The 42844-nt window shown below is 68.4% G+C and carries 6 protein-coding genes, 3 rRNA genes and 33 pseudogenes; 25 read left to right on the top strand and 17 right to left on the bottom strand.

Translation table 11 applies throughout. The annotated features are described in order from the left end of the window. Positions 1 to 714 precede the first annotated feature (714 nt). The 4 genes and pseudogenes from RBJ77_RS35850 (at position 715) to RBJ77_RS35865 (ending at position 4449) form a co-directional block, all read left to right on the top strand. Positions 715 to 1255 (top strand): annotated as a pseudogene (locus RBJ77_RS35850) (MarR family winged helix-turn-helix transcriptional regulator). Between the two features lie 9 nt (positions 1256 to 1264). After that, a pseudogene (locus tag RBJ77_RS35855) lies at positions 1265 to 1574 on the top strand (DUF3817 domain-containing protein); the annotation flags it as partial. Positions 1575 to 2839: 1265 nt separating this feature from the next. Further along, positions 2840 to 3814: pseudogene (locus RBJ77_RS35860) on the top strand (methylmalonyl-CoA mutase family protein); the annotation flags it as partial. 110 nt (positions 3815 to 3924) lie between these two features. After that, entirely contained in the window at positions 3925 to 4449 is a 525-nt protein-coding gene (locus RBJ77_RS35865) for a methylmalonyl-CoA mutase family protein (protein ID WP_372348807.1), read from the top strand. A 354-nt stretch (positions 4450 to 4803) separates the two neighbouring features. Here RBJ77_RS35865 and RBJ77_RS35870 read toward each other — a convergent pair. After that, positions 4804 to 5490: pseudogene (locus RBJ77_RS35870) on the bottom strand (TetR/AcrR family transcriptional regulator). Positions 5491 to 5735: 245 nt separating this feature from the next. Here RBJ77_RS35870 and RBJ77_RS35875 point away from each other — a divergent pair. The 5 genes and pseudogenes from RBJ77_RS35875 (at position 5736) to RBJ77_RS35895 (ending at position 9643) form a co-directional block, all read left to right on the top strand. Continuing rightward, positions 5736 to 6700 (top strand): annotated as a pseudogene (locus RBJ77_RS35875) (co-chaperone YbbN). A gap of 627 nt (positions 6701 to 7327) precedes the next feature. Further along, positions 7328 to 7949 (top strand): annotated as a pseudogene (locus tag RBJ77_RS35880) (DUF6230 family protein). A gap of 160 nt (positions 7950 to 8109) precedes the next feature. Beyond that, positions 8110 to 8671, top strand: a pseudogene (locus RBJ77_RS35885) (DUF6114 domain-containing protein). Beyond that, positions 8661 to 9191 carry a hypothetical protein gene (locus tag RBJ77_RS35890; RefSeq protein WP_372348803.1) on the top strand — a complete coding sequence of 177 codons (531 nt, stop codon included), beginning with the start codon at positions 8661 to 8663 and terminating at the stop codon, positions 9189 to 9191. Before RBJ77_RS35885 ends, RBJ77_RS35890 begins: the two are co-directional and overlap by 11 nt. Then, on the top strand, positions 9188 to 9643 hold the full coding sequence (locus tag RBJ77_RS35895; protein ID WP_372348804.1) for a hypothetical protein: 456 nt from the start codon (positions 9188 to 9190) through the stop codon (positions 9641 to 9643). The genes RBJ77_RS35890 and RBJ77_RS35895 overlap by 4 nt, the downstream gene beginning before the upstream one ends. Before the next feature lie 6 nt (positions 9644 to 9649). Here RBJ77_RS35895 and RBJ77_RS35900 read toward each other — a convergent pair whose 3' ends face one another. The 6 genes and pseudogenes from RBJ77_RS35900 to pta form a co-directional block, all read right to left on the bottom strand. Next, complete coding sequence (locus RBJ77_RS35900; RefSeq protein ID WP_372348805.1) at positions 9650 to 10399, bottom strand: pyruvate kinase alpha/beta domain-containing protein; 750 nt, start codon at positions 10397 to 10399, stop codon at positions 9650 to 9652. A 151-nt stretch (positions 10400 to 10550) separates the two neighbouring features. Next, positions 10551 to 10692 (bottom strand): annotated as a pseudogene (locus tag RBJ77_RS35905) (pyruvate kinase); the annotation flags it as partial. Then, positions 10641 to 10841: a hypothetical protein gene (locus tag RBJ77_RS35910; RefSeq protein ID WP_372348806.1), complete on the bottom strand. Its 201-nt coding sequence runs from the start codon at positions 10839 to 10841 to the stop codon at positions 10641 to 10643. The pseudogene RBJ77_RS35905 and the gene RBJ77_RS35910, both read right to left, overlap by 52 nt. Before the next feature lie 100 nt (positions 10842 to 10941). Then, a pseudogene (locus RBJ77_RS35915) lies at positions 10942 to 11453 on the bottom strand (pyruvate kinase); the annotation flags it as partial. Between the two features lie 52 nt (positions 11454 to 11505). Further along, positions 11506 to 12709, bottom strand: a pseudogene (locus RBJ77_RS35920) (acetate kinase). Positions 12710 to 12763: 54 nt separating this feature from the next. Next, a pseudogene (gene pta / locus RBJ77_RS35925) lies at positions 12764 to 14853 on the bottom strand (phosphate acetyltransferase); the annotation flags it as partial. A 278-nt stretch (positions 14854 to 15131) separates the two neighbouring features. Between pta and RBJ77_RS35930 the strand changes: the two are divergent. After that, positions 15132 to 15275, top strand: a pseudogene (locus RBJ77_RS35930) (hypothetical protein); the annotation flags it as partial. 130 nt (positions 15276 to 15405) lie between these two features. After that, positions 15406 to 16161: pseudogene (locus RBJ77_RS35935) on the top strand (ATP-dependent 6-phosphofructokinase); the annotation flags it as partial. A gap of 53 nt (positions 16162 to 16214) precedes the next feature. On the opposite strand, the pseudogene RBJ77_RS35940 reads toward RBJ77_RS35935, so the two are convergent. The 6 pseudogenes from RBJ77_RS35940 to RBJ77_RS35965 all read right to left on the bottom strand — a co-directional run bounded on the left by RBJ77_RS35940 (position 16215) and on the right by RBJ77_RS35965 (position 22770). Beyond that, positions 16215 to 16834 (bottom strand): annotated as a pseudogene (locus tag RBJ77_RS35940) (XRE family transcriptional regulator). A gap of 171 nt (positions 16835 to 17005) precedes the next feature. After that, positions 17006 to 17789, bottom strand: a pseudogene (locus RBJ77_RS35945) (carbohydrate ABC transporter permease). Between the two features lie 45 nt (positions 17790 to 17834). Then, positions 17835 to 18635, bottom strand: a pseudogene (locus tag RBJ77_RS35950) (carbohydrate ABC transporter permease). Between the two features lie 196 nt (positions 18636 to 18831). Beyond that, positions 18832 to 20206 (bottom strand): annotated as a pseudogene (locus tag RBJ77_RS35955) (extracellular solute-binding protein). 168 nt (positions 20207 to 20374) lie between these two features. Then, a pseudogene (locus RBJ77_RS35960) lies at positions 20375 to 21032 on the bottom strand (response regulator). 21 nt (positions 21033 to 21053) lie between these two features. Beyond that, a pseudogene (locus RBJ77_RS35965) lies at positions 21054 to 22770 on the bottom strand (ATP-binding protein). Between the two features lie 151 nt (positions 22771 to 22921). Between RBJ77_RS35965 and RBJ77_RS35970 the strand changes: the two are divergent. The 11 genes and pseudogenes from RBJ77_RS35970 (at position 22922) to RBJ77_RS36020 (ending at position 37265) form a co-directional block, all read left to right on the top strand. Then, positions 22922 to 24312 (top strand): annotated as a pseudogene (locus RBJ77_RS35970) (cation:dicarboxylate symporter family transporter). Positions 24313 to 25022: 710 nt separating this feature from the next. Beyond that, positions 25023 to 26547: ribosomal RNA gene (locus RBJ77_RS35975) — 16S ribosomal RNA — on the top strand. Between the two features lie 312 nt (positions 26548 to 26859). Further along, positions 26860 to 29979, top strand: a 23S ribosomal RNA gene (locus tag RBJ77_RS35980). A gap of 89 nt (positions 29980 to 30068) precedes the next feature. Then, positions 30069 to 30185 (top strand): 5S ribosomal RNA (gene rrf, locus RBJ77_RS35985). The 16S, 23S and 5S rRNA genes sit together here, the layout of an rRNA operon. 78 nt (positions 30186 to 30263) lie before the next feature. Then, a pseudogene (locus RBJ77_RS35990) lies at positions 30264 to 30901 on the top strand (HAD family hydrolase); the annotation flags it as partial. A gap of 96 nt (positions 30902 to 30997) precedes the next feature. Next, positions 30998 to 32240: pseudogene (locus tag RBJ77_RS35995) on the top strand (MFS transporter); the annotation flags it as partial. Next, positions 32200 to 33385 (top strand): annotated as a pseudogene (locus RBJ77_RS36000) (acetoin utilization protein AcuC). The pseudogenes RBJ77_RS35995 and RBJ77_RS36000, both read left to right, overlap by 41 nt. Positions 33386 to 33489: 104 nt before the next feature. Continuing rightward, positions 33490 to 34303 (top strand): annotated as a pseudogene (locus tag RBJ77_RS36005) (phosphatase). Between the two features lie 168 nt (positions 34304 to 34471). Then, positions 34472 to 34618, top strand: a pseudogene (locus RBJ77_RS36010) (excisionase family DNA-binding protein). 512 nt (positions 34619 to 35130) lie between these two features. Further along, positions 35131 to 36196: pseudogene (locus RBJ77_RS36015) on the top strand (NAD-dependent epimerase/dehydratase family protein); the annotation flags it as partial. A 21-nt stretch (positions 36197 to 36217) separates the two neighbouring features. Further along, positions 36218 to 37265, top strand: a pseudogene (locus RBJ77_RS36020) (lysophospholipid acyltransferase family protein). 76 nt (positions 37266 to 37341) lie between these two features. Here the strand turns inward: RBJ77_RS36020 and RBJ77_RS36025 are convergent. From RBJ77_RS36025 to RBJ77_RS36040, 4 pseudogenes are all read right to left on the bottom strand, one after another. Further along, positions 37342 to 38546: pseudogene (locus tag RBJ77_RS36025) on the bottom strand (DUF5667 domain-containing protein). 247 nt (positions 38547 to 38793) lie between these two features. Beyond that, positions 38794 to 38898 (bottom strand): annotated as a pseudogene (locus tag RBJ77_RS36030) (RNA polymerase subunit sigma-24); the annotation flags it as partial. Positions 38899 to 39104: 206 nt separating this feature from the next. Further along, positions 39105 to 39555, bottom strand: a pseudogene (locus RBJ77_RS36035) (sigma factor); the annotation flags it as partial. A gap of 338 nt (positions 39556 to 39893) precedes the next feature. Continuing rightward, positions 39894 to 40833 (bottom strand): annotated as a pseudogene (locus RBJ77_RS36040) (HAD family hydrolase). Between the two features lie 247 nt (positions 40834 to 41080). Between RBJ77_RS36040 and RBJ77_RS36045 the strand changes: the two are divergent. The 3 genes and pseudogenes from RBJ77_RS36045 to RBJ77_RS36055 all read left to right on the top strand — a co-directional run. Beyond that, positions 41081 to 41278, top strand: coding sequence for a glutaredoxin family protein (locus tag RBJ77_RS36045; protein WP_372348808.1), 198 nt, complete (start codon positions 41081 to 41083; stop codon positions 41276 to 41278). A 304-nt stretch (positions 41279 to 41582) separates the two neighbouring features. Beyond that, a pseudogene (locus RBJ77_RS36050) lies at positions 41583 to 42396 on the top strand (redox-sensing transcriptional repressor Rex). A 48-nt stretch (positions 42397 to 42444) separates the two neighbouring features. After that, positions 42445 to 42753: pseudogene (locus tag RBJ77_RS36055) on the top strand (glutamyl-tRNA reductase); the annotation flags it as partial. Between the last annotated feature and the right edge of the window lie 91 nt (positions 42754 to 42844).

Here is a 42844-nt window from a genome sequence, read left to right on the forward strand (position 1 = left end):
TACTTCGTTCAGTTTGGGGTGGGTGTTTAACCGTTTCGCATTTATCGTGACGCTGGTTTCGTGCCTGCCTGTATTAGAAGTCCGGTGTGCGCCCCGCCGCGGAGTGCCCGCAGTCCCAGTGCGGAATGTTGGCACGCGACCAGGACCCAGCGTCTTGTCCGTCTTTTTTCGCCTGCGCGCCGGCCGCGGCGATCGCGGGCCAGAAGTCGCCGGGCGCCCACATCGCCTGCGGGTGCTGGGCGGCTGCGTGCGGATCACGGCGCGGCGTCGGGCGCAGCCTGCCGTGCCACCAGGTCGGCCTGGACGGCGGCGTCCGACGCGGGGTCGACCCAGAAGGGGAGGAGTCGGCGGAGCCGGCGCAGTCCTGGCCGGCGGGTTCGGCGAGCGGAGTGCGCGGCCGCCGCCGGTGTCGTCGGGGCAGCCGGTGGCACGAGGGCGGACCGGGAGGAGGTGCGGCGGCCGCGAGCGCGGGCGCGGGTGGTGCGGGCCACGGTGTGCCGGGACGGACGGGACGGGCATCCTGCCCCTGGTTCAGGGCGCGGGCAGCGTCCGAAGCAGTCGTTGCATGGGACCATCGGTCCCGATTGCCGTCGCACCGCACCGGTGGGAGCGGTGCGACGATCGACCAAAAGGGCGAGACAGGGCTGACTTTCCATATATGACGGCCGGTAAGGTCGGGGACGTGCCAAGCCGCTCAGTCTTGCCTTCGATCCGATCGCCCGCGCCGACGAACTCTGGAGGCAGCGCTGGGGGTCCCGTGCCGTCCGCGGCCGCGATCACCTCCGATCATGCGCGCGCACCAGATCCTGCTTTCGGCGGGTCGACGCGGTCGTCAAGCCGTACGGGCTGACCTTCGCGCGCTACGAGGCCCTGGGTCCTGCTCACCTTCTCCAAGGAGGGCGAGCTGCCGATGTCGAAGATCGGCGAGCGCCTCATGGTCCACCGACGTGCCTGTGACGAACACGGTGGACCGGCTGGTCAGGTCCGGCCTCGTCGACAAGCGCAACCCGAACGACGGCCGCGGCACGCTCGCCACCATCACCGACAAGGGCCGCGAGGCGTCGTCGAGGCCGCCACCCGCGACCTCATGGCGATGGACTTCTGGCCTCGTGTACGGCTTGCGGACGAGTGCGGCAGAGATCTCGCGACGCTGCGCCCGCTGCGGGTGGCGGCGAGCGACTACCGACGACGAGTGACGAGGGCCACCGGGCCCGCTTCAAGATCGAGCAAAACGGGCGGTTACGCTCGGCGATGAAAGAAGAGCGTGCTGACCCGCTACCGCGTCGCTGGCCTACGCACCCGATGTGCTCCTGCGTTCCTACCTGTGCCTCGGCATGATCGCCAAGTACGCGTTCAAGGTGGACAGCCGCTGACGTGACGCAGGTCGTCGCGACCGCGCACGGCTGGCTGTACGTCGTCTACCTGGTCTTCGCCTTCGACCTGGGCTCCATAGGCGAAAGTGGCCGGTCGGCCGGCAGCTGTGGGTGCTGATCGCGCACCATCCCGACCGGCCGCCTTCTTCGTGGAGCCGCAAGGTCTCCCGCGTGCTGGAGGCCAAGGTCGCCGACGACGCGCGCGAACCTCGCTCAAGCGCTCCGATCCGAACGCCGCGCGCGACGCCCTCGTCGACGCCGCCCACCGGGCTCGCCGAGTGGGTGCTTGCGCTCTGCCGCCGAGGCGCGCACGACCGCGACGCAGCGTCACCGCAGGCAAGGGCGATCGACGCCGTGAGAAGGCGTCCGGCGTACGCGGCGTGCAACGCGCCCGCCGCGTACGGGAGCTGGGACGCGCCGGCCGCGGTCGGCCGGGAGGTCGCCGAGATCCTCGCGGGTTGCGTGCTGGCTCCACGTTCTTCGTGCGGGCGCAAAGCACCACACTCGCGCGCGCCTTCTCCTCGCCGACGGCGCGCACGCGGTCATGCGCGAGCGCCGGCTGCGCCCACGCTCTCCGAAGGCACGGCCCTGGCCGGTGTCGCCGTCTCGCAGCGGCGTGCGTCGCGGAGCTGCCGGTGCAGCGCGACCGCTGCACGGCGGCGGATCCCGCGCTTCGACGGATAGCGCGCGCCCTGGTACACCGGCTGCCCTGAACGACGTGTTCCTGCTCGGCGGTGCCACGGATCTGGCGGCGAGGTCGCCCTCGCAGTCGCCGAAATCGCGCGCACAGCCAGGACTCACCCCCACGCGATGGCGCGCGGATGGCCGCGCTCACCGGCGCTCCTGCGGCACGAGGTCGGCCTGACCCTCGACGGGCTCACGGTCCCGGCCGACGCCAGGTCGTGATCCGGCAGCCGTACGAGGAGTGGGCGCGGGCCGACCGCCTCAGTTGAACACCAACACCAACCCGCCGTCCTCGGCGTCACCCGAGCCGCTCGACCTGCTCGACGCGTCGGGCGACGACGGGAGCGGAGGAGACCGCGGGCGTTCTGCGCGCACGCCTCGACGCCGTGCGCCGCGCCGCGTACGCCCCCGTCGACGAGGTGCCGGCGGGGGAGTGCCTGACGCGACCGGCCTCGCCGTGAAGACGCGCGCGTACGACCTCATGCGGGCGGCGGCCACGGCCGCGGTCGTGGCCGGCGGCGGCCGCGCGCTCGGCACTCTCCGCGCCCGCGCAGCGGCTCGCCCGCGAGGGCCTGTTCCTCCTGGTGCAGGGGCAGACTGGCGGACGTGCGCGGCGCGCATCTGGCGGCGCTGCGGGCCTGAGGACGGCCCCCAGGGGTGATCCTTCGCCTTGGGCCATCGACTTTTACTAGGACGTCCTAGTAAATTCGAGGGTATGGACGCTGACGCGATCGAGGAAGGCCGCCGACGCTGGCAGGCCCGTTACGACAAGGCCCGCAAGCGTGACGCGGACTTCACCACGCTCTCCGGAGATCCGGTCGACTCCCGCCTACGGGCCGCGGCCCGGGGACACGTACGAAGGCTTCGAGCGGATCGGCTGGCCCGGCGAGTACCCGTTCACCCGCGGTCTGTACCCGACCGGGTACCGGGGCCGGACCTGGACCATCCGCCAGTTCGCCCGCGGGTTCGGCAACGCCGAGCAGACGAACGAGCGCTACAAGATGATCCTGGCGAACGGCGGCGGCGGGCTCTCCGTCGCCTTCGACATGCCGACGCTGATGGGCCGCGACTCGGACGACCCGCGCGCGCTCGGCGAGGTCGGCCACTGCGGTGTCGCGATCGACTCGGCGGCCGACATGGGCGTCCTGTTCAAGGACATCCCGCTCGGCGACGTCACGACGTCGATGACGATCAGCGGTCCGGCGGTCCCCGTCTTCTGCATGTACCTCGTCGCGGCGGAGCGCCAGGGCGTCGACCCCGGCGTCCTGAACGGCACGCTCAGACCGACATCTTCAAGGGTACATCGCGCAGAAGGAGTGGCTCTTCCAGCCCGAGCCGCACCTCGTCGCCTCATCGGCGACCTGATGGAGCACTGCGCCGCCGCCATCCCCGCGTACAAGCCGCTCTCGGTCTCCGGTTACCACATCCGCGAGGCGGGCTCGACGGCCGCGCAGGAGCTGGCGTCACGCTGGCCGACGGATTCGGGTACGTGGGCTGGGAGGTTGAGCCGCGGGCTCGACGTGGACGTCTTCGCGCCCGGCCTCTCGCTACTTCTACGACGCGCACGTCGACTTCTTCGGAGGAGATCGCCAAGTTCCGCGCGGCCAGGCGCATCTGGGGCGCGCTGGATGCAGGACGTGTACGGGGCGACGAGCGAGAGGGCGCAGTGGCTGCGGTTCCACACGCAGACCGCGGGCGTCTCGCTGACCGCGCAGCAGCCGTACAGCAACGTCGTACGGACCGCGGTCGAGGGCCTCGCCGCCGTGCTCGGCGGCACCAGCTCCCTGCACACGAACGCCCTCGACGGGACCACTCGCCCTGCCGAGCGAGCAGGCGGCGAGTCGCGCTGCGCACGCAGCAGGTCCTCATGGAGGAGACCGGCGTCGCCAACGTCGCGGACCCGCTGGGCGGTTCCTGGTACGTGGAGCAGCTCACCGACCGCATCGAGGCGGACGCCGAAGATCTTCGACCAGATCAAAGGGAGCGCGGGCTGCGGGCGCGCGGACGGGCAAAGCACCCCATCGGGCCGATCACGTCCGGCATCCTGCGCGCGGCATCGAGGACGGCTGGTTCACCGGGGAGATCGCGGGAGTCGGCGTTCCAGCACCAGCAGTCCCTGGAGAAGGGCGACCAAAGCGGGTCGTCGGGGTCAACGTCCACCACGGGTCCGTCACCGGCGACCTGGAGATCCTGCGGGTCAGCCACGAGGTCGAGCGGGAGGCAGGTGCGGGTCCTGGAAGTGACCGGAAGGGGGCCGGGACGACGCGAAGGTGCGGGCGCGCTGGACGCGATGGTCGGTGCCGCGCGCGACGGGTCCAACATGATCGGGCCGATGCTGGATGCGGTGCGGGCGGAGGGCGACGCTCGGCGAGATCTGTGGTGTGCTGCGTGATGAATGGGGCGTGTACACGGAGCCGGCCGGCTTCAGCGCCCACCCGGCCCGGGCCACGCCCACGCGCCGCGACCGCACCTGTTTGTCCGCCGGGTGCGGCTGCGTGGGCTTCTCGCGCAGTTCCCCGCGCCCCTGAAAGCCGGCTTCGCGCCGTGGTCACCACTGTTTGTTCGCCGGGTGCGGGTCTCGTCGGTAGTTGCTCGCGCAGTTCCCGCGCGCCCCTGAGATGCGCACCTTCGGGTGGCATCTCCCGGCGAGGAAGGCTGCGCGCAGCGCATGCCTTCAGGGGCGCGGGGAACTGCGCGAGAAGCCGTCGGCCACGCAGTCGAGCAACGAACCCGTCGTGCCGAGTTCTTACTCGGACGCCGCCGACAGGCCGCCCAGGAGGAGGGGCCGTGAAGCGGCGGACCCAGTCCGCGTCCACCGGCTCCGCGCTGACCAGCGTCCGGTGCACCACGGCCCCGGCCGCCACGTCGAAGATGAGGGTCCGCCGTCTCCGCGGCCACACGGATCCGCCGGCACCGGCAGCTCACCGCGCCGCTCCGGCCCGCGCCCGCCCCTCCAGGACGAGACGTTTCTGCCGGTCCACGATCGACGTACGGATCCGCTCCCGCAGCGGCGCGTCCCGGGTCGACTCCGCGACGACCGCCATCAACGCCGTCTTCGTCTCAGGCCGGTCCAGGATCGCCGCGAACTGAAGCACCACGCCCTCGATGTCCGCGGCCAGCGACCCGCGGTCGGGCAGCTCAAGCTCGTCGAAGAGCACCGCCACCGCGTCCACGACCAACTCGTTTCTTGCCCGCCCAGCGGCGGTACAGAGGGTCGTCTTGGCGACCCCGGCGCGCGTCGCCACGTCCCCCAGCGTCAGCTTCGACCAGCCGAGGTCCACCAGGGCCGCACGCGTCGCCTCCAGGATCGCCTCGTCCCGCGGCGGCGGACTGAGGGGCGACCTGTACGGGAGGGCGTGTGGCTCTGCGTGGTCGACGACCATACCGGCCGGTAGGAAGAAAGGCCTCCGCGCGCGCCGCGTGGGGGCGAGATCACCGGGGCCGCGGCCCACGGGCCACCTCGACAGTTACCTACGACCCGTAGCGAAAGCTCGAACTCGTACGACCGCCCCGGTTCTGCACCCCGGGCCGGCCACGACGAGCGGCAACCACAGGTGCCGGGTGGGGACCCGGCGCCGAGCACCCGGCCGAGTCCGCTCCGTAGACCTCGCAATCCGGCGGGAGGTCACGGAGGCGGACCCGGCCCACAACCGTCCGCGGAAGGGGGAGACTGTACGCATGCAGCCACGGAACATGTCCATGAGCGGAGTCGTCGACCTCGCCGCGGTGAAGGCGGCAGGAGGCCAGGGCGAAGGCGGAGCAGGCGCGCGCCGAAGCGGCCCGGCAGGGCGGCGGTCCTTCCGCCGTGCCCCCGTCGAGCCTTGTCATCGACGTAGACGAAGCGGGTTTTGAACGCGACGTCCTGCAGCGCTCCACCGAGGTGCCCGTCGTCATCGACTTCTGGGCCGAGTGGTGCGAGCCCTGCAAGCAGCTGAGTCTGCTGCTGAGCGGGCTCGCCGTCGAGTACAGCGGCCGCTTCGTGCTCGCCAAGATCGATGTCGATGCCAATCAGATGCTGATGCAGCAGTTCGGGGTCCAGGGATCCTGGCCGTCTTCGCCGTCGTGGCCGGACAGGCGCTGCCGCTCTTCCAGGGCGCCGCGCCCGAGGCCCAGATCCGCGGCACGCCTGACCAGTTGATCCAGGTCGCCGAGGAGCGCTTCGGTCTCACCCGGGATCGCGGTCGACACCGATGCGGAGGGTCCGGCACCGGTCGTGGAGGCTCCGGCCGGCCCGTACGACGCGCTGCTCGAAGCCGCTGCAGGCCCTTGACGCGGGTGACCTCGCGGGCGCCGTCCAGGCGTGCAAGAACGTGCTGTCGGACGACCCCGGCAACACCGAGGCCAAGCTCGGCCTCGGCCAGGCCGAACTGCTCCAGCGCGTGCAGGGCCTCGACCCGCAGGCCGTGCGCAAGGACGCCGCCGAGAAGCCCGGTGACGTACAGGCGCAGATCGCGGCCGCCGATCTGGACCTGGTGGGCGGTCACGTCGCGGACGCCTTCGGCCGGCTCTGTCGACGCGGTGGCCCGCTCGGCCGGTGACGACCGGGAGGCGGCGCGCGTCCGTCTGCTCGAACTGTTCGAGGTCGGGGCGACGACCCGCGCGTGACCACGGCGCGTACGGCTCTGGCCCGGGTTCTCTTCTGAGCCGTCAGTGACCTGTTCTTAAACGCCACGGCTTGTGGTGCCGGGGTGAAAGTTCTGCCACTCAGGGTACACAGCGGCCGCGCTTTACCAAAACTTGGTAATCGCGGCCGCTGTTACTTGGGAGTAAGTCGGGGCCTTCTTCTGCCCTGTTCCGTGCCGGATTCAACCGGTTTCGTAATCTCCTTGACAGCACTAGCGTTGCCGCCCGATGCCGGGCGGTCGTGGTTCGGGTTATCCGTCCGTTACCCGTGAGTAACGAACCCCTGTGCGAGCGACGGAATGCACCACGATCGGGCACGCTCGGTCCACTCCCCACCGTCCGACAGCCATTCGGGACGTGGGGTCCTTGGGTCCCCACCGCAGGTCGACGGCGAACCAAGGGGAGCGTCGCCGGCCTAGGACAGGTCTCCAGCCGTCCGGCTAGCCCGTCCGGCAGGCTGCGCGTGATACCAGGTGCGACCAGTGGTTGTCGCTCGGGGGTGATCGCCGGTGATCAAGGTGCGGATGCGCCTCCGATGCGGGCGCCTCCTTCCCGAGGACGTAGCACTCCTCCCCATCCCTGCCCGGCCGAGCCGCCGCAAGGGGCAGTCAGGGCCGGAGATGTACGTCCGAGAAGGAGGAACAGTCATGAATTCCGTGACTCGTGGCGGAACCAGATGGAAGCGGTTCGCCGTAGTCATGGTGCCGAGCGTCGCGGCGACTGCCGCGATAGGCGTGGCCCTGTCCCAGGGTGCGCTCGCGGCATCGTTCAGCGTGTCGGGTCAGTCGTTCACAGGTGACGGCGGACTCGCCCGATGGCAAGGGCTTCGTCCAGTACGGGGCCATCGACTCCGGTAAGACGGGTACTCACCCCGTCGCCGTCGTCGGCATGAAGTCCGCGACGATCAACAACCTCTGCCAGTCCGTGGTTGTGCCTGTCCCGGTCTTCGGCGACGTGTCGATGAAGCTGTCGGCCGGTGCCGACAAGAGCAACCCCGTGGAGGCCAAGACCCTCTACATCGACGCCGATGACTCCGAAGGCCGATGCGACCTTTCGAGAACATCGACATCGGTGTGGCGGCGGGCGACGCGGCCAAGGGCCCTGGCATCGCCAAGGTGACAAGGCCGACCCGAACTCGTTCGCCCAGCAGGCCGACTCGGTGCACTTCTGAGAACGTCCAGCAGCGGGCGTGGGGCCACCACGGCCGGCACCTTCAAGCTCTCGGGCCCCAAGATGAGCGTCAAGAAGGGCAAGCACGAGTGCTACTAGGCCGTCGGGGTCCGCTCGCGGGCCCGGGTCTTGGCATTTGATGCGCTGAACGGCCGGGCGCGGGGGCGCAAGGGAGAAGACCCCGGGCCGTCCCTCGTGCCCGTATCCGGACAGCCACCGTCACCACAGAACAACGCCATTCCTGAGGAGTTGTACGACACTGAGCGCCGAAGCGCACGCAGGACTGGGCACGAAGCTTGGTCGCATGCGCCACTCGTTCCGAGGGTGGCGCGGTCAGCGCTCATTCTGGGGTGGTCTGCTGTCGATCCTCGGCGGCATTCCCATCATGTACTTCCCGTACGCGAACCTGACGCTGGGCAGCATGACGATCCGGATGGCCACCACGGCCGGTGCCGGTTCGCTCATCATCGGCGTCCTGCTCGTCGTGCTCGGCCTGACGATGTGGTTCCAGCCGCACTCCCGGGTGTTCGCGGGTGTGGCGGCGATTCTTCTCGCCCTGGTCTCCTGGTGGTCTCCAACTTCGGTGGCTTCGTCATCGGCTTCCTGCTCTCCCTGCTCGGCGGTGCCCTCGGCATCTCCTGGGCGCCGGGCAGGCCGCAGGCCGCGACAGCCGCTCCCGGCGGTGACGGGACCGGGTCGGACGACGCCGCTCCGGTGCGCCGCCGATCGAGGGCGCCACTTACCAGGTCGCGGGCGCAAACGACGACGTGTCAGGGACGAGCCCGGACAACGGGACGAACGGGAGGCACCGTGCCGGCTGACGAGGTGCACCACGAGGACTCCGTGATGGAGTCCCGATGCGAGAACCGGGCCGCGGCATGCAGCACCGAGGAGCATCTGTTCACCAGGCTGCACATGCCCGCGGGCAAGGCGATAGCCATCGCGGCCATGCCCACGGCCGTACTGATGGGGCTCGGCCTGACGCCCACGCTGGCGTCGGCCAAGGACAATCCGACGAAGTTCTCGGCGGACGACTACAAGGCGTGCGCCGACGCGATCGGAGGCGGAGAAGGACGGCAAGACCGCCCCGGACGAGAAGGAGACGGCCACGCCGACTCCTTCGCCGTCGGCTTCGGCGAGCAAGGACAGCGGCAAGGACACCGGTACGGGCTCCGGCTCGGACTCCGGCGCGGACGACAAGGGAGACGGCCACCCCGACTCCCCGCCCCGTCCGCGCACCGGCGGGACCGGCTCCGGCTCGGACGACGGCAAGGACGCGGCCACGCCGACGCCCTCGCCGTCCAAGACCACCAACCCGCTCGACCCGCTGGGCGTCGGTGACGCCCTCAGACCTGCTCACGCCGGACGAGAAGGAGACGGCCACGCCGACTCCGTCCCCGTCCGCATCCGGGTCCACCGCGTCGAAGGACGTGGGCGACGCGGTGAAGGACACGGTCGACACGGTCGAGGGCACGGTCAGGACACGACCGACAAGCGCTCGGGACGCCAGTCAAGGACACCGCGGACGGCTCTGGACAAGGCGACCGGAGGAGGCCGCGAAGGCCGCCGAGGAAGCCAAGGATCGCGGCCACGCCGTCGCCGCCGAGCCAGCGAGCGGCATACCGACGACCGCCTGCGGCCACGGACGCGGCCGGCGCCGACGAGGACACTCCGGCCCAGCTGCCGGACACCACCTGGCGCTGGAGGCCAGCTCGCTCCTGCTCAAGGGCGCGACTACAAGGGCCCTCGTCGACGTCCGGATGGCCGACGGCAGCAATCCAAGCGCGTCATGAAGTACATCATCTCGACGGGACCGACATCGGGGATCTGCACCCAGATCGCCGCGCCCGAACGGCAAGTACTCCATCCGCGCGGACAAGGGCTCCACGTCCACGATCCGCAACGGGAAGACGACGATGTACACGGAGGAGCTTTCGTGGCAATCTGCTCGGGCTCGTCCCGATGACGTTCAACGCGAAGAACCCGCCGCCGATCAACCTGCCGATCCCGTACTTCACCAACGTGAAGGTCACGCAGGCCGCGCAGTTCGGTGGCACCTCCTGCACGTGCCGGGTCTGCACACCACGGTCGAGGACAGCTGACCGCACCGCACACAGACGGCCGAGGGCGCCCCCTGTCTCGTACAGGGGGCGCCCTCGGCGTTCGTGCGGGGGAGGCGGGTCAGTCGCGCTCGCCGCCGCCCGGGTGGTGCACCCGACCATGTCTGTGGTGCCGGGGACGCCGGGGGCGAACCGGCCGTGATGACCACGGTGTCGCCGTCGTTGAAGCGGTTCAGCTTCACCCAGCTCGGCGTCGACCAGCTCGACCATCTCGTCGGTGGAGTCCACGTGCGGCACGACGTACGTCTCCACGCCCCAGGTCAGCGACAGCTGGTTGCGGGTCGACTCGTCCGTGGTGAACGCCAGGATCGGCTGGCAGGCGCGGTAGCGGGAGAGCCGCCGGGCCGTGTCGCCGGACTGCGTGAAGGCGATCAGCGCCTTGCCGTCCAGGAAGTCCGCGATCTCGCGCGGCGCGGGCCACCGAACCACCCTGCGTACGCGGCTTGCCGGGCACGAGCGGCTGCAGGCCCTTGCTGAGCAGCTCCTCCTCGGCCGCCTTGACGATCTTCGACATCGTCTTGACGGTCTCGATCGGGTAGGCGCCCACGGACGACTCGGCGGACAGCATGACCGCGTCGGCGCCGTCCAGGATCGCGTTGGCCACGTCGGACGCCTCGGCGCGCGTGGGGCGAGTTGGTGATCATCGACTCCATCATCTGGGCCGCGACGATCACCGGCTTGGCGTTGCGGCGGCACATCTCCACGAGGCGCTTCTGCACCATCGGGACCTTCGAGCGGGTACTCGACGGCGAGGTCGCCACGGGCCACCATCACCGCGTCGAACGCCGCGACGACGCCCCTCCATGTTGGCGACGGCCTGCGGCTTCTCCACCTTGGCGATGACGGGGACCCGGCGGCCCTCCTCGTCCATCACCTTGTGGACGTCCTTCACGTCGTTGGCGTCGCGCACGAAGGGACAGGGCGACCATGTCGCAGCCCATCTTCAGGGCGAAGCGCAGGTCCTCGATGTCCTTCTCGGACAGGGCCGGCACGTTGACGGCCGCGCCCGGCAGGTTGATGCCCTTGTGGTCGGAGATGACCCCGCCCTCGATGACGATCGTCCTGACCCGGGGGCCGTCGATGTCGGTCACCTTGAGCTCGACGTTGCCGTCGTTGATCAGGACCGGGTCGCCCTTGGAGACGTCACCGGGAAGCCCCTTTGTACGTCGTGCCACAGATCGACTTGTCACCGGGGACGTCCTCGGTGGTGATGGTGAACTCGTCACCGCGCACCAGCTCGACGGGGCCCTCGGCGAAGGTCTCCAGGCGGATCTTCGGCCCCTGGAGGTCGGCGAGCACGCCCACCGCGCGGCCCGTCTTTCGGCGGCCGCGCGGACGCGGTCGTAGCGGCCCTGGTGCTCGGCGTGGGTGCCGTGGCTGAGCTGAAGCGGGCCACGTTCATACCGGCTTCGATCAGCGAGACGAGCTGCTCTTCGGAGTCGACGGCGGGGCCCAGCGTGCAGACGATTTTGGAACGGCGCATGGGGGCGATCCTATCGGTTTGTTTCGCTACGGAATATTCCGTCTGGTGGAATCTACAAATGGGCGGGCGTGCGCTCAGGCGTTGCGGTCCTCCGGGGAGCCACCAGCGCGTAGGTCTGCTGCGCGATCTCCAGCTCCTCGTCGGTCGGCACCACGGCGACAGCCACCCGGGCGTACTCGGGCGAGATGATCCGGGCCTCGTCGGAACGTACGGAATTGAGCTCGCCGTCGACCGTGAGACCCAGTTCCTCCAGGCCCGCGACCGCAGCTTCCCGCACCGGCGCGGCGTTCTCGCCGACCCCGGCCGTGAACGCGAGCGCGTCCACCCGGCCGAGCACCGCGTAGTAGGCGCCGATGTACTTCTTCAGGCGGTGGACGTAGATGTCGAAGGCGAGCTGCGCCTCCTGGTCGCCCTCGTCGATCCGCCGCCGGATCTCGCGCATGTCGTTGTCACCGCAGAGCCCGATCAGACCCGACTTCTTGTTGAGCAGGACGTCGATCTCGTCCGCCGACATGTTGCCCACCCGCATCAGATGGAAGATGACGGCCGGGTCGACGTCTCCTGAACGCGTACCCCATCACCAGACCCTCAAGCGGGGTCAGGCCCATCGAAGTGTCCACGCACACCCTGCCGCGCACCGCCGACGCGGAGGCGCCGTTGCCCAGGTGCAGCACGATGACGTTGACCTCCTCCGGCGCCCTGCCGAGGAGCTCGGCTGTCTTGCGGCGACACGTACGCGTGCGACGTGCCGTGGAAGCCGTAGCGCTGGACGCGGTGCTCGTCCGCCGTCTTCACGTCGATCGCGTACCGCGACGCCGACTCCGGCATCGTCGTGTGGAACGCGGTGTCGAAGACGGCGACCTGCGGCAGGTCGGGGCGCAGCGTCATCGCCGTGTGGATGCCCGTCAGGTTCGCCGGGCTGTGCAGCGGCGCCACCGGGATCAGCCGCTCGACCTCCTTGAGCACCGCGTCGTCGATGACGGTCGGCTGCGTGAAGAACTTGCCGCCGTGCACCACCCGGTGGCCGATCGCGGCCAGCTCGGGGGAGTCCAGGCCGAGCCCGTCCTGCGCCAGCTCGGCGGCGACCGCCTTGAGTGCCTCCTCGTGGTCGGCGATCGGCCGGTTCTGCTCGCGCGCCTCGCCGCCGCCACCGAGCAGCGGGGTGTGCTTGAGCCGGGAGGTCTCTCACCGATGCGCTCGACGAGGCCCGCGGCGAGCCGGGAGCTGTCGCGCATGTCGAGGAGTTGGTACTTCACCGACGACGAGCCGGAGTTGAGGACGAGGGACGCGGGACGCTGCCACGGGTGTCGCGCCCTTTCGGAGGGGGTCTGGGCCTGGATCGCGGTGATGACCACGGTGTCTCACGATGTCCTGCACGAGGGCGCCGCGCGACAGGTCGTTGACCGGCTTGCGCAGGCCCTGCAGGACCGGGCCGACGGCGATCGCGCCGGCCGAGCGCTGCACGGCCTTGTACGTGTTGTTGCCCGTGTTGAGGTCGGGGAAGATCAGCACGCTGGCCTGGCCCGCGACCTCGGAGCCGGGCAGCTTGGTGGCCGCGACCGACGGCTCGACCGCGGCGTCGTACTGGATCGGGCCCTCGATCTTCAGGTCCGGGCGGCGCTCCCGGACCAGCTCGGTGGCCTCGCGGACCTTGTCGACGTCGGCGCCGGAGCCCGAGGTGCCGGTCGAGTACGACAGCATCGCGATCCGCGGCTCCACGCCGAACTGGTCGGCGGTGGCCGCGGACTGGGTGGCGATGTCGGCGAGCTGCTGGGGCGTTCGGGTCCGGGTTCACCGCGCAGTCGCCGTAGACGAGGACCTTGTCGGCCAGGCACATGAAGAACACCGACGAGACGATCGCGGCGTCCGGCTTTGGTCTTGATGATCTCGAAGGCGGGCCGGATGGTGGCGGCTGTCGAGTGCACCGAGCCCGACACCATGCCGTCGGCCAGGCCCTCCTGGACCATCAGCGTGCCGAAGTAGTTCACGTCGGCGACCACGTCGTACGCGAGCTCCACGGTGACGCCCTTGTGGGCGCGCAGCTCCGCGTACTTGGCGGCGAAGCGGTCCCGCAGTTCCCGAGCTCTGCGGGTCGATGAGCTCCGAGTCGGCGAGGTCGACGCCGAGGTCCGCGGCCTTCTTGCGGATCTGCTCCACCGGCCCGAGCAGCGTCAGGTCGCAGCCCCCGCGGCGCAGCAGCACGTCGGCGGCGCGCAGCACGCGCTCCCTCGGTGCCCTCGGGCAGGACCACGCGGCGCTTGTCCGAGCGGGCCTGCTCCAGCAGCTTGTGCTCGAACATCATCGGGGGTGACGCGGTCGGACGACGGGGCCTGGATCGTCCGCAGGAGGCTCCGCCGTGTCGACGTACCGCTCGAAGAGCTCCCAGGGCGGTCTCCGCCTTGCGGGCGTCGCCGCGTTCAACTTGCCTTCCATGGCGAACAGTTCGGCCGCCGTGGGGAAGGAGCCCCCGGTCACCGCGATCACCGGGGTGCCGGCGCGAGCCGGTCGGCCAGCTTGAGGATCGCCTCGCCGGGCCGCTCGTTCTAGGGTCAGGATGACGCCCGCGATCGGCGGGGTGCCCGCACTGTGCGCGGGCCATCGCGCCCACCACGAGGTCCGCGCGGTCCCCGGGGGTGACGAGGACGCAGCCCGGCGTCAGGGCGTTGAGGAGATTGGGCAGCATGGCGCCGCCGAAGACGAAGTCGAGCGCGTCGCAGGCCAGCCCCGAGTCGTCGCCGAGCAGCACCGTGCCGCCCAGCGCGTGGGCGATCTGGGCGACGGTCGGCGCGGACAGCGCCGCCTCTGTCGGGCAGCACGTAACGGGGCACCGGCAGCCGGTTGGTCAACCGCTCGTGTATCTCGTCCCGGTCCTCCGGCACCACCCGGTTGACGACCATCGCGAGGACGTCGCGGCCCAGACCGTCATAGGCAGGGTAGGCGTTGCGGACCTCGGCGCGCACGGACTCGGCGGTCTGCTTCTTGCCGCCGACCACGGGCACCACGGACGCGCGCGAACTCGTCTGCGAGGCGCGCGTTCAGCGCCAGCTCGTCCGGCAGCTGGGTGTCCGCGAAGTCCGTGCCGAGCACCAGCACCACGTCGTAGTCCCTGGCCACCTCGTGGAACCGGTCGACCAGTTGCGAGACCAGCTCGTCCGTGCCCTGCTCGGCCTGGATCGCGGACGCCTCGTGGTAGTCGAGGCCGTACACCGTCGCCGGGTCCCGCGACAGGCGGTAGCGCGCCCGCAGCAGATCGAAGAGCCGGTCGGGACCGTCGTGGACGAGCGGGCGGAAGACACCCACCCGGTCGACCTGACGGGTCAGGGAGTTCCATGACTCCCAGCTCGACGACCTGGCGACCGTCGCCCCGGTCGATCCCGGTCACGTACACGCTGCGCGTCACGCGTGCTCCTCCTGCGTAGAGTCCCCCCGCGCAGAGCCGCAGTCCCTGCTCAGGGCCGAAAAAATGGCCGTAACGAAAGCTGTGCCCTCTTGACAATACCTCTGGGCATGGCTAGGTCGCCCGCCGGACAAAAGGCCTGTACAGCAGGGCCCCTAGTGCCCGATCCGCAAGGGACGAAGCGCCTCTGATGGCTCTTCGCCCGAACGCGATGCCCCTCGCGTCGTGGAAGAATCGCAGTGGCTCAGACGAATCAGAAGCGAGCAGGGAGACACAGCACGATGCGTATCGGAGTTCTCACCGCAGGCGGCGACCGTCCTGGCCTCAACGCAGTGATCCGGTCGGTCGTGCACCGAGCCGTCACGCACTACGGCGACGAGAGGTGCTCGGCTTCGAGGACGGCTACGCGGGGCTGCTCGACGGACGCTACCGACCGCTCGATCTGGAACGCGGTCAGCGGCATCCTCGCCCGCGGCGGCACCATCTCGGATCAGTCCCTGCCTGGAGCGCGACAAGTTCCGCGCGGCCTGCGAGAACGCGAAGCAGCTCGCCGAGGAGATCGGCTTCGACGTCCTCATCCCGATCGGCGGCGAAGGCACGCTGACCGCGGCCCGCATGCTGTCCGACGCGGGCCTGCCCGTCGTCGGCGTCCCGAAGACGATCGACAACGACATCTCCGCGACCGACCGCACCTTCGGCTTCGACACCGCCGTCGGCGTCGCCACGGGAGGCCATGGACCGCCTCAAGACGACCGCCGAGTCCCACCAGCGGGTGATGGTCGTCGAGGTCATGGGACGGCACGCCGGCTGGATCGCCCTGGAGTCCGGCATGGCCGGCGGTGCCCACGGCATCTGCCTGCCGAGCGCCCCTTCGACCCGGCCGACCTGGTCAAGATGGTCGAGAGCGGTTCCTGCGCGGCAAGAAGTTCGCCGTCATCTGCGTCGCCGAGGGCGCGCACCCGCAGGACGGCACCATGGACTACGGCAAGGGCGCCATCGACCAGTTCGGCCACGAGCGGTTCCAGGGCATCGGCACCGCCCTCGCCTACGAGCTGGAGAGCCGCCTCGGCAAGGAGGCCAGGCCCGTCATCCTCGGCCACGTGCAGCGCGGCGGCACCCCCACCGCGTACGACCGCGTCCTCGCCACCCGCTTCGGCTGGCACGCCGTGGAGGCCGCGCACCGCGGCGAGTACGGCAGGATGACGGCGCTGCGCGGCACGGACATCTCGATGGTGCCGCTCGCCGAGGCGGTCACCGAGCTGAAGACCGTCCCCCAAGGACCGGATGGACGAGGCCGAGTCGGTCTTCTAGCCGGTCTTCCGGCCGGCCTGCCGGGCCGCCGCGGCCCGACTCCCGTACGGCGCCTACGGATTGCGGATCCTGGACCAGAACTCGTCCAGGATCCGCTCCAGGAACGCGCGCCCCGCGTCCCCGAGCCCGGCGACGAACCGCCGCCCCAGCTCAGCGTCGCGGCCATCAGCGCCTGGTACTCAGGTGCATCTCGTGGAGGACGTCGTCCGCCTCCTGCCGCTGCACCGGCACGAGCCGGGTCAGCGGCCGCACGTACCCCTGCCAGCGCGTCGTCGCCGCGCTGCGCAGCAGCTCCGCCAGCGCCCGTCCCGCCCGGTGACCGTCGCGAACGCGCGCGGCGTCAGCCGCAGGATCTCGGCGAGCGCACTCGACTGGCGGTCGTTGCCCCGCCACTCGCCCGTCTCCTCCATGCGCAGGTACGAGTGGATCTCCATGCCCACGGCCCGCGCCACGTCCTCCGGGGCGATCCCGTGCGCCAGCCGGTGCTCGCGCAACGTCCTGGCCGCACCGATGAGTTCACCCGGCGAGCACCACAGCGCCCCGGCGAGCGCGGTGAGTTCGGCCGCCGTCGGGGCGGCCTCACCGCGCTCCCAGGCGACGATGATCTCCGGCGTGATGTGCGCGAAGCCCGTAGGAGGCGCGCATGCCGTAGGCGACGTGCTCCCGGCGCCATCCCGAGCGCCTCACGGAGGCGGCGGGCGGCGGGAGCGTTGAACGGCGGGGTGGGCTGGTTCGCCGCGGCGGTGTGCTGCACGGGCACAAAGTAGGGGCGAACGGGCCGCTTGGCTACGGTGCGTTCGTCTTGCGTCACATGTCGTAGGAACGTACAGGCCGGCGCGCGCCCTCAGCCCTTCACCGCACCCCCCAGCGCGAAGCCGCCGCCGAAGCGCCGGGACACCAGGACGTACAGCAGGGATCACCGGCGTCGAGTAGATGATCGAGAAGGCGGCGAGCTGCCCGTACACGACCGTCCCGCGGTTGCCGAAGAAGTCGTTGATGCTGACCGACGCCGGCATCTGGTCGGGGAGAGCAGCAGCATGAACGGGACGAAGAAGTTGCCCCACATCATGGCGAAGCAGAACACCGTGACGACCGCGACCCCGGGCCCCATCAGCGGCAGCACGATCCGCACCAGCGACTGGAAGGTGTTCGCGCCGTCCGTCCAGGCCGCCTCCTCCAGCTCCTTCGGCACCCGTCCATGAAGTTCTTCATCAGCCAGATGGCGAACGGGAGTTGGGACGCGGCGAAGAAGTAGATCGTGCCCGACATCGTGTCGATCAGGTTCACCTGCACGAACAGCGCGTACACCGGGACCATGATCGCCGTGATCGGCAGACACGTCGCGAACAGGATCGTCGCCAGATACGGGTTGTTCAGGCGCGAGCGGTAGCGGGACAGCGGATACGCGCGGCCAGCGCCGCGCACACCACCGTCAGCGCCGTCGCGCCGCCGCACAGGATCAGCGAGTTGAGCAGCGGAGTGAACGTGATGTCCGGCTTGAGGACCGCGTCGAAGTTGTCGAACGTGGCGTGGGTCGGGAACTTCACCTTGAGGTTCGCGTCGGCGTCCAGCGACGACAGCACGACCCAGGCGAGCGGGAGCGCGAAGGTGATCCCGACGAGGATCAGACGTCGCGTCGGCGGTGAGCCGGTTTCGGTGCGGCGGCGGGTCACTCATGCCTCCGTGCGCAGCAGGCGCATGTAGACCAGCGAGAACAGGGAGCCGACCACCAGTGAGCAGCAGCGCCACCGCCGTGCCGTAGCCGATCATGCTCTTCTGGAAGGCCTGCTCATGCATGAACAGGGAGGGTCTGGCTGTGGTTGCTGGCCGCCCGGTCATCACCCAGATCAGACCGAAGACCGACAGCGTCTGCAGGGTGCTGAGCATCAGGTTCGTGCCGATGGAGCGGCGGATCATCGGCAGCGTCACGTGCCACAGCCGCTGCCAGGCGTTCGTGCCGTCCACCTCGGCGGCCTCCGTGATCTCCCTTCGGGATCTCGGAGAGCGCCGCCGAGTAGACGAGCATCGAGAAGGCGGTGCCGCGCCACACGTTCGCGAACGACACCGCGAGGATCGGCAGCGTGAACAGCCAGTTCTGGCCCGGCAGATGGAGCCAGTCGAGGATCGCGTTCAAGGTGCCTCGCGGCGGAAGAACGCGCCAGCAGGGAGCCGGCGACGACCTCGGCAGCACCCAGCCGTCACCACGACCGCCCCCGTGACCGTCCGCACTGGCTTTCGAGGCGCGCTGCATCAGCGCCGCGAGAGCCAGGCCCAGGGTGTTCTGGGCCGACGATGGACGACAGGAACGTGAAGACCAGCGTCAGCCAGACCGCGTTCAGGAACGCGTCGTCCTTGAACGCGGCCCGGAAGTTGTCGAAACCGACGAACGACGACTCGGCCTGGCCGGTGAGCTGCAGGTCGGTGAAGGCGATGTAGGCGCAGTAGGCGATCGGGCCCGCGAGGAACAGGGCCATGATGATCGTGGCCGGGGCGATCGGGAGGGCGCGGAGCGTGGTTCTGCGGCGGGTCACTGGTGCGGTCGCCTCCGGCGGGGTCGCGTGTGCCGTGTGCTGGTCTCGGCCGGGTGCGGGCCGTGCGTGGTTGCTCGCGCAGTTCCCCCGCGCCCCTGAAGGGCGCGTTCATCCTCGCGAGCTCCCGACGGCCCGTCCCCTAAGACTTGGTGACGACCTTTCCGTCCGCTGCCGTCTTCAGCTGCTCGTCGTACTCGGACGCCGCCTTGTCCACCGACGCGTCACCCGTCGTCACCGACTCCATCGCCTCCTGGATCGCCGTGGAGACCTTCGGGTACGCGGGGTAGGCCGGGCGGTAGTGCGTCGAGGCGACCAGGTCCGTGAAGAACTTGATGCCCGGCTGCGCCTTTCACGTACGCCGGGTCCGCCGCGACGTCCTTGCGGACCGCGATGCCGGAGTTCGCGATGTACCAGCGCTGCGCGTTCGCCTTCGTCTGCATCGTCTTGATGAAGTCGAAGGCCAGATCAGTTGGCCGCCTTGGACGGGACCGCCCAGGTCCAGCCGCCGGACATGGAGACCTTGCCGGGCGCCTGCCCGTTCTGCGTCGGCATGTGCGCGAGCCCCAGCTTGTCCGACCACTCCGGCCACTTCTCGTGGCCCGAGCCCCTTCAGCCAGTCCTGCGGCAGCCAGGAACCGTCGAGGGTTGATGCCCAGCTTGCGCTTGGGCAGGGAACTCGCCGCGCACCCGCGTGGCCCAGTTCGGGTCGAGGGCGCTCGGAGACGTCGGGCCCGAGCTTCTCCTGAACACCGTCTCCACGAACCGGAGGCTGTCCTTGAACGCCTTCGAGCCGGCGATCCACTTGCTCGACGACGTGTCGTAGAGCGGGTCGGAACCGCCGTCGCCCGTGCCGTACAGCAGCATCTCGAAGCCCTGCATCGTGGCGGCCTCGCCGTTCGGCTTGCCGGTGTAGACGTTCAGCGGGACCGCGTCGGGGACCTTCTTCTTGATAGCCCGGGCCGCGTCGAGCACCTCCGCCCAACTCTTCGGCTGCCAGGGCGTCTTGATCCCCCGCCTTCGCCAGGATCGCCTTGTCGTACCAGAGGCCGCGGGTGTCCGTGCCGTCCGGGACGCCGTACGTCTTCCCGTCCTGCGCCTTCGCCGCCGACTTGGCCGTGTCGATGAACTGGCCCCAGTCCTGCCACTTGTCCAGGTACTGGTCCAGCGGCTTCAAGTACCCGGCGGTGATGTCGGAGTTGATGAGGAACGTGTCCTCGTAGACCAGGTCGGGCGCGGTCCGCGGCGAACGCAGCATCTGCTGGAGCTTCGTGTAGTACTCGGAGTCCGGGGCCTTGATCGGGACGAGTTCGACCTTCTTGCCCGGGTTGGCCTTCTCGAACTGCTTCTTCATCGCGGCCAGATAGGTGTCCATCACCTTGATCTGGTTGTCCGTGGACTGCTTGAAGGGAGACCTTGATCGTGTTCGAGTCGCTGCCGGAGTCACCCCCGCAGGCGGTGAGGGTTCCGGCGGCCAGCAGGGCAGTGGCGACGAGCAGAGGAGCGGTGGGGCGCACGGGCACGACCTCCTACGAGCGTCGCGGGCATCGTTGCCTCGCAGGGGCTGCCCGTGAACGTACGTTCAGGCTCGGAGCAGGGTCAATGCGTGCGCGGCCCAACGACGGTGCCGTGACAACGTTGTTATCGAGGGGGCGGCGAACGGCGCCCGCGGCCGCCCGCCGCGGCTAGCACCAGGTGTAGATCAACTGCCGGGGCGGCCCACACCGCGTACTGCGGACTGCGCGCCGCGCGCAGAGTCGACCAGGTGCTCCAGATAGCGCCGCGCCGTGATCCGCGAGATGCCCACCGTCTCCGCGGCCACCGCCGCCGTCAGACCTTCCGGCGACCCCTCCCGCAGCGCCTGCGTGACCCCGCTCCAGACGTCGGCGCGCTCAGTCCCTTCGGCAGCGCGGCCGGCGCGGGCGAGCGCAGATTGGCCAGCGCCCGGTCGACCTCGTCTGCCCGGTCGCCTCCCCGACGTGGTCGGTACTCGGCGTACCGCACCAGCCGGTCGCGCAGCGCTGGCGAACGTGAACGGCTTCAGCACGTACTGCACCACCCCCAGCGACACCCCCTCACGGACCACCGCAAGATCACGGGCCGAGGTCACCGCGATCACGTCCGCGTGGTGCCCGGCAGCTCGCAGCGAGCGGGCGAGCGCCGGACCGTGCCCGTCCGGCGGAGTGCCGGGTCCAGCAGGATCAGATCGACCGCCGTGCGGCTCCAGTACCACGCCGCGCGCGCGGCGTGTGCGCGCCCGGGCGACCGTGCGGAAAGCCGGTCACGCGGTCCACGTACAGGGCGTGCGCGTCGGCCCGCCGCAGGATCGTCCTCGACGACCAGGACCTTGGATGTGGGCGTCCGTCATGGTGTGCGCTTCGGAAATGTCGTAGCGGCGTCCGGCGGCACGGCGTCCGGCGTGACGGCGTCCGCCGTGGTGGCGTCCCCTCGTGGTGGTGACGTCCCGGCGCGGTGCGAGGCGAGTACGGCGCCCAGCGGCAGGGCGACCGTGAACACGGCACCGCCCTCCGCCGCGGCCAGCTCCAGCGTGCCACCACCGCGCGCGCCACGGCCTGCCGGACGAGCGCGAGCCCGGCGCCCCGCCCGTGCGGACCGGCCGGCTTCGTCGACCAGCCCGCTCGAACACGGCGTCGGCGTGCTCCGGCTCCACACCCGGGACCGGAGTCCGCCACTCCGCAGCAGCAGCCCGTCGCCCTCCGCGCGGGCGGTGACGTGACCCGGGCGCGCGGGCGAGACCCTGCGCCGCGTCCACGGCGCGTTGTCGATCAGACTCCCCAGCACCCGTCACCAGATCCCGCGCCGGCAGCGTCTCGCGGCAGCAGCCCGTCGTCGATCCGAGTGTCGGCCGGACACCAGCTCCACCCCGTGCTCGTTGGCCTGCGCGGCCTTCGAGCAGCGCGCCGCCAGCACCGGCTCGCTCACGGCGCCCCACCACCTGGTCGGTCAGCGCCTGCGCCAGCTCCCAGCTCCGCCGTCGCGAAGTCGACCGCCTCGTCGGCCCGCCCCAGCTCGATCAGCGACACCACGGTGTGCAGCCGGTTCGCGGCCTCGTGCGCCTCGCGACCGCAACGCCTGCGCGAACCCCCGCTCCGAGTCCAGCTCGCCCATCACCGACTGCAACTCGGTGTGATCGCGCAACGTGACCACGGTGCCGCGCCGGTTCTCACTGGTCACCGGCGAGGTGTTCACCACCACGACCCGGCCGCCGTCAGATGCACCTCGTCCACCCGCGGCTCCGCCGCGTGAGCGCCCCGGTCGGCGGCGCCGGCAGCCCGAGCTCGGCCACCGACCGCCCCACCCGCGTCGTCCCCCACCCCGAGCGGCTCCCGCGCCCCGTCGTTGATGAGCGCCACCCGCCGCTGCCCGTCGAGCATCACCAGCCCCTCACGGACCGCGTGCAGCGCTCGCCTGGTGATGGGCGTGCATCCGGCTCAGCTCGGTGAGCGTTCATACCGTGCGTATGACGGCGCAGGCCGCGTTGATCACATACGTACCGATGCCGCCGAGCACCAGCGCGGCCAGCGCGACACCGGCCACCGCGAGCACCTGCCCCCGCGCCTGCTCCGTGATCTCGTCGATGGTGATCCCGGCGCTGACCAGGCCCACGACCCGGCCACCACCGTCGTACACCGGAGTGACCACCCGCACCGAGGCCCCGAGCGTCGTGTACGTCTCCGAGAACGTCTCCCCCTTCAGCGCGGGGGCCGATGTGCCTGAGGAACCGCTCGCCGATCTGGTGCCGGTCCGGATGCGTCCAGCGGATCCCCGGGCCCGTGTCCATGATCGTCACGAAGTCGACGCCCGCGTGCCGCTGCACGTCCGTCGCGTACGGCTGCAGGCTCACCGTCGGATCCGCCGACTCCATGATCGCCTCGCGCACCGAACCGGCGTCGGCCACCGCCGTCGCCGCGGCCGTCGCCCGCCGCCGCGCCGCGGTCTCCGCCTGCCCCCGGTCACTGACGTACGTGAACAGGGCGCACCCCGCCACAACGACCGCCACGAGCACGGCCTGCATGGCGAAGAGCTGGCCGGCCAGGCTGCGGGGACAGGGGAGACGCATGGGCCCAGTCTGCCTGTTCGTATAAGCGCGAACTAAATGAACGGAAGGGTGACAGTGCTCACCGCCTGGGAGACAGTCACCGGGATTCGCAGGACGTGAGCCGCACGCACTGCGGTGATCCAGTACGCCGACGACGTCGTCGGGAGGAGCCGTGGCCGAGAACGGGACCGCGACCACCAAAACGCCCGCCGCGAAGCGGGACCGCACCCACTATCTCTACATCGCCGTGATCGTGGCGGTGCTCCTCGGCATCGCCGTGGGCTTCATCTGGCCCGACTTCGCCAAGGAGCTCAGCCCGTCGGCACGGGCTTCATGAACCCTGATCAAGATGATGATCGCCCGATCATCTTCTGCACCCATCGTCCTGGGCGTCGGCTCGGTACGGAAGGCCGCCAAGATCGGCAAGGTCGGCGGCCTCGCCCTCGGCTACTTATCGTGATGTCGGTCGTGGCCTCGCGCCCATCGGCCTGATGCGTCGGCAACATCCTCGACCCCGGCACCGGCATGCACCTCACCGACGCCACCAAGGACGTCGGTCACACGGCGGCCGAGGAAGCGGCCGAGGGACCGGTCGACTTCGTCCTCGAGCATCATCCGGCGACCCCTGTCTCCCGCCTTCACCGAGGGCCAGGTCCTCCAGACCCTCCTGTGGCGCTCCTCGTCGGCTTCGCGCTCCAGGCCATGGGCCGCGGCGGCGAACGCGTCCTGCGCGGCATCGAGCACATCCAGCGACTGGTCTTCCGCGTCCCTGGCATGATCGTGGGCCGCCCCGGTCGAGCGCCTTCGGCGCGATGGCCGCGGTCATCGGCGAGACGGGCGTCGACGCCCTCAAGGCCCTCGCCACCATCATGATCGGCTTCTACGTCACCTGCGCCCTGTTCGTCGGCGTGGTCCTGGCGGCGATCCTCCGCCTCGCGACGGGCTACATCTTCTCGCTGCTCAAGTACCTGGGCCGGGAGTTCCTCCTCATCCTCTCCGACCTCGTCGTCGGAGTCGGCCCTGCCGCGCCTGATCGCGAAGATGGAGCACCTCGGCGTCTCCCGCCCGGTCGTCGGCATCACCGTCCCGACCGGCTACTCCTTCAACCTCGACGGCACCATGATCTACCTGACCATGGCGTCCCTCTTCATCGCCGACGCCATGGACCAGCCCATGAGCATCGGCCAGCAGATCGGCCTGCTCCTCTTCATGATGGTCGCGTCCGAAGGGCGCCGCGGGCGTCTCCGGCTCCGGCATCGCCGTCCTCGCGAGCGGCCTCCAGTCCCACAAGCCCGGCCTCGTGGACGGCGTCGGCCTCATCATCGGCATCGACCGCTTCATGAGCGAGGCCCGCGCCTGACGAACTTCGCGGGCAACGCGGTGGCCACGCTGCTCATCGGTACGTGGACCGGGAAGTGGACCGGGACCGGGTGAAGCAGATTGCTCGCCGGCGACCTCCCGTTCGACGAGCGCACGCTCCTCGACACGGGCGCGGGCGACGCGGAGGTCCCGACGCCGCGGGACGGCGGCCCGTCCACGGAGAAGGAACCCGTGAACGCCTGACTCCGCTCCCAGCTCCACGCCACGATCGCCGGTTTGTACTACCGGCGATCGTGGCGTCGTCCTGCGAGTTGTCCGGGCCACGAGGCCTGGGCAGCACCTCCCGCCGCGCGAGCGGCACCCAACCTCGGCACGATCTCCCCATGGGATTGATTTCGGCATGTCCGAATTCATTTCGAAATTGGGCTGCGGCTGTCCTGATCGGTCCGATTAGGAACTGCCGTGGCGGGATCCGCTAATGTTTGGGACGTCGGAACGGCCCAACAGCCGGGAAGGCACAGCATCAAACTCCGCTAACGCGGGGGGCGGTTGACTGGGAATCAGGCCCGAAAGGATCTGATAGAGTCAACACCGCAGGAAAGCCGAAAGGCCGGAAAGCGAAAAGCAAGACCAGCAAGAGCCCGAGGAAATCGGATCGGAAAGATCTGATAGAGTCGGAAACGCAAGACAGCAAGACCGAAGGGAAGCGCCCGGAGGAAAGCCCGAGAGGGTGAGTACAAGGAAGCGTCCGTTCCTTGAGAACTCAACAGCGTGCCAAAAATCAACGCCAGATATGTTGATACCCCGTCTCCGGTCATCAGGCCGGGACGAGGTTCCTTTGAAAAAGTCCTTCTCCTTCACCGGGGAAGGCGCACAGCGAGGACGCTGTGAACATCGGGATTATTCCTCCCGGTGTTCCGCTCTCGTGGTGTCACCCCGATCACGGGGAAACATTCACGGAGAGTTTGATCCTGGCTCAGGACGAACGCTGGCGGCGTGCTTAACACATGCAAGTCGAACGATGAAGCCCTTCGGGGTGGATTAGTGGCGAACGGGTGAGTAACACGTGGGCAATCTGCCCTTCACTCTGGGACAAGCCCTGGAAACGGGGTCTAATACCGGATAACACTCCTCCTCGCATGGGGAGGGTTCAAAGCTCCGGCGGTGAAGGATGAGCCCGCGGCCTATCAGCTTGTTGGTGAGGTAGTGGCTCACCAAGGCGACGACGGGTAGCCGGCCTGAGAGGGCGACCGGCCACACTGGGACTGAGACACGGCCCAGACTCCTACGGGAGGCAGCAGTGGGGAATATTGCACAATGGGCGAAAGCCTGATGCAGCGACGCCGCGTGAGGGATGACGGCCTTCGGGTTGTAAACCTCTTTCAGCAGGGAAGAAGCGAAAGTGACGGTACCTGCAGAAGAAGCCCGGCTAACTACGTGCCAGCAGCCGCGGTAATACGTAGGGCGCAAGCGTTGTCCGGAATTATTGGGCGTAAAGGGCGCGTAGGCGGCTTGTCGCGTCGGTTGTGAAAGCCCGGGGCTTAACCCCGGGTCTGCAGTCGATACGGGCAGGCTAGAGTGTGGTAGGGGAGATCGGAATTCCTGGTGTAGCGGTGAAATGCGCAGATATCAGGAGGAACACCGGTGGCGAAGGCGGATCTCTGGGCCATTACTGACGCTGAGGCGCGAAAGCGTGGGGAGCGAACAGGATTAGATACCCTGGTAGTCCACGCCGTAAACGGTGGATACTAGGTGTTGGCGACATTCCACGTCGTCGGTGCCGCAGCTAACGCATTAAGTATCCCGCCTGGGGAGTACGGCCGCAAGGCTAAAACTCAAAGGAATTGACGGGGGCCCGCACAAGCAGCGGAGCATGTGGCTTAATTCGACGCAACGCGAAGAACCTTACCAAGGCTTGACATACACCGGAAACGTCTGGAGACAGGCGCCCCCTGTGGTCGGTGTACAGGTGGTGCATGGCTGTCGTCAGCTCGTGTCGTGAGATGTTGGGTTAAGTCCCGCAACGAGCGCAACCCTTGTTCTGTGTTGCCAGCATGCCCTTCGGGGTGATGGGGACTCACAGGAGACCGCCGGGGTCAACTCGGAGGAAGGTGGGGACGACGTCAAGTCATCATGCCCCTTATGTCTTGGGCTGCACACGTGCTACAATGGCCGATACAATGAGCTGCGATACCGCAAGGTGGAGCGAATCTCAAAAAGTCGGTCTCAGTTCGGATTGGGGTCTGCAACTCGACCCCATGAAGTTGGAGTTGCTAGTAATCGCAGATCAGCATTGCTGCGGTGAATACGTTCCCGGGCCTTGTACACACCGCCCGTCACGTCACGAAAGTCGGTAACACCCAGAAGCCGGTGGCCCAACCCCTTGTGGGAGGGAGCTGTCGAAGGTGGGACTGGCGATTGGGACGAAGTCGTAACAAGGTAGCCGTACCGGAAGGTGCGGCTGGATCTACCTCCTTTCTAAGGAGCATCTAGGCTCGCCAAGCTTGCTTGGTGGTCCAGGGCCAGTACGTCGGCAAACGTTCGACGGTGGTTGCTCATGGGTGGAACGTTGATTATTCGGCACGATCGGTCGTCTTCTCACTAGTACTGCTTCAGAGCGTGGAACATGAAGGGAGGGACGGTCGGTGCCGGGCACGCTGTTGGGTATCTGAAGGTACGGCCGGTTACGGCTGCCTTCAGTGCCGGCCCCGGTGTAGCACTCAAGGTTCTTGGTGTGTGACGGGTGGTTGGTCGTTGTTTGAGAACTGCACAGTGGACGCGAGCATCTGTGGCCAAGTTTTTAAGGGCGCACGGTGGATGCCTTGGCACCAGGAACCGATGAAGGACGTGGGAGGCCACGATAGTCCCCGGGAGTCGTCAACCAGGCTTTGATCCGGGGTTTCCGAATGGGGAAACCCGGCAGTCGTCATGGGCTGTCACCCGCTGCTGAACACATAGGCAGTGTGGAGGGAACGCGGGGAAGTGAAACATCTCAGTACCCGCAGGAAGAGAAAACAACCGTGATTCCGGGAGTAGTGGCGAGCGAAACTGGATGAGGCCAAACCTTAAGCGTGTGAGACCCGGCAGGGGTTGCGCTTGGGGGGTTGTGGGATCTCTTTTTCACAGTCTGCCGGCTGTGAGACGAGTCAGAAACCGTTGATGTAGGCGAAGGACATGCGAAAGGTCCGGCGTAGAGGTAAGACCCCCGTAGTCGAAACATCAGCGGCTCGTTTAAGAGACACCCAAGTAGCACAGGGGCCCGAGAAATCCCGTGTGAATCTGGCGGGACCACCCGTTAAGCCTAAATATTCCCTGGTGACCGATAGCGGATAGTACCGTGAGGGAATGGTGAAAAGTACCGCGGGAGCGGAGTGAAATAGTACCTGAAACCGTGTGCCTACAAGCCGTGGGAGCGTCGCTGTATGGGCTTGCACATACAGTCGTGACTGCGTGCCTTTTGAAGAATGAGCCTGCGAGTTTGCGGTGTGTTGCGAGGTTAACCCGTGTGGGGAAGCCGTAGCGAAAGCGAGTCCGAATAGGGCGATTCAGTAGCGCGCTCAAGACCCGAAGCGGAGTGATCTAGCCATGGGCAGGTTGAAGCGGAGGTAAGACTTCGTGGAGGACCGAACCCACCAGGGTTGAAAACCTGGGGATGACCTGTGGTTAGGGGTGAAAGGCCAATCAAACTCCGTGATAGCTGGTTCTCCCCGAAATGCATTTAGGTGCAGCGTCGTGTGTTTCTTGCCGGAGGTAGAGCACTGGATAGGCGATGGGCCCTACCGGGTTACTGACCTTAGCCAAACTCCGAATGCCGGTAAGTGAGAGCACGGCAGTGAGACTGTGGGGGATAAGCTCCATGGTCGAGAGGGAAACAGCCCAGAGCATCGACTAAGGCCCCTAAGCGTACGCTAAGTGGGAAAGGATGTGGAGTCGCAGAGACAACCAGGAGGTTGGCTTAGAAGCAGCCACCCTTGAAAGAGTGCGTAATAGCTCACTGGTCTAGTGATTCCGCGCCGACAATGTAGCGGGGCTCAAGCGTACCGCCGAAGTCGTGTCATTCCAGCATGAGGGCCAACGCCGCTGGGATGGGTAGGGGAGCGTCGTGTGCCGGGTGAAGCAGCGCCGGAAGGCAGTTGTGGACGGTTCACGAGTGAGAATGCAGGCATGAGTAGCGATACACACGTGAGAAACGTGTGCGCCGATTGACTAAGGGTTCCTGGGTCAAGCTGATCTGCCCAGGGTAAGTCGGGACCTAAGGCGAGGCCGACAGGCGTAGTCGATGGATAACCGGTTGATATTCCGGTACCCGCTGTGAAGCGTCAAACATTGAATCCAGTGATGCTAAGGCCGTGAAGCCGTTCCGGACCCTTCGGGGAAAGGAAAGTGGTGGAGCCGCTGAACCAAGCTGGTAGTAGGTGAGTGATGGGGTGACGCAGGAAGGTAGTCCAGCCCGGGCGGTGGTTGTCCCGGGGTAAGGGTGTAGGCCGTGCGGTAGGTAAATCCGTCGCACATAAGGCTGAGACCTGATGCCGAGCCGATTGTGGTGAAGTGGATGATCCTATGCTGTCGAGAAAAGCCTCTAGCGAGTTTCATGGCGGCCCGTACCCTAAACCGACTCAGGTGGTCAGGTAGAGAATACCGAGGCGTTCGGGTGAACTATGGTTAAGGAACTCGGCAAAATGCCCCCGTAACTTCGGGAGAAGGGGGGCCATCACCGGTGATCGGATCTTGCTCCGTGAGCTGGGGGTGGCCGCAGAGACCAGCGAGAAGCGACTGTTTACTAAAAACACAGGTCCGTGCGAAGCCGTAAGGCGATGTATACGGACTGACGCCTGCCCGGTGCTGGAACGTTAAGGGGACCGGTTAGTGCGCTTTCGGGCGTGCGAAGCTGAGAACTTAAGCGCCAGTAAACGGCGGTGGTAACTATAACCATCCTAAGGTAGCGAAATTCCTTGTCGGGTAAGTTCCGACCTGCACGAATGGCGTAACGACTTCTCGACTGTCTCAACCATAGGCCCGGTGAAATTGCACTACGAGTAAAGATGCTCGTTTCGCGCAGAAGGACGGAAAGACCCCGGGACCTTTACTACAGTTTGATATTGGTGTTCGGTTCGGCTTGTGTAGGATAGGTGGGAGACTGTGAACCAGCCACGCCAGTGGTTGGGGAGTCGTCGTTGAAATACCACTCTGGTCGTGCTGGATGTCTAACCTCGGTCCGTGATCCGGATCAGGGACAGTGTCTGATGGGTAGTTTAACTGGGGCGGTTGCCTCCCAAAGAGTAACGGAGGCGCCCAAAGGTTCCCTCAGCCTGGTTGGTAATCAGGTGTTGAGTGTAAGTGCACAAGGGAGCTTGACTGTGAGACCGACGGGTCGAGCAGGGACGAAAGTCGGGACTAGTGATCCGGCGGTGGCTTGTGGAAGCGCCGTCGCTCAACGGATAAAAGGTACCCCGGGGATAACAGGCTGATCTTCCCCAAGAGTCCATATCGACGGGATGGTTTGGCACCTCGATGTCGGCTCGTCGCATCCTGGGGCTGGAGTCGGTCCCAAGGGTTGGGCTGTTCGCCCATTAAAGCGGTACGCGAGCTGGGTTTAGAACGTCGTGAGACAGTTCGGTCCCTATCCTCTGTGCGCGTAGGAATATTGAGAAGGGCTGTCCCTAGTACGAGAGGACCGGGACGGACGAACCTCTGGTGTGCCAGTTGTCCTGCCAAGGGCATGGCTGGTTGGCTACGTTCGGAAAGGATAACCGCTGAAAGCATCTAAGCGGGAAGCCTGCTTCGAGATGAGTATTCCCACCCCCTTTGAGGGGTTAAGGCTCCCAGTAGACGACTGGGTTGATAGGCCAGATCTGGAAGCACCGTAAGGTGTGGAGGTGACTGGTACTAATAGGCCGAGGGCTTGTCCTCAGTTGCTCGCGTCCACTGTGTTGGTTCTGAAACCATGAACAACCGTCGAAGCCGATTGGCTACGGCTCCGGTTGACAGTTTCATAGTGTTTCGGTGGTCATAGCGTGAGGGAAACGCCCGGTTACATTCCGAACCCGGAAGCTAAGCCTCACAGCGCCGATGGTACTGCAGGGGGGACCCTGTGGGAGAGTAGGACGCCGCCGAACAAAGTTTGAGAGAAGCCCCGGACCGGGATACGGTCCGGAGCTTTCTCTGCGTTTAGGTCTGGATAGGCGTACTACGAGGTGGTCATCTTCGACAATGACGGTGTTCTGGTCGACAGCGAGCCGATCTCCAATACGCTCCCTGGCCGGCTATCTCACCGAGCTCCGGGCACCCGACCTCGTACGGAGGAGTCCCCGCGGGATTACGCATGGGCGCCGCCATGCACCGCGTACACGATCTCGTCCTGGAGCGGACCGGGCAGCGGCTTCCCGAGGACTTCGACGAGGTGTTTTCACGGGCGGGTCTTCGCCGCTTTCGAGCGGGAGTTGGAGCCGGTCGCCGGTGTCGTGGAGGTGCTGGGAGAAAGCTGACCGCCGACGAGGTGCCGTGCTGCGTGGGGTCGTCCGGGAGTCATGAGCGGATTCGGGTCGGGCACCGAGAAGACCCGGGCCGACGAGCGTTCGAGGGACGGGCTCGTGCCCAGCCTCGCAGGACGTGCGGGAAGCCGGCGCCCGATCTGTCCTGTACGCCGCGGAGCGGATGGGCGTGGCTCCGGAGAAGTGCGTGGTCGTCGGGGACAGTCCGCTTCCGGGGTGCAGGCAAGCCGTCGCCGCCGGGATGGACGTGTACGGGTTCACGGCCGCTGAATCCCGGCGGAGCGGCTCGTCGGGAGTGAACGGGCTCTTCGGGTGACATGCGCGAGCTGCCGCGGCTGCTGGCCCTGAGGTCACGGTCGGTCCCATGGTTTTGTGGATCCATCTACCCACTGGTAGGGCGGGGCCATACGCCGTGCCGCCATGACCGATGGGACTCGATGGCATATCAGGTGCGCTGCGGTGGGGGGCGGAGGTCGCTGGCGTTCAGCTTCTTCGCGCAGGGCGCGGCGTTCCGCGCTGCTGGTGACTTTGCGGATTCCCTGCGATCCAGGACCAGTACGGGATATCGGACGGGCTGCTGCCCGTCTCTCCTCGCCGCCGTGCCGGTGATCCTCGCCGGCGTCGGCAGCGTGTGCAGTCGGAAACGGCTCGTGAAGCGGGTGCGGCCCGTGCCGGGTGCTGTGCGGTGGTCGCAGCCCGTCGTGCTCCTCGGCGCTGCTCGGGGTCGGCGCCGGGACTCGTTGAGTGGAGGCCGGTCGCGCTCTCGCCGCGTTCGGCTTTGCCGTAGCGCTGGACGCCTCGATGAACATGCTCGGGGTGAGCCTGCAGAGGGCGTACGGGCGCAGCATCATGCCTCAGGTTCCACGCCTCGTACAGCCTGGGCGGGATCGTGGGGGCGTCGCTGGCGTGGGTCGGGGCGCACTGGGGACCCGTCGCTGTTCGTGTCCTATCTGCCGGTGTCCGTGGTGCCAGCTGGTGCTGTGCCTGGTGGGGAGCCGGTGGTACGTCGACGGTGGAGGGGCCCAGGAGGCCGCAGAGGGAGCCAGGAGCGCGGTGCGCAGGAGGCAGGGCGGGTCGTCTTCAGGATGCCGCTGCCGCTGTGCCTGGTGATGTGTCCTTCGCGTACATCGGTGACTCGACGGTCTCCAACTGGAGCGCCGCACCTGCAGGACGCGCTGGGGGAGCTCGGAGCAGCTGTCGACCGTCCCGTACAACGTCTACATGGTCAGCGACGCCTCGTCGGGCGGGCGATGGGCGACGTGGAGTGCGGCAGTTCCGCGGTGCTGCGGTGCGGCTGGGGGCCGCTGCGGCGGCTGCCGGGTTCGGCAGTGGTGGCCGTGGCGCCGGGGCCCTGGGTGGGGATGCTCGGGTTCACTCTGCTGGGGCTCAGCGTGTGTGATCGTGCCGCAGACCTTCGCCGCCGCCGGGCGGATGTCTCCCAGGGCGTCCGGAGACGCCGCCGTGGCGCGCGGCTCAATATCTTCAACTACGTGGGTTTTCTGCGGGTTCGCCGCTCGTGGGCGCTCTGGGATGCGTGGAGTTATCGCGGGGCGATGCTGGTGCCGATGGCGCTTGTCCTGGTGACACCTCGTGTACGCCCCTTCGTCGGCGGCGTGGGCGGGCCGATACGGTGGCGGGCATGAGCGGCCGCGCGCGGTTGATGTGGGACCCGGCGGTAGCGAGGGTATGACTTCGGACCCGGGCACCCGATGGATCCGGTCAGACTGGAGCTGACCCGGGGCCTGGTGGATGCCTTTCGGGCCTCGACCGGGACGTGGACGTCGTCGCGGCCAAGCGCCCGGCGACTCGACGCGCTGCGGCTCGTGCACCGCGGAGGACTACGTGGAGGCGGTCAAGGCCGCGTCCGCGGATCCGGTCGGCGGCCGACCAGGCGTACGGGCTCCGGGACCGCGTCGACGACCCTGGCCTTCGCCGGGATGCACGAGGGTGTCGCGCTGATCGCGCCGGTCGGTGGGGGCCGCCGAGGCCGGTGTGGCGCGGTGAGGCCCTGCGCGCGGTGAACTTCTCGCGGGCGGGCTGCACCACGCGACGCCGGGCGCCGCCTCCGGGTTCTGCGTGTACAACGACGCGGCGCTGGCGATCGCCCGGCTGCTGGAGCTCGGCGCGGGCGCGTCGCGTACGTGGACGTCGACGTGCACCACGGGAGGACGGGCGTGCAGGCCGCGTTCTGAGGACCCGCGGGTCCTGACGATCTCGCTGCACGAGCATCCGTGACCCTGTTCCCGCAGACCCGGATGGCCGGAGGAGACCGGGGCCGCCGGGCCCGCCGAGGGGACGGCCGAACGTCGCCCCGCCGGCCGGGACCGGGGACGCCGGCTGGGTGCGGGCGTTCCACGCCGTGGTGCCGGAGCTGCTCGCGGAGTTCCGGGCCGCAGGTCCTCGTGACCCAGCACGGGGCGGACACCCACTTCGAGGACCCGCTCGCGCACCTGGCGGTCTCCGCTGGACGCGCAGCGCGGTGCAGGTGGCCTGTCACGAGCTCGCGCACGCGTACGCGGACGGCCGGTGGGTCGCGCTGGGCGGCGGCGGATACGCCGTGGTCGATGTGGTGCCGCGGTCGTGGACGCATCTGGTGGGCATCGCCGGCGGGCGGGAGATCGCGCCCGAGACGGTGATTCCCGAGGGGTGGCGGCAGCAAGTCTTCGCTCGTACGCGGCAGTTGGGGCCGGTGCGGGATGACCGATGGGCGTGGCCCGTCGCGTACCGGGAGTGGGAGGCGGGGTACGACCCGGCCGACCGGGCTCGACCAGGCGATCCTCGCGACCCGCAAGGCGGCTTTCCCGTTGCGGGGGTTGCTGCCCTAGGGCGGGCCGCGGCGGGTGCGCTCGACGGCGTGGGCGTTACTCCGACTGTGGGGTGTTTCTGTTTTGGCGGGTGGGCTGCGGCAATGCGCCAGCATTTCAAGCGCGTGTTGAGCACCGGCGCCCTGCGTGCGCATCTGTTGGCGCCCGGCTTGCCGGGACGTGGCGACCTCCGCGAGGGAGAGTCTGCGCAGTTACCGGCCGTTCGAGGCCCGGGACCCGCGCGCGCGCGTGCTGCTTCGGGCTCGACCCCGAGTGGTCCTGGGGGCAGCGGGACTCGCTCGCGCTGATGGCCGACAAGTGCGGGGTGTCGGGCGATCCGCCACACCGACGGGCACGACGTCATCGATCCGGAACGGACGCTCGCGGCCCTCGACGCCTTCGCCGACCGGCTCGCGCGGGCCGCTGACACCAGGTCTCCCGTGCTCTTCGGAACGGGACATCCGCACCGATTGCTCGGTTTCTACGCTTTCCTGGCCGACGCCCTGTCGGCGGTGGATGTCCCGTCTCACCCCGGCGCAGGGTCACAGTGTCGACATAACGACCCGGTTTGGACTACGTACGTACAACCTTGACTACGTACGAGGAGCTGCGCTGGTGCGCGAACCCGACGCGTGGCCGCCCGGAAGCGAGACGGGCGCGCACACCCACTCGCCACTCCCGGTTCGTACCGCTCTGCCGCCTCGCGGAGGCCGGCGAACCGCTTCCGGGCTTGTCGTGGGGGACCACGGGTGGGCCTGCGGTGCAGGTCAGTTGGGGTTCGAGGCCATCGGCCTGGCCGATACGGACGATCCCGCGCTGTTCGTCGGTGAGGCCGAGGGCGGGTGTCGTCGTCGTTCCGCTTGATGACGCTACAGTGCGGTCTGATTACTACCGACCGCTTACTCGCTATGTACCAATCGAGCGTGTCTGTCACAGTAGGCGGCCGATCGCTGCTCCTCTTCCCCACTCGCACCACCCGCCCTACATTGGGAGTGAGCACGCAACGACGTTGAGTCACCGGAAGGGGAAGCCGGTGGCCGTCAGGGCGGAAGGTTCAGGTGTGTCATGGCTGCTGGTGAGAGTAGGCCTCTGAACGAGGTGTAGTTCCTGACCGTGGCGGAAGTCGCCCGGTCATGCAGTGTCCAAGATGACCGCGTACCGGTTGGTGCACAGCGGTCATCTGCCCGCGATCCGGGTGTGGGGCGGAGCTTCGTGTCCCCGAGCAAGCGGGTCCACGAGTACCTGCCCTGCTGAGTCCTATGTGAGGGTGGATGCGGGCTGGATCCCGTAGCCCCCGGAAGCCCTCGATTTCTGGCTCGGCGCTCGGGCGGGGTAGGCTAGCCCCTCGGCCGGTCAGTGTGGGCCAATCCCAGTTCGAAGCGCTGCTGAGTGATTGTCCGCACAGCGGGGGTTGTCCCAGAAGTGAGCGCGGGTAGTCGCGGGCTCTGTTATCCCAGAAAGCGGCGTAAGCGGATGGCTAAGCAGAAGCACCGCAGCTGCTGAAGCTGCACCCGCGTGCAACGCGTCGCAACAAGTAGCGAGCGACCGCTGCGAGAAAGCGCGTTTCTGTGGCCCTTTCACCGCGGTGGGAGGGCCACAGTGCGTTGTGGGCACGCGGTTCGTTCAGGCTTGTACGTATATCTGTGGCTGCCGTCACTTCCTGCACTGTGCTGAGTCATCACAGCGCAGCATCGAGCGATAACGTGACCACGCGGCAGAGCATGCGGGCGCGGGCGGGGCTGGGACGGAAGGTGGTGCGCCGGTCTTTGGGCAAGGTCGTGCTCGTGACCGGGGTGGCCCGGCAACTGGGGGCTGGTTCGTCCGACGGATCCAGCGTGATCGGAGGTGGACCGGAGTGATCGAGTTGGACGCCGATGCCGCCCGCGCACCATCTGGGCGGTGCCGACTTCCTCCAGGCGGATCATCGCCAGCCGACGATCGCGCGGGTGCTCGCGAGCACTCCGTCGACACCGTGGTGCACATGGACGTGACCGGGACGCCGCTGGCCAGTGGCGGCCGCGGCTCGGTCAAGGAGGGACCAACGTCATCGGCACGATGCAGCTGCTCGGAGCGTGCCAGAAGTCGCCGCAGGTGAAGCGGCTGGTCGTGAAGTCGAGTACGAACGTGTACGGGTCGGCGCCGCGGGACCCGGCCGTGTTCACTGAGACGACGCTGCCGAAGTCGCTGCCGAGCGGCGGCTTCGCGAAGGAGTTTACCGTCGAGGTCGAGGGTACGTGCGCGGGTTCGCCCGGCGCCGGCCCGACGTCGCGGTGTGCGTGCTGCGGTTCGCCAACATCCTGGGTCCGACGGCCGATTCGCCGCTCGCCGAGTACTCTCGCTGCCGGTCCTGCCGACCGTCTTCGGCTACGACCCGCGGCTGCAGTGTGCAGTGCACGAGGGACTGATGTCATCGAGGTGCGCTGCGGATCGCCTCGCACGATCCGGCGCGTGGCACGCTCAACAGCGGGACGTTCAACGTCGCAGGTGACGGCGTGCTGCTGCCTCACGGTGCTCGCGGCGGCTCGGCCGGCCGACCGTTCGTCTCTGCTGCCGGCCGTGACCTGGAGTCGGCAGCGCGCTGCGTACGCTGGGTGCGACGGACTTCTCGCCCGAGCAGATCAGGCTGCTCACGCACGGGCGGGTGGTGTCGACGACGGTTGCGCGACACACTGGGATACCGGCCCAAGTACACGACCGCCGAGGCCTTCGCGGACTTCGTACGCGGCCGGGGCTGCTGCTGCCGCCTCAGGCCCTCGCGGGGGCCGTGGACCGGACGCTGCACTGCCCGTCTGGGCGGCGCCCGCGCCCAGCCACCCCCCGACGCAGAGCGCCACACTGAGGAGCGCATCAACGATGGCGGACGCCAAGGTCATTCCGTTCGACGACGACAGGTCTCGAGGGGCGGCCGGCAAAGCGCCGTGCGCCGCAGAGGCCCGGGGCAGCGGCCGGCGCAGGGCGAGCCCGCTGCCCGTACGCGAGGTGCAGCCGCTGCCCGTGCAGCGAGCCGTGCCCGTGCCCGAACCCGAGCCCGCCGTGCCGGAGAAGCCCGAGGCGGGCTGGCTGGGACCGGCGGATCGCGGGCGGGCTCTCGTTCCTGCGGCGCCGGATCACCGGGGACTACGACGTCGACGAGTTCGGCTACGACAAGGAACTCACCGACCAGGTCCTGATGTCGCTGCTGCGGCCGATCGCGGAGAAGTACTTCGGGTCGAGGTGAAGGGCGTCGAGAACATCCCGTCGGAGGGCGGGGGCGCTGATCGTCTCCAACCACTCGGGGACGCTGCCGCTGGACGGCCTGATGCCTGCAGGTCGCCGTGCGACAACCACCCGGCCGAGCGCCATCTGCGGCTCCTGGCCGCCGACTTGGTGTTCATGCTGCCGGTGGTGAACGAGCTGGCGCGCAAGGCCGGGCACACGCTGGCCTGTGCGGGAGTGACGCGCAGCGGCTGCTCGAGGTCGGTGAGCTGGTCGGCGTCGCTGCCGGGAGGGCTTCAAGGGCATCGGCAAGCCGTTCAGCGAGCGGTACAAGTTGCAGCGGTTCGGCCGCGGCGGCTTCGTCGTCCACGGCCCTGCGCGCCGGGACGCCGATCGTGCCGATAACTCGATCGTCGGGGCGGAGGAGATCTACCCGATGATCGGCAACGCGAAGACGCTCGCGCGTGTCCTCGGTTTCCCGTACTTCCCGATCACGCCCACGTTCCCGTGGCTGGGTCCGTTGGGGGCGGTGCCGCTGCCGACGAAGTGGACGATCCAGTTCGGTGAGCCGATCCCGACGGACGGGTATCCGCCGGAGGCGGCCGAGGATCCGATGCTGATGTTCAGCCTGACGGACCAGGTGCGGGAGCAGATCCAGCACACGCTGTACAAGTTGTTGGTGCAGCGGAGGTCGGTGTTCTTCTGACGGGCGGCCGGCGCCGAGATGCCGGTGCGGTGAGGGGGCGCGGGGACCAGGTCCGCGCCCCTTTCTTGCCGCGGAGCTACTTCGCGTCCTCGCCGTCGATGCCCAGGCCGGGCAGCAGGCCGGAGGGAGGAGCGGGGGCAGGGTCAGTCCGGTTTGGCCGAACCCGTGCCGGTGGAGCCGGACTTGCCGGAGAGACGGGGTCGGGGTCGACTCGTCCTTCGGCGGGTCCAGGAGGCCGCCCGTGGTTTCGCCGAGGAGGCCGTCCTCGGCCTTGCCGGTGCCGGAGCTGGACGGCTTGGGCTTCGTCGAACCGAGCCACCGCGGTGGCTGTCGGCGGAGCCGGACGGGGTCGAGCCGGTCGGTGCCGACGCGCCCGGTGACGTACCGCCGCCGCTGGACCCGGTGCCCGGTGAGCCGCCCTGGTCGGGAGGCTGCGGCAGCAGCGAGCGCAGCGGGTCCACCTCTTGGTCTATGGCGTCGAAGACCGAGCCTCACCTGGTTCCTGACGTCGCCCAGCGGACCGGGAGCTTTGTCGCTCAGGGCGGTCCAGCTCTGCTGGTGCGACGCGGGAGAACCGACGAAAGCCTGGATCGCCGAGCGAGCCGTCCCGCTTGTACGCCTCGCTCAGCAGCCGGTGGCCCTCGGACGCGTCGTACCGGGCATCCCGGAGAGCGCCCTGCGGACCTCGCCCACGGACTCGTGGTCGAGGTGCCCTGCTACGGCCGCGGTCCATCAGCCGGCGCGCCTCGTTCAGCCGCGTCGACGCCTGGTCCAGGTAGATCTGCCCGCGGTCGGAGTCGCCGTCCGCCATGCCGAGCTTGAGATCTTCCATGCCGCGCGTTGAGGCCGTAGAGGTGGTCACCCGGCAGGGCACGTCTGAACTCGCGGCGGCCCTCCGCCGAACGCGCCCGCGGCCACACCGACCGTGAGCCGCCCGCGGCGATGCGTGGACAGGCGAACGCGGCCGGAGCTTGCGCAGGAGGCCGCCCCGGTGGGCGCCCTGGTCTGGTGCGCTGCTCCGGTACCGAAGTGCCTGCCCCGCCCTCCTGGGCATGGCCTCGCCATGGCGGCGCGAGCTGCGCCCGCTGCACCACCTTCACCTCGAGGTCCAGCTCCGGTGTGGGCAGCTCGCCGAGGCCCGTGGCCAGGCTCAGGAGCCTGCCCTGCTCGGTCGGTCGGCCGGATCCCCGGCTGCTGCGCCGCCGCGTCCCGGTCGGACTGGTCCTCCAGGGCCTGGGCGAAGGCGTTCGCCCGCCGGTGTGCCGATACATTCGCGATCACTGGCGGCACCTCCTCTCGCCGACGGTCGACTCCCATGTCGACTCCCAGAGGTCCTGAGGGTTGCACGCCCGAGCCGCTTGCACTCGATCAGTGAGTGGAACCGGGACCGGACGTGACCACAGGGAGCCTGCATCCCGCACAACGAGCGGCTTGGCGCTCGGGTTACGGACGAAAGATGATCCGACCGCGAAAGCATCTGGCTTTCACAGAAGGTGGAGTTGAGCGTCGCGCGCGGTGACACGAACGATCAGCGCGCGTCGTCGGGAGCAGGCGTGCGAGGGTGCGGACCGCCTCGGTACTGGAGGGTCTTGATCGCGCCCTCGTTCTTGCCCATCACCCGGGCCGTCTCGGCGACGGAAAGGCCCTGCGGGAAGCGGAGCGTGACGCACTCCTGCTGCTGCGGGTTTCAGCCGCCGCACGGCGTCCAGGAGCGCCGCGCGTTCGACAGGGACTCAGGACCGAGTCCTCCGGTGAACGCTCCACCTCGTTCGCGTCGAGCATTTCGCCCGTGGTCACTTCGAGGCGGAAGCGGCTCGACTTGAAGTGGTCCGCGACCAGATTGCGCGCGATCGTGACCAGCCAGGCGCCGAAGTCGCGGCCCCTGCCAGGTGAAGGTGCCGATGCGGCGCAGGGCGCGCAGGAAGGTCTCGCTGGTGAGGTCCTCCGCCGTCGCCTTCCCGCCGACGCGGTAGTAGATGTGGCGGTACACGGTGTCGCTGTACTGGTCGTAGAGCCGGCCGAAGGCATCGGCTTCACCGGCCTCGCAGCGCTCGACCAGGTCCATCATGCGGGCGCTGTCGCTGTCCGCGGCGGGACGGCGCGGGCGTGGACGTACCGGACGCGCCGGCGGCCGGGCGCGCGCGTCTGCCCACGGTGGCGGCCCCTGCCGTCGGCCATGGTGAAGCACTGGACCGGCCGGCGCAGGGACGGCGGCGAGGGCGGGGACGGCGTACGCAGTGGGGACGAAGCCGCGCAAGCGGTCCACGACCGCTGCGCGCAGCGTAGCCAGGCCCGAGGCGTCAACCCCGACGTGTTGGAAAGCACGGGACTCCCAGAGGCAGAGCTTCCATCACGTGCAGTGCGGGACCGTTCACCGTCGTGCTGACGTGTCGGTACGGGGACGCGTCTGAGGAATGAACAGCGCTGTGCAGGGAGCGCTACACCCAGTTGCTCAAATCATCGATTACGTCACTTCTGTAGCTGATCGGCGATGGTTCAAGTACCTGAGAGTGACCACTTGTTGATCGGATTAGGTCATGTTCCGGTTGCGGCCGTGACGCGTTGTGGCCGAGTGATATCCGCGTGACTGGCGGGGGGCCCGGCCACGGGTAAGCAGTCGGAATGCCGTCAGCGGCGGCGTCGGTGCAGTGCGATCGCCGCCGCCGTGCCGCCCGCGACCGCGCCGACGCCGGCCGCCGCGGGGATGCCGACCTTCGCGGCCTTGCGGCCGGTGCGGTAGTCGCGCAGCCGCCAGTCCCGCTCGCGCGCGTACTTGCGCAGTTTGGCGTCGGGGTTGATCGCGTACGGGTGCCCGACGAGCGAAGGCATCGGGATGTCGTTGTGGGAGTCGCTGTAAGCGGCGCAGCGGCCGAGCTCCAGGCCCTCGGCGGAGAGCGCGCGGACGGCCTCGGCCTTCGCGGGGCCGTGCAGCGGTTCGCCGACGAGCTTGCCCGTGTGAACGCCGCCGATCGACTCGGCGACCGTGCCGAGGGCGCCGGTCAGGCCCTGAGCGGCGGGCGATGACCGTGGCGATCTCGACGGGGGCGGCCGTGACCAGCCAGACCTTCTGCCCGGCGTCCAGGTGGGCCTGCGCCAGGGCACGGGTGCCGGGCCAGATCCGCTCCGCCATGTACTCGTCGCAGATCTCCTCGCCGATCGACATCAGCTCGGAGACGCGGTGGCCCTTGACGATGGACAGCGCGCTGTCGCGGGCGTCCTGCATGTGCTCGGGGTCCTCGACGCCGGCGATCCTGAACCACGCCTGCTGCCAGGCGAACCGGGTCAGCTCGCGGCGCTGGAAGAACTTCCGCTTGCACAGGCCGCGACCGAAGTGGAAGATCGCGGCGCCCTGCATCACGGTGTTGTCCAGGTCGAAGAGAGGGCGGCGGCCTTGTCGTCGCCGAAGACCGGGAACTCCGGCTCCTGATCGCCTTCGGGCGGGGGGCGCCTGGTCCTCGATCTCCTGGGAGGACTTGCGGGCGGCCCATCGGCCGAGGCCTCGCCGGCCAGCACGCTCCGCGCGGTGGCGGAGCGCCTACGAGGGTGTGAGCCATCCAAGAGCGGCCATGCGGCGAGCATAGCCAGTCTGTTCGGTGCATCCGGAGTCGAGAGGATTTCGGAAGGCTGCCGGTGTGTGAACTCTCGGCTGCTCCGGGCCCCGGAAGGCGCGGAAGTGGGTCGTACGGGATCGGCCGGTGGGGCGAGAATGGCCGGTATGAGCCCCATCTTTCGCCGCGGTGAGAAGAAGAGTCCTGAGGACCGGGTCGTCACCCTGATCGGTGAGCGGGTGCCATCTGTGTGATGACGCACAGGTGGTGATCGAGAAGGTCTGCGCCGAGGTCGGCGCCTCCTGGGAGAAGAAGGACATCAACAGAGGACGAGGAGCTGTACCGCAAGTACTGGGAGCAGATCCCGGTCGTTCTCGTCGACGAGAGCAGCACGACTTCTGGCGCGTGAAGGAGGAGCGGCTGCGATACGGCACTGACGCGCTAGGCCGTCGCACAAGTCACTGACCGAGGAGTCCAACTGGCCCCGAAAGTCGCTTAGATCGAGGGCGGCTTTGGTCTCGGGGCGTGGATCGTAAGGAAGGTGTGCGGTTTTTTGGCCCCCTCAGGTGAGCAACGAAGCGCCTGCGCGCCGGTTCCAGGATCGCGCCCGGGGCGCGTGACCCCGGTCACGTTGGCCGGGCAACCGACACCATCTTTGTGCACGCGTTCACAAAGACATAGCTCCTGCATTCCGACGGCGCAGGTCTCGGATCACGATCAAGGCGTACCTGTGCCCGCCCACAGCCCCGCTTCTACCCGCAGGAGCACCGTGGCACCGGGCCGAACTCACCGACCGGCGACCCGCAGCCGAGGTGCATTCCGAGGCCACCGTCGCCAGGCTTCCGCTGTACCTCCGAGCCCTCACCGCTCTGGTCGTGGAGCGCTTCCTCGGTGCCCACGGTCTCTCCGAGGAGCTCGCGGCCGCCGCGGGGTCAACTCCGCGAAGCTGCGCAAGCGACTTCTGCACCTCGGCTCGTACGGGACCGGGCGTCTGGCACACCGTCAGAGTACCCGCACCAGGATCTCGCGCGAGCTGGGCCTCACGCAGGACTGGCCGATCGTGATGGCCGGTATCGGTAACCCCGGCGCGCGCCGCCGGCCAATTACGGTGGGGTTCGCCTCGCGCGGCTTCCGTCGTCGCGGCGCTGATCGACGCCGAGTCCCGCGATGACCGGCAAGTCCGTCGCCGGGATGTCCAGTGCAGCACGCCGACGACCTCGAGAAGATCGCCGACGAGAACGGCGTGTCCATCGAGCGTCATCGCGACGGCCGGTCGCCGCGCAGCAGGTCTGCTGGACCGCTTCTCGTCGCCGCCGGTGTCACCTCCATCCTCTGAACTTCGCGCTCGACTCGTCCTGTCCGTGCCGGACTGGGCGTCGACGTGCGCAAGGTCGACCTCTCCATCGAGCTTGCAGATCCCGCGTTCCACGAGAGCAGCGCAAGGCCGGCGAGGGCGCGGTCGACGGCACCGAGGGCGCCGGCGTCGGTGCTCGAGGGCCCGGCCGCCAAGGTCACTTCCGCCCACCGCAGGCGACGACCGCAAGGGACCCGACGGGGACGTGCCCGCCGTGATGCCGGCATGAGTCTCCCCGTCGTCGGGCCGGAGCCACCGCAGCGCACCGGTCAGCGTCCTGAGCGCGCTGCGCCTGCCGTGGGACACCCAGGCCAAGCCGCTCCAGGACACCCTCTGCCGCCGAGCCGGCCGCCGAGGCCGCCGTCCTCCGCCACCTGCAATCGCATCGAGCTCGTACGCCGACGTGGACAAGTTCCACGCCGGTGTCGCCGAGTTGTCGACGCTGCTCGCGCAGCACAGTGGCGTGGGTCTCGGCTTGAGCCTACCCTATCTTTATGTGCACTACGAGACCGGGCGGCACCACCTGTTCTCGGTGGCGTGCGCGGGTTCGACTCGATGGTGGTCACAGGGCCAGATCCTCGGCCAGTGAAGCGGCGCACGAAAAACGCGAAAGCGTTTCACGATAAATGCGAAACGGTTAAACACCCACCATTATAACTGAATCGGGAAGCAATACC

The organism is Streptomyces sp. KL116D (assembly GCF_030766975.1).
In the GTDB taxonomy this organism is placed as follows: domain Bacteria; phylum Actinomycetota; class Actinomycetes; order Streptomycetales; family Streptomycetaceae; genus Streptomyces; species Streptomyces longispororuber_A.

What these genes read in the sequence shown, in the direction of transcription:
- RBJ77_RS35865 (WP_372348807.1), top strand. Translation starts at nt 3,925, where the DNA reads ATGGAGGAGACCGGCGTCGCCAACGTCGCGGACCCGCTGGGCGGTTCC.
- RBJ77_RS35910 (WP_372348806.1), bottom strand. Translation starts at nt 10,841, where the DNA reads ATGGACGAGGAGGGCCGCCGGGTCCCCGTCATCGCCAAGGTGGAGAAG.